Source organism: Streptomyces sp. ISL-10 (genome assembly GCF_018614575.1).
In the GTDB taxonomy this organism is placed as follows: domain Bacteria; phylum Actinomycetota; class Actinomycetes; order Streptomycetales; family Streptomycetaceae; genus Streptomyces.
The window spans coordinates 143421-195854 of record NZ_JAGGOJ010000015.1; the positions used below are offsets into that span (position 1 = coordinate 143421).

Sequence of the window (52434 nt, forward strand, 5' to 3'; positions counted from 1 at the left end):
CCGGCGGACGGGGGACGCCTGCATGGACCGTGCCGACCCGGGGACTGGGGACGCCTGTATGAACCGTGCCGACCCGAGGACTGGGGACGACTCGGCGAACCGTGCCGCCCGGCGGACCGGGGACGCCTGCATGAACCGTGCCGACCCGAGGACCGGGGAGGCCTGCATGAACCGTGCCGACCCGAGGACTGGGGACGACTCCGTGACGGGGCCCCGCGGAACGGGGGACGCCTCAGTGAACCGCGCCGTCCCGCGGGCCGCGGAAGACCGGCCGTGCCCAGGCCGGCGGTCCGGGCGGCGCGCCGGGCCCCTCGGCCGGTGACGGATCGCGCCCGACCACCGCCGTGGGCGTGCGCACGGGCGCACCGGCGCCCGCCGTCGCGGCCCGCAGGGCCGAGACGAACCGCCCACAGGAGTCGTAGCGGTCCTCCGGACGCTTCGCCAGCGCCGTGGCGAGCACGCGATCGACCGCCGGTGGCAGATCGGGGCGCTGCGGGGTCAATGGCGGAGCGGGATCGTACTGGTGGGCCCACAGCAGCGCCATGTCGTCCTCACGGCGGAACGGCGGAGCACCGGCCAGCGTCTCGAAGACGACGCACGCCAGGCTGTACACATCGCACCGCCCGTCCACCGGACGCCCCGAGATCTGCTCGGGCGCCACATAGTCCAGCGTGCCGACGAACTGACCGACCGTCGTGAACCCGGTCAGCGACAGCGACTTCTTCGTCAGACCGAAGTCGGTCAGGTAGACGTGCTCGGGATGCTCGCTGTCGGTGCCCTCCGCGACCAGGATGTTGCCGGGCTTCACGTCCCGGTGCACCAGGTCGTGCGCGTGCGCCGCGTCGAGCGCGGACGCGACCTGCGCGGCGATCCGGCCCGCGGCGGCGGCCGGCAGCGGACCCTTGCGGTCCAGCAGGACCCGCAGGTCCTGGCCGGCGACGTACCGCATCGCGATGTAGAGCAGGCCGTCGGTCTCGCCGGCCTCGAAGACCGGCACGATGTGCGGATGGTCGATGGAGGCCGCGACCTTCGACTCGTGGGTGAAGCGTTTGCGGAACGTGTCGTTGCGCGCCAGCTCGGGGGCCAGCAGCTTCAGGGCGACGGTGCGGTCCAGGCGCAGGTCCCGCGCCCGGTAGACGACCGCCATCCCGCCCCGGCCGATCTCGCGCTCCACCAGATAGCCCGCGACCTGCCTGCCGACCAGCTCGGACTGCCTGCCGACGGGCAGGGACCAGCCGGACGAGGCCGCCGGCATCAGCCGTCACCACCGCGTGCGGGCGGACGCCCCGGCCCCTGGGCGAAACGGGTCGCGTCCGGGTGCTCCGCATCCGGGTCGCGGTAGGGGGCGAGCGGGGCCGGGTCGACGAGCTCGGTCTCCCCGGATCCCGTCGGCCGGGGGGCGGGGCCGTCGAGTGGGCCGGAGGGGCGGGCGGGGTCGACGAGCCAGGTGCTGTCCGGGGCCGGTGCCCGCCCGGCCCCGTCGTCGGCGCCGGAGTCCGGCACCACCTGCGTCGGGTCGGGACGGCGCGCGGGAGGCGGCTGGTCCGGCGTGTCCGTAGAGGCCGCCGGCTCGCTCGTCGCCGCCAGCGTGGTCAGCCGGGTCCCGTCGCAGAAGACCCAGCGCTCGTGCTCGGCGTCGTACAGCCACATCGCTTCGCCGTCGACGACGAGACCCACCCGCAGCCCCTGAGTACGGCGGCGGAAGTCCTCACCGTCCGAGTGGCCGCCCACCAGGTCCTCGGCCGCGCGCCGGTAGCGCCCCAGCGAGTCCTCCACCCGCGCCAGCAGGGGACGTGGATCGGCGGTCCGTGCCATCGGCTGTCCGGCCGCCGGCGGGTCCTGCGGCACGGAGACGAGGAGGCGGCCGTCCACCCAGGCCGACCAGCCGTTGACGCACAGGATGCGCGACCAGTCACCGCGGCGTTCCAGCAGTTGGACGGGCAGCAGCGGATCCAGCGGCTCGGTGGGCCGGGACGTGTCCGGGCCCTCCCACGCCGGCATGCCGGACCGTGGAACGACATGTGTGGGGGTGAAGTCCCGGTTGGACATGGTCATCGGCCTACTTCCGCATGATCGCGGGCTCGTGCCGGCGCAGCAGCCGCATCACCGCGAATCCGAAGAGGACGGACAGCACCACCAGCATGCCCATGTCGAGCAGCCACACCCCGGCCGCGTGCTCGAACAGCGGATCTCCCGTCAGCTTCCCCGGCACGATCCGGCCCAGATCGATCGTGCCCGCCATCGCGCCGAGCGCCCACCGCGAGGGCACCAGCCACGCCAGCTGCTCGATCACCGCCACACCGTCCAGCTTCAGCAGCGCACCGCAGAACACCACCTGGACGATGGCGAGGAGCACCAGGAGGGGCATGGTGACCTCCTCCTTGCGCACCAGGGCGGAGACCAGCAGACCGAGCATCATCGCCGTGAACGACAACAGCGCCACGGCCAGGGTCATCTCCACCAGCGGCGGCAGCAGGACGCCCTCGCCGCCGGGCGCGCCGAGATCGACACCGGCCAGCCCGACGAGGGTCAGCGCCACGGCCTGCAACACCGTCACCGTGCCGAGCACCACCACCTTCGACATCAGGTACGCCGATCTGGACAGCCCGACCGCGCGCTCCCGCTGGTAGATCACCCGTTCCTTCACCAGCTCGCGCACCGCGTTGGCCGCACCGGTCAGCACCCCGCCCACACAGAGGATGAGCAGCGCGTTCATCGCGGTCTCCCGGTCGAGCCGGCTGCCCGCGAGGGCCCTGGTCATCGCGCCCATCACGAACGGCAGCGCGATCATGATGGCCAGGAACGTCCGGTCGGCGCTCAGCGCAGCCGTGTACCGCCGCACCAGCGTCCGCAGCTGCGCCCCCCAGCTCTGCGCCTTCGGCGGCGGAGCGACGGGACCGCCCGGTGCAATGCCGCGCTCCCGCCTGGGCTGCCGGGTGGCGCCCGCGATGTACTGCTGGTGGAACGGTGAATGCCGGTACGTTGCGGCCCAGTCGCGGTCCCTGTCGTTCTCGAACGCCTCGAACGCCGCCGGCCATTGGTCGAACCCGAAGAAGGCCAGCGCGTCGTCCGGCGGCCCGTAGTAGGCGATCCGCCCGCCGGGCGCCAGGACCAGCAGCCGGTCGCAGACGTCCAGGCTCAGCACGCTGTGGGTCACCACCACGACCGTGCGGCCGTCGTCGGCGAGGCCGCGGAGCATGTGCATCACGGACCGGTCCATGCCTGGATCGAGCCCTGAGGTCGGCTCGTCGAGGAAGAGCAGCGACGGCTTCGTCAGCAGCTCGAGCGCCACACTGACCCGCTTGCGCTGACCGCCGGACAGGCTGTGGATGGGCTGGTCCGCCCGCTCCTCCAGGCCCAGTTCGCGCAGGACCTCCGCCACCCGCTCCTGCCGCTCGGCGCGCGCCGTGTCCTGCGGGAAACGCAGTTCGGCGGCGTACGTCAGGGCGCGGCGCACCGTCAGCTGCGCGTGCAGGATGTCGTCCTGGGGCACCAGCCCGATGCGGCGGCGCAGCTCGGCGTAGTCGCGGTAGAGGTCGCGGCCGTCGTACAGGACCGTGCCCTCGTCGGCGGGGCGCAGCCCGGTCAGGGCGTTCAGCAGTGTGGACTTGCCCGCGCCGCTGGGGCCGACGACGGCCAGCAGGCACTTCTCACCCACCGGGAAGGAGACGTGGTCGAGGAGCGTCTTGCGGCCCTGGTCCACCGAGACGGCGAGATCCTGTACGTCGAGCGAGACCTCACCGGTGTCGACGAACTCCTGCAACTGGTCGCCCACCAGGCAGAACGCGGAGTGCCCGATGCCCATGATGTCACCGGGCAGCATCCGTGCCCGCTCGATCGGGCGGCCGTTGAGATACGTGCCGTTGTGGCTGCCGAGGTCGGCGATCTCGTACGTGCCGTCCGGAAGGGAGCGCAGCTCGGCGTGCCTGCGCGAGACGATCAGGTCGTCGACGACCAGGTCGTTGTCCGGGGCGCGGCCGATGCGCAGCACGCGGGCGGGCAGGGGCCGCACGCTGGTGGGGGCGCGGAACGCGCCGGTGGCGGACGGCATGGAGACGGCGGACGGCTGGGCAGGCTCGAAGGCACGGCCCACGAGCACGGCCCGGGGCCCGTCCGAGGGACTTCCGAAGCGGATCTCGCTGCCCGGTCCGACACCCCACTCGCGGATGCGATGGCCCTCGGTGTAGGTGCCGTTGGTGCTGTCCTCGTCCTGCACGGTCCAGTGATCGGCCACGGCCCGCAGCACCGCGTGGTGCCAGGACACCCGTGCGTCGTCGATGACGATGTCGCTCTCGGGGTCGCGCCCGACGTGGTAGTCCCGGCTCGGACTCATGACCGTCGAGCCGGTGTCGGTCTCGACGACGAGTTCGGGTGCGGTCGCCGTCACAGGCCGCTCTGCCATGTCCCGAATTCTAGCGATGTGCCCCGTGTGTCGCCCGATCGGAGTCAGTGGAGTGAGCGGGGGCGGGCGCGGTGGGGGAGCAGGTGTGGGCGGGTCCCGCAAGCGGTTCCGCCGCACTCCACCCCCGGTCGGCGCAGTCCTGTGACCGAAGGACGCAGGCCGCGGGGCGGCCTTGCGCCGAGCGGGCGTCCGCCGCGCGTGTTGCGGGGTGGGCGGGGGCCGGTGCACTCTGATGGTGACCCAGAAGCGACAAGGGCTCACTCTTCGTACTCGGGGGCCATCCTGCGAATGAAGGGCCGTCGCGGTGAGGAGCCACGGTCATGAATGTTCCGGTTGCCTGTCACTGCAGAGTCGAAGTGCCGGCATCATCAGAGCGCATTCCCCAGATCCGGCGCATTCTCGCGGCGCATCTGCGGTACTGGAGCCTTGAGCACCATGTGAATTCCGTCTGCGCCGCCGTCGACGAACTCGTCGACAACGTCGTCCAGCACGTCAGCGGCGACAAGACGTGTGTGGTCGAACTGCGCTGGACCGGTCGCAGGCTGATCGCGTCCGTCTCCGACCGGGACGGGCATCTGCCGCCGGTGCGCACTTCCTCCCCGTCCCGGGGAGGTCTCGCGAAGGTCGCGAAGCTCAGCGACAGCTGGGGCACCTGCGGCACGGACGAGGGCAAGGTCATCTGGTTCAGCAGGCGGGTCAAGGAGGCCGAGCGGATCCTGACCGGCTCCCGTGCCCCGAGGCGGCCGGTCGTCGAGGTCAGGCCGCTTCCGCTGAACCTGCCCGCCCACCGGTCCGACGCGCCTGTCCTCGAAGTGGAGGCCGTGCGGTGAGGTGTCCACCGGTCCATGCGGCCGCGCGTGTGCTCGTCACCCGATGGCCGGGCCCGGCACCGGGACGCTGAAAACTCATCACGTCCGCCCCTCGCGACCCGTGCACGCTCATCCTTGGGATGTCCCCGTCCGGGGAGATTCGTCCGGGACCTGTCGCCAACCGGTGCGGCCGGTCCCGAGCCCCGTACTCGGGACCGGCCGCAGGGTGCGGTGGCGGTCGCGTCGTCAGGCGGCGCTTCTGTCCTGTCGGCCGGCCGTGTGCAAGGACGCCACCAGGCCGAAGAAGCCGGCCTCGTTGCCCGCCAGTCCGACCGCGCTCAGCGCCTGGTCCGCCTCCGCCATCGGCGCGGACAGCAGCGGAAGGGCGGCCGGGGCCCGTTGGGGATCGGCGAGCACGGCTCTGGTGGTCTGCAGAAGCCGTACGTACGCCCGCGCGGCGGCGAGCTCCAGATCGTTCATCTCGCGGTTCCCCTCGTGAAGGTGTCGTACCGTCAGCATCTCGTGCGGCACTGACAATCCCCTTGCGGCATGTTCCCCCGGGGGTACGCGGGAACGGCCGGCGGTCCGCCCCGGAGGCGGGCCGCCGGCCCGGATGACGTGCTGAACCGCCGTCCGGCGACTGGTATGAGAAGACGCTCACTCCGTAGGCGCTCAGGGCTTCGGTGACGGGCTGGAAGAAGGGGGTCCGTCCGACGAGCAGTTGCCGCTGCCGCCGGAGTCAGGCCGAGCGCGGTGCTGTCGGAGAACTTCGCGGCGGCGCCGTCGCCCGCGGTCGCACACACCGGCCCGCCGTGCCGCCTGTCCCGGGCCCCTGCGCCGCCCTCGCCGGCCGCCGTGCGGGCTGCCGCCGCGCCGCCCGGCCGCGCGGACGGCGGCTCCGGGCGGCTTCCTTATGCCGCGATCACTCCCGTTCGCCCAGCGCGCCCCGGTGTCAGGATCACGTCCGGTCGTACGGTGACCTCATGTGCTGGAGCGCCACGGCCGACCTCACGGCCGGTGCCGGGATCGCCGCCGTCGGGGCCGCCTGCGTCGTCACGACCGTGCGCCGGGGCCGCCCGCGCGATCTGCCGCTCGCCGCACTGCCGTTGCTGCTCGGCGCCCATCAGGTCGTCGAGGCGGTCCTGTGGACCGGGGGTGGTGGCGCGGGAGCCGCCACCACCGCCTGGGCCGTCATCGCCCTGCCGGTGCTCGCGCTCTGGGTCCCGCTCGGCGTCCTCGTCGCCGCACCCGCGCATGCCCGCGTCCGGTCGGCCGTCCCGGCGGTCGCGGGCGTGGCCACTTCGGCGGCGCTCGCGCACGTCCTGGCCACCCGGTCGGTGACCGCGGACATCCGCGGCCACACCGTCGGCTACGCCATCGGCCTGCCGCACCCCGCCTGGCTGTTGACCGGCTACCTCCTCGCCACCGTCGGCTCGCTGCTCCTCGCCACGGACCGGGCACTGCGGCTGCTCGGCGTCCTCACCGGACTCGGGGCCGTTGCGTGTGTGCTGCTGTGGCGGACGGCGTTCGTGTCGACCTGGTGCGCGGCGGCGGCCGTCGCCTCCGTCGCACTGCTCGGCTGGACCCTGCGCCCCGCCGCGCCTGGGACGCCGGCCGATCAGCGGCGCGCCGGCGTGGACGCCGTGTCCTGACGGCCGTGCCGCCCCGCCGGCCCGATGAGTCTTCCGCGGGTGCGGACCTCAGCCGCGCGCCGGCGCGGACGCGTCTCTTGACGGGCGCGCCCGGCCGTGAGCGTCACGTCGCACGCGACCGCGTTGCCCTCCGCGCCTACCGGGCAGTTGTACGCACGCGGCGCGTGCCGCAGCCGTGCCCGCCGGCAGATGGCTCCTCTCGGGCGGTGCCGGAAAGGCGTACGCCGCCTCTCCATCCGCCGCCGTCCGACCGCGCCCGGCCGCCCGCCCCGTCGATCAGCGCGACGCGGGCGTACGGCACTGCGCGCCCTCGGCGCCCCGCACGCGGCCACGGAAAGCCGGTCGGCATCCAGCCGGCGGCCTCCTGAGGGCCGGCCGCCGTCCCGTACGTCCGGTCGGCCTCCTCGCGGGACGGCAGGAACTCCGAGCGGCTTCGGACCGGGCCCGGTCCTCGCGGCCACCCCATTCGCCGCCTGTCGCCGGGCTGCGTCGTGGTCGCCTGCGAGCCCTGCCCGGCCGACGGCCGCGAACCGACGCAGGAGCAGCGCCAAGAGGTGGCCGCACCGGCCCGCGCAGCCGGGCCGATGCCCGCACGCCGGCAGACTGCCCGTGGCTGCGCCCCGGGCCGTGGCGCACCGCCGCGCTCCGGCGATCCGACCGTGCCCCGGCCTCCGCACGCCGGCCGTGGCAGACCGCCCGCGGGCCGGCCGTGGGACATCGCCTTTGCGATCCGCCCGCGCCCCGGCCCCCGCACGCCGGCAGACTGCCCGTGGCTGCGCCCCGGGCCGTGGCGCACCGCCGCGCTCCGGCGAACCGCCCCCGCACGCCGGCCGTGGCAGACCGCCCCGGGCCGCGTCCCGGGGAACCGCCCGTGCCCGGGCCCCGGCACTCGGCCGTGGCAGACTGCCCGCGGCTGCCCTGGCGATCCGACCGCGGGACATCGCCGCGCCCCGGCGAACCGCCCGCGCCCCGGCCCCCGCACGCCGGCAAACCGCCCGTGGCTGCGCCCCGGGCCGCGTCCCGGGGAACCGCCCGTGCCCGGGCCCCGGCACTCGGCCGTGGCAGACTGCCCGCGGCTGCCCTGGCGATCCGACCGCGGGACATCGCCGCGCCCCGGCGAACCGCCCGCGCCCCGGGCCCCGCACGCCGGCAAACCGCCCGTGGCTGCGCCCCGGCCGTGGCAGACCGCCCGGGGCCGTGTTCCGGCGATCCGTCCGCGCCCGGACACTCCCCCGCCCGGACACTGCCCGCACCCGGCACACCCTCCCCGGGCCCCCCACGCCGCCCGCGGCCGCGTCCGGGCGAACCGCCCGACTCCCGCACCCCCGCGCTCCGCCCGGCGCATCGTCGTCGTCACCCTGGGTACCCGGATAGCCCCGGCAGGGCGTCCGCCCACGCCCGGACCCGGTCCGCTCGCACCGCCGCTGTCGGGGAGCGAGGCTTGAGGGGGCGGGAGTGCGCGCCGGCCGGCGTGGACGGGCGGGCGTCACGGGACAGGAACGGAAGGCGGGAATCACGGTGAACACTGCACAGGAGCACACGGAGTCGGTCGTCGTCACGCTCACCGGTTGCTCCAGCGAGGACGCGGACGCCGTCTTCCGCGCCCTCGGCCGCGCGTACCCCTCGGACCGCGACGAGACCGAGGTGCCCCGGCACGTCTCCGAAGGCCACGCGACGGTGTGGACCACCACATTCGACGTGTCCCACCCCCGCGGCAAGGCCGAGCCGGTACGGCTCGCGGCACCCGTGACGGTCGAGATGCAGGGTGGCTACTGGGCGGTGGACCGCATGAAGGAGATGCTCGCGACCAGCTTCGACGTCGAGGAGGAGGGCATGGCGGCCGGCGACCAGGAGAAGGACGTGCAGCTGCGGCTGACCAGCGGCATCCATCAGTGACCGGTCCGGCGGACCGGGCCCGGGACACACAGCACACCAGCCCAGGAGGACCGTCCATGCCCATCGCCACCGTGAACCCGGCGACCGGAGAGACGCTCAAGACCTTCGACGCCTTCGGTGCCGAGGAGATCGAGCGGCGCCTCCAGCTCGCCTCGGACGCCTTCCTGAGGCACCGCATGACCTCCTTCGCCGAGCGGTCCGCACTGCTGGACCGCGCCGCCGACCTGCTGGAGCAGGACCAGCGGGCCATCGCCCGCACCATGACCACCGAGATGGGCAAGCCGCTGGCCGCCGCCCGCGCCGAAGCGGCCAAGTGCGCCAAGGCGATGCGCTGGTACGCCGCCCGGGCCGAGGCGCTGCTCGCCGACGAGTATCCGCCCGAGGCCGACGTGAAGGACTCCGGGGCGGCCCGCGCCATCGTGCGCTACCGGCCCATGGGCGTCGTCCTCGCCGTCATGCCGTGGAACTTCCCGCTCTGGCAGGTCGTGCGGTTCGCCGCGCCCGCCCTGATGGCCGGCAACACCGGTCTGCTCAAGCACGCCTCCAACGTGCCGCAGACCGCCCTGTACCTGGAGGACCTCTTCCGCAGGGCCGGCTACCCGGAAGGCTGCTTCCAGACACTGCTGGTGGGCTCCGACGCCGTCGAGGGCATCCTGCGCGACCGGCGCGTGGCCGCCGCGACCCTCACCGGCAGCGAACCGGCCGGCCGCTCCGTCGCGTCCGTCGCCGGCGACGAGGTCAAGAAGACGGTGCTGGAACTCGGCGGCAGCGACCCCTACATCGTCATGCCGTCCGCCGACCTGGACCGAGCCGTCGCCACCGCGGTCACCGCCCGGGTGCAGAACAACGGCCAGTCCTGCATCGCGGCCAAACGGTTCATCGTCCACACCGACATCCACGACGCCTTCCGCGACCGGTTCACCGACGCGATGAGGAACCTGACCGTGGGCGATCCGATGGACGAGTCCACCGACGTCGGCCCGCTCGCCACCGAGAAGGGCCGCGAGGACCTCGAACAGCTCGTCGACGACGCTCTCGCCCACGGCGCCACCGCACAGTGCGGCGCCCGGCGCCCGCCCGGCCGCGACCGCGGCTGGTTCTACGAACCCACCGTGCTGACCGGCGTCGGCGACGCGATGCGCATCCACCGCGAGGAGGCGTTCGGGCCGGTGGCCGCGCTCTACCGCGTCGGCGGCGTCGACGAGGCCGTAGCCCTCGCCAATGATTCGCCCTTCGGCCTCAGTTCCAACGCCTGGACCCGCGACGAGAGCGAGATCGAGCGGTTCTCGCAGGACCTCGAAGCGGGTGGCGTCTTCTTCAACGGCATGACGGCCTCCCACCCGGCCCTGCCGTTCGGAGGCGTCAAGCGGTCCGGCTACGGACGCGAGCTGTCCGGGCACGGAATCCGGGAGTTCTGCAACGTCACCACGCTGTGGCACGGAACGGACAAGGAGACGTAGCCCATGCTGCGCATCGGGTACACGATGATGACGGAGCAGGCCGGGCCGCGGGAGCTCGTCGGCCATGTGGCCGGGGCCGAGGCGACCGGCTTCGACTTCTCCGTCATCTCCGACCACTACTTCCCCTGGCTGGGCTCCCAGGGCCACTCACCGTACGCCTGGAGCGTCCTGGGCGCCGCAGCGCAGGCCACCTCGACGATCCCGCTGATGACGCTCGTGACCTGTCCGACGGCCCGCTACCACCCCGCCGTCGTGGCCCAGAAGGCCGCGACCGTCCAGCTGCTGTCCGAAGGGCGCTTCCGCCTCGGCCTCGGCTCCGGCGAGAACCTCAACGAACACGTGGTGGGCGGCGGCTGGCCCAGCGCTCACGAACGCCTGGAGTGGCTTGAGGAGGCCACCGACATCATCCGCAGGCTCCTCGACGGCGAGCATGTGAACCACCACGGACCCCACTTCGACGTCGTCGACGCGAAACTCTGGGACGTGCCCGAACGGCCCGTGCCCATCGGCATCGCCGTCTCCGGCGACAGCTCCTGCGAGATCGCCGGCAGCTACGCCGACCTGGTCATCGCGACCGAGCCGAAGAAGGAGCTGCTCGACGCCTTCGACCGGTACGGCGGCGCCGGCAAACCCCGCGTCGGTCAGCTGCCCGTCTGCTACGACAGCGACCGGGACGCGGCCGTGGCCCGCGCCCACGACCAGTTCCGCTGGTCTCTCGGCGGTTGGCGGGTCAACGCCGAACTGCCCGGCCCCAAGTCCTTCGAGCAGGCCACCGAACTCGTCACTCCCGACGACGTCGCGGGACAGATCCCCTGCGGGGACGACGTGGACGCCTTCGCCGACGCGGTGCGGCCGTACGCGGAGGCGGGCTTCACGGAGGTCGCCCTCGTCCAGATCGGCGGGGACCGGCAGGAGCCGTTCCTCGACTGGGCCGGGCGGAAGCTGCTGCCCGCGCTCCGCGAACTCTGACCGCTCCGGCCGGCCCACGACTGCGGACCGCCCTCCGCGTGCCCGGCCGGGCCCCTCTATCACGGTTGCGCACCAGGTGACACCGGCCTTCACAACACTCTGCCGAGCAGGCGTATGTCAGGTAAATTCCTTCTGTGCACGGCGAGTTGATCTCATGATGCGCGGCTGGCAGGGGGAGGCGGGGGAGCGCCATGGGCGGGAGACTGTACGGTCAGCAGGCCCTGCAGGAAGACTTCGTCCCCCGGCTGGTGGGACTGCACCACGAAGACGGGTACCAGGTCGCCTTCGCCTATCCCAAGGGCGCGCCCGTGATACGGATCGTGGGCGGACGCGGAAGCGGCAAGACAGCCCTGCTGGGTGCCGTCCATGACGCGTACAACGGCCGGGTGCCGCTCGCGCGGGTCGATCTCGGGGCTCCGGGATTCGGCGAGCCCGGCGTCGCAGACGGCGACGACGACGTCCCCAACGCCTCCCGGATCACCCACCTGCTGTATCTCCTCGCCTACAAACTCGGCTTGGAAGTACGCCACTTCGGTCGGCCGATGGCCTTCCCGCGGCTGTCGCTCGGCCTCCTCGTCGTCACCGCCTGGCAGCCGCAGAACAGCGACGAGGTCGATGTGCGGCCCCCCGACCTGCGCCGGGCGGAAGCCGATCTGCGCACCCTGATCACCGCCGAGGACCCCGACGTACGCCGCCGCAGGGAGAGCCTCGGCCGCTGGTTCGACGTCGTCACCGCCAATCTCCCTCAGGTCCTGTCCGCCGTCCCCGGCCTCGACGCCATCGCCGGGATCGTCCTCGACACCGCGCGGGCGCAGCTCGTCAGGAGCGAGCCGGACAAGGGCGCGCTCGCCTGGTGGGGCGGCCGGCTGCACCGCTCCCAGGGTTACCAGGGCGACTCCCTGCAACGGCTCTTCCAGTTCGTCCGCGGCTTCCGCCGGCTCGACGACCGCAGACGCACCGCCGAAAAGCATCTCGTCGCCGCCCTCCTCGGCGACATCGACGCCAACTACGGCACACTGCGCCGGCTCAACAAGAAGCCCAGACCGCTGCTGCTCCTCGACAACGCCCACACCGACGTCGGACGCACCTTCCTGGCCCTGCTCGACTCCGGACACGGCGCCGCGGGCAAGTACCCGACCCGGCCCGTGGCCCTCGCCACGCTGCTCGGCAAGGGCCACCGGCATCCACCGCTGAGCGAGGTCGGCGGCGACGCCGTACCGCAGGCCAGGCCCCTGGTGCTGAGCATCCCCGACATCGAACCCGCCCACATCGCGGAGATGCTCAGCCCCGTCGACTACCCCGACCATCTGCCCCGCGTCGTCGCCCGCTACATCGGCGGCCGGGCGGCGAGCGCCCGTATCCTCGCGGACGCGGCCGTGCGCCGCGTCGAGGAAGCGGGCACGATACGCAGCCGGGAACTCCTCGACGAAGCGGCACCCGCGCTCCTCGCCAAACTTCTGCCGGACCCCGTGATGCAGGAGCGTCTGGTGCTGCTGTCGGCCGCGGCCGATGCGGGCACTCGGCGCGGACTGTGGACCTTCGCCCATCCCGAGGACCACTCCGAGGAGCTGGTCGCCGCCCGCGTCCGCGAGGCCGACGACTACCGCACCCGGTCCTGTCTCGACGGCGACCGTGCCCTCGATCTGCTGCTGCGGCACCGGCTGGCCGCCACCATCACCCATGAGCGCTGGCGCGACACCCAGCTGCGCCTGCGCTCCCTGTGCGACCCGCGCGGCGACACCTATCTGCACCACACGCTCGCCCTCGGCCGGGTGGAGGAGGTGGTCTGCGTCCTGCACCACCGGTTCACCGTCGCCCCGCCCGCCGAATGGCTGACCTCGCTCAACCTGATCTGCGCCGCCCCCCATCCCCGCGAGGGCTACGAACCCCCGGCGGGCAGTCCCACTCTGTCGTGCACGGCCTGCGGCAGCGACGTCCCGGGCCCCCACCACGAGGCCGTCGCCTCCCTGGTGCCCCTGCTGTGGCGGCTGTCCGACCCGCTCACCCTCGCCCCCCGTGAGGACGAACTGACCACCGTCCGCATCGCGCTGGAGACGCTGTACGGCAACAGGGCCGCGCACGGCGCCTACCGCGAGGCGTCCGCCGCCTGGCCGGCCCGTCTGCGGGCCGGAGCACAGGCCCCCGACCTGCCCGTCCAGGAAGGTGCCACGTCATGACGTCGTTCATCGCAAGACTCCCCGGCGGGCCGCTCACCAAGGCGGCCGCGTTCGTGGTCGCCCTGGCCGTCCTCGGCGCGGCCGTGTGGACCGGCCTCGTCGTCTTCGGGCCCGACCCGGCCTGTGGGAAGGGCATCGAGGAACGCGGCCCCGAAGGCGCCAGGGAATGCACGGGCGTCACCGACGGCAGCTTCGTCTTCGCCGCCAATCTCAAGGAGGTCAGCGCACGGATCAAGGCCGAGAACGAGCGGATCGAGGACGAACCGCACGTCTCCGTCGCCGTGATGCTGCCGATGGCACCCGCCCAGAGCTTCGAACAGCAAAAGACCCTCCACGAGGTGCAGGGCGCCTACCTCGCCCAGTACCGCGCCAACCACGACTCCAACAGCAAGAAGCCGGCGATACGGCTCCTTCTCGCCAACCCCGGCCGCAGCCACGTTCATTGGAGGCCCGTCGCCGAACAGCTCGGTGCCATGTCCGAGTCCACGACCGACAACCTGCGGGCCGTGATCGGCTTCGACGTCTCCACCGCCACCACCCAGGCGGCCATCGGCTATCTCACCAGGGAGCGCGGCATTCCTGTCGTCGGCGGCCCCATCACCGCCGACGACTCGGGCAACAGCCCCACGAGGCCCGACGCCTACCCGGGACTCGCCCGCGTCGTGCCCACCACCACCGACCAGGCCAAGGCACTGTCCCACTTCAACAAGGACATCGACCCCAAGCACACCCTGGTCGTCGAGGACATCCGCACCGGCGACAACTACGTCGACGCGCTCAAGCGGGCCTTCGCCGAACGGACCCTCGGATCGCCCCGTGCACCCGAGCAGTACCGCGCGCCCGAGGAGTTCCACGAGGAGGGCACCACCGCCAACGCCTTCGACCAGATGGTCGACACCATCTGCACCTCGGCCGCCAAGGTCATCTACTTCGCCGGACGCCCCGTCCAACTGCGGCAGTTCGTCAACGAACTGGGCAACCGGGGCTGCACCGAGAAGAAGTACACCGTCATCACCGGCTCCGGCGCCTCCACCCTCTCCTCGGACAAGCTCCTCGACTGGGAGGCCTTCCGCAAGGGCGTGACCCTTCAGTACGCCGCCGTCGCCCACCCCGACTCCTGGACCGGACCCGACGCGCCGGCCACCGGCGGCTCCGCCGCCGCCTACCGCACCCTTGCCGACCTGGCGACCAGCAAGGAGGTCGGAAACATCGGCACGGTGGAACTCACCGACTCGCGGACCATAACCTTCTACGACGCGGGCCTCACCGCTATCACCGCCATCCGGATGCGCGACGACGGCGACCCCGTCATCCCCACCCTCGGCCGCATCAGCGACTCGTGGCTGCGGCTGCACGGCATGGGCAAGGTCGACGGCGCCAGCGGCTGGATCTGCCTGGACAACTACGGCAACCCCTACAACAAGGCGGTATCCGTCGTGGAACTCGCCCCCGACGCACCCGGCCGCATCCGCTTCGTCGGCCTCGCCTGGCCGACCGGCCGGCCCACCCCCGCGGACTGCACCGCGAGCCGCACCTGACACGCCCGCCCCACCCCCGCACACTCCACCGCGAGCCGCACCCGACACAGCGCGGCGGCCGGAGGCCCCGAGGGATCCCCGGCCGCCGCGGGGCAGTTCAGACGTTGGGCACCTTCAGCTTGTCCCAACTGGTCTTGCCCGGGATGCCGTCCGCGTCGCTGCCGGAGTAGCCGAGCTTGCGCTGCCAGGCCGCGTACGACTTGCGGTCGGCCTCGGTCCACTGCGGTCCCGGTCCCTCCTCGTAGCGGCCGCAGCCCTCGGCGACCAGCCGCTTGCCCATCGCCGTGATGATCGGGCTGCGCCGCCCGGACTGGAAGAACGCCGCGCCGGGGAACGGCTCGTACCGCGGCTCCGGCGGCGGTGGCGGCGGGCCGTCCGGGCTGCCGCCCAGCCGCTCCTTGATCCGGTTGCGCATCGAGTCCATGGTGAAACCGCGCGGGTCGACCTTACCCGGCTGCCACTCCTTGTGCCCGATCACCGACCGGTGCGACCACCCATGCGCCCGGCAGATCGCCGCGGCCGCCTTCTCCATGGCCTCCAGCTGCGCCGCGGGCCAAGGGTCCTTGCCGTCACCGAGGTTGATGCACTCGAATCCGTAGAAGTGTCTGTTGCCGTCGGTGTTGGCCTCGTTGTCGGCGGGCAGCTCCGACTCGTTGACGACCGCCCGCAGGACGTCGTCGTCGCCGAGGCCGGCGTGGTTCGCCCGCCCGTTGCCGACGAGATAGACCGTGCCGTCCTTGGCGATGACACCGTGGCACAGCGGGCCCGGCAGACTGGAGTGGCCGTTGTAGCAGAGTTCGACGGAGCTCTCGGTGCCCTTCGTCACGGTGTGATGGATCATCACACCGTTCACCGGGCCCCACGGGCCCTTGTGGTTGCGGTTGTGCGTGCGCCAGCTGCGGTGCTCGACGACGCGCAGACCTTCGTCGCGGAGGACCTTCAGTAATTTGTCGGCCGACAGAGGTGTAGCCATGGTCGTGCTCCTTCCCCGGGAGTCCGTCAGTTCTCCGGTCGTCCCTGATCGTCCTGCCCGGTCTCCGTTCCCGCCGAACCGTCCTGCGCGGCACGCTCCGCGGCCACGGCCTCCTCCTCCGCACTCGCCTCGGCCGCCAGCGCCTCCGCGTCGGCCGCCGGGATCGGTGCCGCCAAACCGCCGAAGACCAGGCGCAGATCGGCGACGGACCCCTCACCGAGCACCCACGCCAGGGGTGCGTAGTGCACCTCGATGCCGTGGGGAGAGCGCAGCAGCGGACGGCGTGCGCTGTCGGTGGGCCACTCCACATCGCCCGTCGCCGTACGCGCCGCCACGGTCCAGAAGTCGCCGGAGCGATAGGTACGGCCGGGCTCGAAGTACACGAACACGCCGTCCTCCAGCGGCAGCCAGGCACCCTCCTCGATCCGCAGTGCCCCGCCGCGCGTCTTCGCCGCACCCCCCTTGCCGCGCCCCGCGGGGGGCCGGTGGTCCCAGCGGCGCAGATACGGGTGGAGCTCCGGCCGCCTGCCGACCGACGGGTCCGGCTCGCCGGAGAGCCGCACCCTGCGCCCCGGCAGGTCCAACTCCTCGACCCGCAGCAGCGGCAGCGGCTCACGGCGGCTGGTGTAGGCGGTGTCGGTGAACTCGACCCAGTCGCCCACGTTCAGGTCGAGCTTGTCGTCACTGCCGAGCGAGGCCAGTTCCACCCAGGTCCCGTCGAGTTCGTCGACCGGGAAGGACACCGACCCGTTCTCCCTCGACCACTTGAACGTCGCGTCCTTCGCCGCCCCGCCCTCATGGATCTCCACCCGGTACAACTGGTTCTCCGGTCCGCGGTAGCGGGCGTCCGGCTGCACCGGGCAGGGGTCCTCGTCCGCGCGGTCCGGGCGCTCGCTGCGTGCGGCCATCCGCGCCGTCGGCGCCTGCGCCGTGGCCCACGTGTCGAACGCGGTCCGCACCTGGTCCTTCGTCGCCCCGTCCTCGAGCTCGAGCGCCGAGCCCGGCACCGGGACCACCTGCCACACCACCTTCACGCGCGCGGCGGTGTCGGGCATGGCGGAACCGAGGGCCACCTCGCGCAGCAGCGGGTCCTCGGCGGCGGTCACGACCCGTTCCCACACCTTCAGCGCGGCCAGATAAGGGAACTGGGTGGGCAGCCGGTCACCGGGCCGCTCCGGGTCCCGGTAGCCGTCAGGCTGGTCCCAGTAGGTCCAGGTCGACGGCGGTTGCGGGGTGCCGGTGGCCTCCCCGTCGGCGGCCCCGTCGGTGACCGGTACGCCCGGCGCCGGACGGGTCGCGTCGAGGAGGATGCCGTCGACGTAGTAGCGGCCGCCGCCGATCGACAGGTCGTCCAGCTCCCGGCTGCCGCCGAGGAAGCGCACCGCGAAGCCGGTCGCCCCCTGCGGACCGCCGTGCTGTCCGATCAGATCGCGGGTGACGGTACGCGCCCGGTGCAGCTGGATCGCCGTCTGCTCGTTGGCGTCCGCGTCCAGCTGTACCCGGCCCTGCTGGGCGAGCACCGCCGAGTAGTGCCTCTCCGGCCGGAAGGTGACGCGGGAGATGTCTGCGTGCATGAGTTGGGGTCCCCCTCGGGAAGTTCGGCAGTCGTGAAAGTCGTGTCAGGTGACGGGGATGATCCCGGCGTCCGTACCGGCCGGGGTGTACTCGGCGAGCCGGGCCCGCAGGCTGTCCTCGCGCTGCGGTTCGTACAGGTCGTGGAAGACGCCCATCTCGGAGCCGTCGTCGGCGCCGCGCCGGATCTCCGGCGGGCATGCGCCGGCGAGCCGGGCGTACGCGGGGGTGCCGTACCTCTCGCTGGTGAACAGCGGACGCAGCAGCTCATCGCCCGCGAGGTCCGGTTGGCAGCGGTGACGGCGCGGGGTGCGGGAGCCCGGGGGCACGTACGAGTACCGCAGGCAGCCGATGCCGCGCCTGGCCACCCGCATCCGCCCGGTGAAGACGCTGTTCTCGGCGATGTCCACCGCATGGGTGTGCACTTCGCCGATCACGGTGGTCCGGTAGGCGTGCAGCACCGCGTGCGCCAGCCGGCAGTCCGGCGCCGACAACGCCTCCCGGTCGTGACCGGTGGCGTCCAGGACGCTGTCCCTGATGTGGATCGGCAGCGGATCGTGGTTCACCTCGTCCCCGATGACCTCGATCGTGCCCAGGACGCTGTGCTCGATCTGCACACAGGCCGTCGTCCGGTCCAGCACCAGGCTCGGCTCCTCCGGGGAGTGCGGATCGCAGTCCGGCTCCAGCGACCAGCCCGGCACCAGCGTGCAGTGCCGCAGCACCACCGCGCCCACCGGCCCGCTCACATGCAGGCCGCGGCCCGTGATCAGCAGACCGTCCAGCACGATGCGCGGCGCCTCGGCCCCGCAGTCCTCCTCCTGCGCCCGGATGTTGAGCGCGTCGGGACGGTTGCTGTACCAGTCGAGGAGACGGACCACCGGACGGCAGCCCTCGGCCGCACGCAACTCCAGCCGGTCCCCCCGCTCCAGATCGAAGTCCAGCTGCTCCTGGTACGCGCCGCTGTGCGTGATCTCGATGACGCCCTCGGGCCCGCAGCGGCCGGCCCTGCGGTCCTCGTGCCACTCCTCGTACGCGTCCATGATCTTCTGGTGGCCGCCGCCGGGACCGACCCGGTAGACCTTCGCCGCAGGTGAGGTGTCCCGCTCCCGCTGGTACTCGCCGCCGCCGATGTCGTCGCCCAACGCGTAGTGGTACGTCACCCACACGCCCTGCCGCGGCGCCGAACGGGAGCCGAACGCGATCCGCCCCAGCTCCGGGTCGACCGCCACCTGGCCGCGCCTGGGCCGGTAGCGCCACTGCGACAGATCGGCGACCACGATGTCCGACATGGGCACCGGCTCGTCCTGGCCGTCCCGCCAGATGGTGAAGCTCTTGCCGGGCCCGTAGTAGTCCGCGAGCCGGTCGGCGAGCTGCCGGCGCCGGATGAACGCGGGCACGTTGTCGATCGTGGCGATGTGAGTCGCCGACGGCTCCGGTACCGGATTCGTCACCAGCGGGGCGTCGTTGCCCAGGATCGAGAACGTGTACAGGCTCCGCGCACGGTCGATGCAGTACGCCGGCGCCCGGTTGAGGTGGTACGGCTTCAGCCGCCACACGAACAGTCCCACCCCGGCCGGCGAGAAGCCGCCCCGGCGGCGCGCCGAGCCCGCCCTGCGCACATCCACCGATCGGGCTGTGTTCCCGAACGGCCCGCCCGCCAGGTCGAGTTCCGCGCCTTCTCGGACGTCGGCGAGCCTGCCGCGTCCGGCGCGCCGCACATCGGCGGCCGCCGGATGAGAGCCGTACAGCTTCACCGGCTGATGGTGGGAGACGAGCCGGGAGAACTCCACCGCCCGCGCGGGCCATCCGCCGATCTCCCGCGCCAGCTCCTCCAGCAGATGCAGCGTGCCCTTGCGGCGCCGGTTGGCGACCGTGGCCGCCACGTCGCGGCGCGGGGCGAGCGCCTCGGCGAGCGCGCCGCGCGAGGCGTCCCGGCCCGCGTCACCGAGCCCGTCCGTGCGCACCCTCTCGTAGCCCGGCAGCGGCTTGTACCCCACCAGGTCGCCGATGTACGGCAGCACCCAGGGCGCGGCCGTCTCCACGAACAGGTCCTCGTACCCCTGCTCCACGCCGTCGCGCACCAGGTCGACCTGCTCGGCGATCACCGCGAGGAGCGCCCGCAGGGGTTCCCCGGCCTCGGTGTCCCGGAGCCGGTGCCACTGGGGGAGCAGCTCCGCGAGCCCGTCCGGTTCCCTGCTCATGCGGCGCTCCTTTCGTGCGTGTTCATGCGGTGACCTCCGTGAGAATCAGCGTGTCCGCGACATGCGGGGACAGCAGGGCGAGCTGGGCGGGGCGGACCCCGCGGAAGATCCACACGGCACGCCCCTTCTCCAGCGGCCGGGTGTCGGTGATGTCCGGGTTGAGACGCAGCAGTTCGGACAGCGGGATGCCGTACCGGGTCGCCACCTCGGTCAGGGTCTCGCCGTCCTCGGCGGTGACCGTGTGCACGTCCTCGTCGTACGCGGCGAGCCGCGCCGGGACCGTGGGCCGTAGCTCGGTGAGCCTCTCGGCGAGGCGGGTCAGGCCGTCGGGGGTGACCGACGCGGGCACCCCGCCGAAGACGTCCACGTCGACGAAGTCGACGCCGGGTACGCGATGCGCCGTCGCCAGCAGGTCTGACAGCTGTGCGGGGCGGCCCAGTTCGCGCATCGAGGGGCCGAACTCGCGCAGCAGCGCCTGCCGCAGCCGGGGCTCCACCACCTGCCAGCTGTGGTCCGGCGCGACCTTCACCTTCGCCGCGATCAGCAGCAGCACCAGCTCCCGTACGTCCACCCGCACCGGCAGGCGCGAGTCGCCGTACTCGGCCAGCGAGGACCGCAGGGCGCGCAGCACCTGGGAGTCCTCGGCGATCGGGATGTCGTCCACCCCGGCTACCGTCACATGCAGCACCTGCCTGCGGCCGTCGAAGACCTCCCGTGCCACCGCCCGGCCGATCCCGGCCCGGGAGCGTGCGAAGTCCTCGTAGTCCGCCACCGACACGAGCCGGTCGAGCGCCGACACCGCGAGCGGCACCGTGCGCCGGGTCAGGCCGGGACCGTCGGCGTCCGCGCCGCCCGTCGCCGGCTGAGGATTGGTGACGCCCGTGACCCCGAGCGGGCGGGTCACGGCCTGGGTGACGCGGTTCGCCCGCACGTTGGCCGCGCGGCCGGTGCCGAAACGGTAGCGGGCGCGGACGTTCTCGCTCCCGCTGGGCAGCCGCGCCCCGTGCACCCCGTCGCCGAACGTCACCGTCGTACGGCCGTCGGCCGTGGTGCCGGTGACGTACACCCTCTCGGTGGCGCCGCGCCCGGCGAGACTGTCCACCTCGTGCCACAGCAGCCCGTCGACACGGACCTCGAGCACCGGCGTCGCCCCCAGGGGAGTGTCGGCGGGCAGCCACGTCAGCGGGGACTGCCACAGCGCGAACGTCTGGTTCGGCCGGTTCGCGTCCCCGCTGCCGATCGGCTCGTCCCGGCTCTCGCCGTGCGTCGCCGGCACCACATTGCCGAGCACGCGCACCGTGTCGCGACGGTAGCGGTACGCCAGCTTCCGCGTCAGCGAAAGACGCGTGTGCACATGGTCGCCCGGCAGACGCCGGTCGAGCACCTGCTCCACATCCGCGATCACCACCAGTTCCGTGCCCGTCACCCCCGAAACGGCGGGGGACTGTGGCAGCACGTCCGTACGCTCCCCGGAGACCACCAGATGCCGGCCCGGGCGCAACCCGTCGTACAGCTCGGCGAGTTCGATCTCGTCGCCGTGCACGTCCTCGCCGAGCGGTTCGCCCGCGAGCCGCAGGGGCTGCCCGCCCGCGTGCACCGTGGTGTCACGGATGTTGGACAGCAGCACGTCGTGCTCGTCGAGCCACGGATCGGCCAGTGTCAGCTCCGTGCCGCGGCCCGTGATGCCGTAGTTGGTGTACACGGCCGTGCGCACGGCGGTCACCCGGGTCGTGACGAAGCTCAGCCGCGGGTCGCCGGGGATCGCGTCGGGGCCCTCGGCGCCCTTGCGCGGACGTTCGACCGCCACCCAGCTGCCCACCGTCACCGAGTCCTGCACCGAGTCCAGCGGCAGGACATGACGGTTCGCCGGCTCCGGCACCGTCGCGATACCGATGACCACGTTCGCCGGCTCGCTGCCCACCGTGTAGCTCACGGTCAGCTCATGGCCCCCGTGCCGGACCTGGCGGCGCTCACCGGGAGCGAGCCGCCAGTTCACCGGATCGCCGTTCTGCACGGCCACATGCACCCGGCCGTCCTCGGCGGGACGGGACACGAACAGCGTCCGCTCGGGCAGGCCGTCGAACAGCTCCGCCGTGACCCCGGGCTCCTGGGAGTCCGCGGGCCGCCTGCTCAGCCAGCTCAGATCGTGGTCCTGGCCCGCGCGCGTCCGCAGCGTGATCCGCCCCGGCCCCAGCTCGAAGGTCTTCTCGGCCGGCAGGTTCTCCGACACCTGGACCGACGAACCCGTCTGAGTGTGCTGGAACTCGGCGCGCATCGGAACCCGGCCCGCCGGGTCGTACACGACCCGCAGGGTCGTCAGCGCCGCACCCGTCAGCGGCCAGTCCGCCTGCCGGACCACCCGGCCGCGTTCGTCCTGCACCGGCCGCAGCGGCGCCGTCGCGCCGAACGGCGCCGTCGTCACCCGCATCGCCTGCAGGTCGCTGAGCAGCGCGGGCGCGGTGGGCGCGGCATGCCGCCACGCCACGTACATCCCGTCGGCGATCCGCGGATCGAGCGCGGCGAGCAGCTGGGCCCCCAGTTCGGAGCCCGCGGCCGGAAGCCGGTCCCCCGGCCGGGCGCGGAAGCCCGCGCCGGGCCGCACATCACGGGTGCGCAGCGCCGGCAGCACCGCGCCCAGCGCCCGCAGGGCCGGCGCGCTCCCGGCCGCCTGCTCCTCCGGCCGCGGCACGGGGCGCGAGGGCTCCAGATCGGCCGCCCGCTCCCGCAGCTCGCCGACCACCGCCTCCAACTGCTCGAACCAGGCCGCCACGTCCTCGTGGGCCGCGGCCACCGCCTGCGCCTCGGCCAGCCGTTCGTGCGGACCGGCCAGCAGAGCGGCGAACGCCGCGGGCGTCGCGACACCGTCCAGGCCGGCCCGCAGCGGGGCGAGCACCGACGCGTCGAACTCCTCGATGTACCGGCTGACCGGACGCGGATTGGGGTTGTCGGGCGCGGGCTCGCCGTCCTCCGTCGCCCGGTCGTCCTCCGTGATCCACCGCCGCAGTTCGTCGACCAGCTCGCCGAGCGTCGGCGGCGCGGACCGCGGCAGTGCGACCGCGGTCACGTCGTCGTCACGGTCGATCCGCGTCCGGGCGACGGGCAGCAGCAGCCGCTGCCCCGCAGGCCCGCCCTCCTCGCCGGCGAACACGAACAGCAGCCGGTCACCCGTGCTCAGCCCCGTGGACGTACCCGCCAGGAAGATCTCCGAGCGCCGCCCGAGATCGTCGGGGGTGAGCAGCGAGGGCCTGCGCCGGCGCACCGCGAGCTCGTTCCACGACGCCCGCGCGAGCAGGTCCTCGCTCGTCTCGAAGACCTGCGACTCCTCGTCGGACGTCGTGGGCACGCTGTTGCTCCGCGCACCCCGGGGGATCAGCACGGACAGCTCCGCATCCCGCGGGTCCCGGTCCAGGGTGTACGCCAGATGCGTGTCCGCCGCGACCCCCGGCCGCGGCCGGTGTCCCACCAGCCTGCCCAGCAGCGCCAGCGAACGGTGCTCGTTCGCCGTGCGCAGATACGCCTCGTCCGCGATCCGCTCCGAATGGAACGTCAGCAGGTCACCGACCACCGCCCAGGCATCCAGCAGCCCGATGGCCGGATCGTCCGGCGTACGGACCGTCAGTCCGCGCAGCGCCGGATAGGCCGGCGAGGCCAGCCGGTCCAGCATGGCGGCCAGGAACGAGCCGTACGCGCCCACACGGTAGTCCAGCGCACGCCGGCCCGGTGGGTTGTACAGGGCCTTCGGCGCATGGCGCTCGTCGTGCCCGCCGCGGCCGCAGCCGCACGTGCCGCTCATCGCGCACCTCCGCCGATCTCGATGGACAGCCGCCCGTTCTCGGGCCGGTCCGGGTCGTTGTCGCAACGCGCGATCTCCAGCGGGCCGAGCCGCAGCACGCCTGCCTCCAGTGCCGTGTCGTCCGTCTCCTGCACGGGCCCGGCGTCGAACAGCCGGGCCAGCCTGGTCACCCGTACGCTCTCCACGCCCGGCACGGCCGCCGCAGCGGCCACCAGGCGGCTCAGCCGCACCGGTTCGCCGAACGACAGCGCGTCGGGGTGGAAGAAGCCGAGCCGTCCGCCGGGCAGAGCACGGCTGCCCAGCAGCCGGTACAGCTCGGCGAGTATCTGCCCGTGCTGGTGGCCGGGCGCCGCGCACACCCGCAGCGCGATGTCCAGCGGCACCATGCGTGCCGCTCCCACCACCAGGTCGTGGCCGATGCGCCGGTAGGTCTCCAGCGCGTACGCCACCGAGTCGAGCAGCTGAGGCGACGGCTCACCGGCGCCCAGGGCGTCCACGGCCACATGGGCCTCCTGCACGCTGCCCGTCCAGCGGATCTCCGCCGCCGCGCGCTGCACCCCGGGCTGCGCCGAGGCCAGCGCCGCGTAGTCGTCGGCGGTCACCGCACGCTGCCGCGAGCGCCGCAGATCCAGCGGCGCCAGCTGGCGCACCTGCTCCAACGGCTCCGGCTCGGTGCCGCCCACCGCGGGAAGCGGATTGCGCACTCCGGCGACCGGCATCGCCTCGCCCGTGTCCGACTCCCGTGGATCGCGGCACAGCACGAGGTGGTTGATGGCCTCCGCGCCCACGTTCCCGGCGGTGCCGCCGCCGAGCCGGTAGTGCACCTCCAGCCGGGCGCCCGGCCGCGGCCGGGCCCCGTGCCGCCCGTCTCCGAACCGCAGCGCGATCCGGCCGTCGTCCCCCAGTTCGCCGACGAGGTGCCGCTCCCGCTTCCCGCTCGCCAGCAGATCCCGCCGGGCCGTCCACTCCTCCGCCCGCTCCGCGTCCACCACCCGCACCGCGGGCAGCGCCTGACGCGGGTCCTGGATGAGGGCCGCCGCCGGGCCGCGCAGCTCCGGCTCGTCCGGATGCAGCCCGGACGCGTACACCGGACCCCAGGTGTGCGCGATCTCCCACGCGATACCGCCGTCGAGGACGGCGCCCGCCCGCGCCCGGGCCGTCAGGACCTCAAGGCGCCGCAGCTTCGCGGCCAGCAGCCGCTCGCTGCGGTGCAGCAGCTCCCGCAGGGCGGCCACCGGACGGCGGCGCAACTCCAGCCGTTCGAGCACCTTCAGCCCGAACAACACCGTCAGCTCGGCGATCTCCGCCTCCGTCAGGCCGTCGCAGTCCCGGGCGCTGCGCCACAGCTCCACCATCCGCTGCCGCACCCGCCCCGGGATCGCCGCGAGCCGGGCCGCCTGCCCTCCCGACACATGCGCCGGGAGGGGGAACGGCACGGACTGGACCACGGGGGAGCGGTGCAGGACCGGCCGGAACCGCGGCCGGATGCCCGGATACACGACCTGCGCGAGCAGCGTCTCCAGCGCCTCCGCCTGCTCGTACGCGGTGCCCGGCACCACCTTCTCGCGCCGCCGGCCCGCCAGTTCCAGACCGAGACCGGCCCGGCCGGTCTCGTCCTCCCCGGCGACCGCGAACAGCTCCCGAATCTGACCGGCGGTCAGCAGCCTGCCGTGCCGCGTCTGGTCCAGCCGGGCACCGATCAGGTCCGCGACCGCGTTCCCCGCGTCCCGGTCCCGGCAGCCGAAGCCGGCCGACTCGCACGAGCCGAGGACGGCCGGCTCCGTCGGTACGGTCAGCATCTCCGCCGTGCCGTCGCAGAACGTCAGGGAACGCCCGTGGTCGACCAGCGTCACATTGCCGCGCGCCACACTCACATCGTCCACCGGCTCGCAGTCCCTGCCGCCGAGCGTGGACAGGCACACCGGGAACGCCAGGGCGTCCTCCGCCGCCCAGGTGACCTCCAGCACCGGCTGGTCGCACAGGGCGTCCACCACCGGTGTGACGGAGGTCAGCCGCACGGCCTGCCGGTGCGCCGGGTCCGCGTCGCCGGGCGTGCCCGAACGCGGCCCGCGGACCTCCTCGACCAGCAGCAGATCGCCCGGCGCGAGGCGCAGCTCCCGGACGGAGCACGCCTCGTCCGCCCACGCGTCACGCAGCGTCGCCGACGTCGCCCCCTTCGGCAGCGAGCACACCTCACCGCCCCAGGTCCAGAACCGGACGGTGTTGTGCGCCGGGCGCAGCACCAGCGGCTCGGCGGCCACGACCGGCTCGAACACCTCGACCCAGCCGCGCTCCTGGAGGACCGCCAGATCACGATCGTCGATCACCGTCCCGGTCTCGGGCCGGTCCCGCGGGCCGAGCCGCGCGACATCGACCGCGGCGAACCGGAACGTGCCCGGCAGCAGGGTGAGTTCGCGCGCCACCTCGACGGAGACGAACGCGCGGGCGTTGCAGCCGTCGTGCATCGGATAGTCGATCAGCCGCACATGCCGGCGCACCGACACCCGCCGCCGCGCGGTGTCGAGGTATGCCTCCGTCGCGACCGCGTCCTGCTGATAGTTGATCCGGTCGGCGGTGTGCGCCAGCAATTCCACGAGCGTCACACCGAGATCGGCCGGGTTGCGCTCCATCCAGTCCGCAGTGGTCAGCGCGAGCCGGTCCAGGATCAGCCGGCGGATCGTGTCGTAGTCGCGCGCCGTGTAGTCGACGACCGGTGCGGCCGGGAAGTCCGGCGGACAGCCGCCCGGCTCCTCCTTGCAGTCGAACGGCGTGGGGCAGTCCGCCCGGAACGCGAAGCCGGCCGAGAAGTACCGCTGGTCGAAACCGGGGAACGGCTCCGTGCCCGGCCGCCCGTAAGGATCGGTGTCCACCACCGACAGCCGGTACCGGCTGGTGTCCCCCGTGCGATCCAGCGTCACCAGCAGCCGGTCGTCGAGTTCGGGGTCCTCCTCCCGCTCCACGAGCACGTCGACGGCCTCGATCCCGGTGACCCTCCGCCCGCCGTCGATACGGATGTTCTCCGGGCACAGCCCGTGCGGCGCCTTGCCGAGGAACGTGACGGTCAGCGTCAGCCCGTCGTCACCCACCTCCACCGCGTCCACGCCGCCGAGTTGCGCCGCACGCACTTTGCCACGCCTGCCGTCGCCACGGCAGACCAACTCCTCCACGCCGCTCATGCGGGCCCGCTCCCCTCGAACACTTCGTCGCGCAGGCTCCCGGTGGCGCGCACCGAATAGCGCAGAAACACCCGGACCACGTTCTCCTCGCTCACCACGTCGAGCGACTCCACCTCGATCAGCTCACCAAGCCAGCGCTGCAACGACGCCTCCACCGACAGCTCCAGCGCCGAGGCCAGCTCAGGGCTGTTGGGGGTGAAGACCAGGTCCAGCAGGCCGCAGCCGAAGTCGGGCCGCATCACCCGCTCGCCCGGGCTGGTGAACAGCAACTGCTCGATCAGATCGCGTACATGCTCGTCGTGCGCGGCATGGGCGGTACGCCCGCGCCGGTCGCTCCGGAACGGAAACGCGATGTCACTGCGGACGGCCCTCATCGGCACATCACTCCCTGTCGTCCGGCGGAGACGACCACCGGTCCCTGCGGCACGAGCGCGGCGCCGAAACACTGCGCCACCGTGGTGTCCAGCAGCACCGGCATCCCGTCCACCAGCACACCGGACATGTGCGGGCCGAAACGGGCGCTGGTGCACGGCCGAGGCACACTGTCGACCGTGTGCGCGCAGCCGGTCACGGCGAAGACGTCGGAGGCCGTGTGGACGGGATGCCCGTCGATGCGCACCGCACCGGCCGCCGACGCGGCGAACACCCGGCCGCCGTGCGGACAGTGCATGACCGAGGCGGCGCTGATGCAGACGCCGGAGTTCCCGGAGTGTCCGGACAAGACTTCTCTCCCCGTTGTGTGGTCACTGCTTGCCCGGCACGATCAGCCGGCCGTCGTTGATGTCGACCTCGGCGCCGTCCAGCACGATCGACGCGCCCCGGCCGTTGGCGATGGTCACGCCCTTCTCGTCGATCTGGATGTACGCACCGCTCGCGGCCTCCAGCCGAATCCCGTTGCCCCCCGGCACGTCACCCATCACGAACTTGTGCCGGTCGGAGGTCTGGATCACCACGTTCTGGTGCGCGGGCCCGCCCGTGAGCGCGTCCGGCGGCAGTTCGGAGCGGTCCCCGTACCAGCACCCCGTCCAGATCGGGTAGCTCGGATCGCCCTGCTCGAACTCCACCCACACACCCGCCCCTTCGGCGGGGACGACGTACTGCCCCGACCCGCGGCCGGTGAACGGAAGGCAGGGCAGCGCCCAGGTGGACGTCTCGTCACCGAGCACATCCGGCACCTTGACCGTGACCCGGCCGATCTTCAGCGGGTCGTCGTTGCTCACCACCCGCCCCCGGAACTTGCCGAGGAACCGGTTGTTCCCTCCTGCTGCCATGCGACGTTTCCCTGAACCTTTCCTGAGGCCTTCCTCAAGGCCGAACGGTGCTGCTCCGGGCGATCAGCCCCTCGCGCGAGAGCGTGAAGTTCTGCTGGTACGAGCCGGGCCTGATGTTGTGCGTGACGGACTTGACGTAGTAGTCGCCGTCGTACGTCACCCCGGCCCCGCGCACCCCGACCAGCTCGCGCGGCCGCAGGATGTACCCGTGCCGGTTGACGTCGAGCGAACCGGCCCCGGAGATGGCGTCGGCGGACAGCGCGGCCCGCGCCAGCAGCTCCGCCTGCGCCTGCTCGGACTCCTTCTTCGCCGTGCCCGACAGCGTCCGGCGCTTCAGCGCCGGCGTCGCACGCCGCCCCAGCGGCGGGCGCAGTGGACCGATGTCGGGCTGCGGCAGCAGCACCGTGTCGCGGGTCGCCGGATTCTGCACGCGGGCCTGTGGCTCCTCCCGCGCGGTCCCGTCGTACGCGAAGGTGAGCTGGTCCACGGTCGAGTTGACGTCCATGTTCACGTTGAGCGCGTGCTGACGGTCCCCGATCCGGATCTCCGGCCCCCACACCGCGGTGGAGTGACCGGGCCGCGGACCCGGCTCCAGGAAGAAGACGTAACCGTTGGCCCGGGCCAGTTCGTTGATGTAGCTCAGGTCGGTGCCCGTCTGGCACTCGACGCGGAGCTGCTCGCGCGGCGGCTGCTCGATCTTCTCCTGGAAGACGCGCGGTTCGATCCCGTAGTCGGTGTACCTGGCGAGGATCCGGCCGACCCGCTGTGACGGCCGCAGATTCGGATAGCGGTCGGTGCGCTCCTCCAGATCCATCAGGATCGTCAGGTCCTCACCCGTCACGGTCAGCGTCGAATGCCCCGGCTCGTTGCTGGCACCGACCTCCTGGCGCACGACGAGCCCGTCCAGCAGCACCTGCGCCGTCCCCTTCACGCTCACGGAGAGGATCACCCGGGTCTTCGGATCGAAGAACCCCTCGGGCAGCAGCCGCTGCGAGAGCGCGCCCCGCTTGGTGAGGTCGAACGCCAGCTGGAATCCGCTGCGTTCACCCGCGGTCGCCGTGATCTGCGCCGAGAGCAGCGCCTCGGTGACCTCCGGCGGCACGGGCCGGGTCAGCCGCGGCCCCGTCTGCAGGGTGATGTGGATGGGCCCCCGCCCGACGGACTCGTCAGGCATAGGGAGCCCCCGAGGCGGGGAACCCACCGGCGTGCGGGATACGGATCGTGCGCCCGGCCTCGTCGGTCAGCTCCGCCGGGTCCAGCACCGGGTTGGCGTCCGCGATCTGCCACCACTGGCCGGGGTCGCCGAAGTACCGCTGGGCGAGCAGATCGGGACGGTCCCCGCTGCTGACGGTGTGCGGTGCGGACTCGTCCCCGTCCTGGGCGAGCGGGGGCAGCAACCTCCGCTTGGTGTACCGCACTTCCCTGCCGTCCTCCCCGCGGTGCACCCCGATCTCCGCGTCGTGGTACCGGCTCGACCGGGGGTAGGGGTGGGCGCCGGGTATCGCGTCCAGGGCGCTCTCGTACGGCTCGATGTCTGCCATGTCCGTCAGCTCCTCCCGACGACGCCGGTGCGCCCGGCCAGCCCCAGCGCGGCGAGCCCGCCGCTGCGCGCGGCCCTGGCGAGCCGCTCCTTCTGCGCGAGATGCGCCATGTACAGATCCGCCCCGCGGTGCCCGGCCGGCAGATCGCTGACGCTCAGCACCTTCATGCCGATGCTCAGCGCGGCCCGGATCGGATTCAGGTTCACGTCGAACGCGGACTCGTTGATGGACAGTTCGGTGAGCCGCACGGGCATGACGCGCTTGCTGCCCCAGGTGAAGAGGGTGAGCGGCATCTCGATCGGACTGATCTCGATGGTCCCCTTCTTCGTCAGCCGGGAGGCCTCCTGCAACTGCGCGGTCGTCGGATGCACGAGCATCTCGAGCGTCGCGAGCTCGGGATGGATCCCGTCGGGAGCGGCGACCTCGAACTGATCGGTGGCGTCGATCTCGGCGGTGAACTTCCATGTCTCCTGCGCGGGCCCCTTGAGCCGCAGAGCCTCGTTCCTGTCCCCGGACCCACTGCCCCCACCCCCGGCATCACCGGCCCCTCCGGCGGCCTGCGGCGAGAGACTGCGCTCCAGGGTGTCGGGGTTGAACTGGAGGACGATGATGCGCTGGGGGGTCCCGCGGTCGGGGTCGACGACGACGATGCCGGAGCGGATGGGCTTGGGGATGTCGGGGTAGCGGGTCACAGGCGGGCCTCCAGGCGGGCGTGCAGGTCGCTGTAGTCGTGGCCCGGGAACATGTCGGCAAGCGACTCCAGTGAGATCCGCAGCTGGCGCACGATGGCGTTGAATTCCCTGTGGCCCATGTCCGTGCCCGTGAACAGGTATTGCCATCCCGGAATGCCCTTGGTGACGAGCAGGGTCTCCAGGTAGGCCTTGAAGTCGAGATCGAGCAGTTCCAGCCTGCGGTGGTTCGTGTCGTAGAACCACATTTCTCGGCTTTCGGCGTACGGAGGGACGCGCAGTGCCGTGAGACGCCCGGAACCAGGGGCCTCCTCCAACGTCTTGAGCTCCTCCATCACGAGCTGCTCCTCCTGCGGCAGGCGTGGGTCCACGTAGGGGATGTAATTGCCCGCCAGGCAAGTCCGGAGATCCTTCAGGAAGAACTCCCCGTAAAGATAGTGGTCGTCCGTGCGCCAGGAGACGTGGATGTGATCGGTGGCGAGCAGGTAGTCGCCGACGTCGTCGAGGGCTGCGTTTCCCATGGCAGAGCGAATCGCTTCGGCCTCCCCGGGTGCGAGGTCACGGGCGTCACCCTGTCCGATTTCGCAGGTGTCCACGACCAGATCTGTGGCGGACCGGATTTCGTCGGTGGCCTCGCGTGCACGAGCTTGGAATCCCCTGGTCATTACTGCCTTCCTGGACTACTTGAGCCAGTCGATCTTGTCGGCTCGGTCGAGCTCTTTCAGTTTTGAAATGACGCGGTAGATATCCCTCATCGAACCCCTAGGCATCTTGCTCCTCCGTGCCTCCAGGTACCGTCGCACATCGGAAACCGCGCGATACGGGGGATGAGTGTCCTCTACGGTGCGCCTGTACCTCACGGTGGTCCGGTTGAGGCCGTCACTGTCCTTTCCGGCGATGTAACGGGGGATCTGGAGCGAGAAGGGGCCGCCCGGTCCGCCGAGGTGCTGCCAGATCGTCATGGCGCCGGCGGAGTTGATGAGCAGCTTCGTGTGCTCGTCCGGGGAGGGAAGCGGAATATTGCGGATGGGGAAGCTCTGCTTCATCGGCTTGGGCTTCCAGTCACCCCTGTTCTTTCCGGTTCCTCCGGTTTTTTCATAGCCGCCGTAGCTGGAGGTGATGTCCTTGGGGAATCCCCTGAGAACGGTCCCGTTGCCGTCCTTCTGCAACGGGTGGAAAACCACGTGGGACTTGTACCAGATCATGGTTTCTTTGTCCGGTACGGCGTCGTACGCGATTCTCTCCAGACTTCGGCTCATCAGTGAGTTCACCGAGGGGCCGCGGGCCGGGACGAGGTTGCTGTTCGAAGCCATTCCGCCGAGCGCGGCCGGAAGAAGGTGCATACGCACCCAGGCAGCGTCTTTGGACAGGCCGTTGGACGTCACGTAGTCCCAGCCGGGTGGGTTGCTGTGGGAGCCGGGCTCCGAGCCGCTGTCCTTCACGCTGCGGCTCAGGAAACCCGCCTCTATGGAACTAGGCGGACCACTGTTGAACGGTGGGAACTTGGGCTTGGGCAGCCCGTCCTTCCGTAGTTCCTCGAGCCGGACCTCAGGGCGCCTCAGATGGAGGTCTCGTGTCCGCCTCGCTCGCACCGGGACCGACGACGGGTTCAGCGTTGCAACGACACGTACGTCGGGGTCGCCCAGGGCACGGAGACTCGTTAGCCGGTACCAGCTCCTCATGGCTGCCAGCAGTGGCTGGAAGTCCGATTCCCACATCCCCTCATCGAGTTTCGGCAGGAGTCTGGCACGGATGCGAGCTGTGATGAACGCCAGCCTGTCGTCCTTGGCGTCCGGAGAATTCTCGTTCTTCTTCTGGTTCTCCTTGCCCTTCGGGTCCTTCGGCCTGCCGGGCCTGTCGCCGTTCCGGCCCGGCTTGGGCTTGTAGCCGCCGCCCTCCTTCGGCTTTGTCGGCTTTGCCGGACCGTCCTTGTCGGTCTTCGGCTTCGTCGGGTCGGTGGCCTTCGGCTTCGCCGGGTCGGTGCCCTTGGGCTTCGTCGGATCCGTGTCCTTCGGGGGCGTCGGGGTCTTGTCCGTGGGCTTCGGCTGGGGCGTGGAGTCCTGGTCGTTCTTCGGGCCGGCCGGAGTGTCGTCCTTCGGCTTGGGCGTCGTGTCCGTGTCGGTCTTCGGCTTCGGCTGGGGTGCCGGCGTCGGCGTCGGCGTCGGCTTCGGCTTGGCGGGTGGGGCCGGGCGGGTGTCCGGCTTCGTTCCGTCCTTGTCCGCCGGCTTGCCCGGGCCGGCCGGACTCTTGCCGTCCGTCGGCGTCTTCTGCGTGGTGGGTCCGGGCTTGGCGGGCGCAGGCGTGCTCTTCCCGGGGCCGGGTGCCGGGGAGTTCTTCGGCGCGGTGGTGGTGCCCGGCTTCGTGGTCGGGCGGGGGGACGGCGTCGTCGGGCGCGGCCCGGGGGTGGTGGTCGGGCGCGGCGACGGGGTCGTCGGGCGGGTCGGCGCAGCGGGCGCAGGCTGGTTCTCCTTGCCCGGGCCACCCTTGTCGCCGGGCGCGACCGGCGGCGCGGCCGGGCCCTTGTCCGGGCCCTTGTCCTTGCCGAGGTTCGCCGCCACGTTCTTCAGTCGACGCCCCACCTTCGCCACGTACTTGCCGATGCCGCTCAGCAGCGCCTCGTAGGCGAGTTCGAGCAGCGCCACGATGCCCGCGGCGACCGCCTTCGCGAAGAGCACGCCCGCGCCGCCCTGGCGGACGGCCTTCAGCCAGGTGATGACCGCGCCGATCGCGCGGAGGATCTCGCCGAGCGCTCCGATGGCGACGCGAATGGCGTCGATGACGGCCATCGCCCAGCCCGCACCGGGGATCAGCTTGGCGATGACCTTGGTGATCACGATCTCGCCGATGATGAAGGGGAGTTGGGGGACAATCGCGTCCCATGTCTCCTTGACGATCTGCTCCAGGGTGATGCCACCCTTGATCAGTTTGTCCAGGATGGCCTTCGGGACGCCGATGATCTCCTCGATCTTCGACTGGAACCATGACTTGACGGCCGCCTGGACCTCCCGGAACAGGTGGTTCTTCGCCCCGTCCACCGCGGAGTTCTTCGCGCCGCTCAGCCAGCCGCCCGGGTCGGAGAGGAAGTCGACGGCGATGAGCATGAAGTCGCCGAGCGCGCTCAGCAGTTTGGCGGCGAAGTCCAGGACCGACTTGATCGCGTCCACGACGGCCTTGAGCACGTCCTGCAACATCTTCTTCAGGATGTCCAGGATGCTGCTCAGCAGCTTGCCAATGGCGTCCAGCAGATCGCTGATGATCTGCTTCAGCATGTTCGCGAGCTTGTTCACCAGCGCGATCGCGGCCGCGATCAGCGAAGTGATCAGCTTTCGGATGCGGTTGGCCAGCTCGATGACGGCCCGCACCATCGCCTTCGCGAAGTCGATCAGATCGTTGATCAGGTTCTTGATCGTGTCGACGATGAACTTCCGGGCCTCGTTGATCCAGCGCTCGACCGTCTGCTTGAAGTTCCGGATGAATCCGATCACCGCGTCACGCGCCGCCCGGATGACCCGGACGATCGCGTCCTTGATCTCGATGACCTTCTGCTTGATCCAGTCGAAGGCCTTCGTGATCCAGTTACCGGACTCGTTGACGCTGTCGTCGCGCTTCTTCTCCGCGTCCTGTTCGGCCTTGGTGTTCTCGTCCTTGATCTTCTTGTCGCCGTCCTCCTTCTCCTTGGTGACGTCCTTGTCGGTCTTCTCTTCCCTGTCCTTGACGTCCTTGCGGACCTTCTCGTGCCGCTCCGTCTTCTTCGTGCCGAGCTTCTTCAGCTCTCCGTCCTGCTCCGTACGCCAGTCGGCGCGCTGGGCGGTGACGTCGCTCATCGCCTTCTCGCGCTCGCCCGCCTGGCTCTCGGTGTTGGTCGCGATCTCGGCGTCGACCTTCTGCCTGTGCTTCGCTTGCGAGTCGCGGAAGTCCCTGTCCTTGGTCTGCCGGCCTTCGGACATGCCCTTCTGGCCGTCGCTGAACGCGGCCTGGAACTGCGGCCCCCGTTCGTGCTCGGCCACCTCGGACGCCGCTTCAGGCGGTACGACTCCGGTCTGCGCCCCGCCCGCCGGTGCGCCGCCGCCCTTGCCGCCCTGACCGCCGGGGACCTTGGCCTGCATCTGCTCCTTCGGAGCATTGGGGTAGACCTGGTTCTCACCCATGGCGCGACCGGAGTCGTCCCGGGCCGTCGTGACGGCCTCCTGGCCCTTGGTGTCCACGGCGGCGCCCTGCTCGCCGGCCGTCTGCTCGGCCGCGCCCTGCATCTCCACGCCCGGCGCGTTGCCCGCCTGGGCCTGCTTCAGCGCCTCGTCCTTGGTCGGCAGCCCGGCGAACTTGGCCGCCAGCTCCTGTGCGTCGACCTCGAATCCGACCCAACTGAGCACCTTGCCGATGCCGAAGCCGAGGGCCATCTTGAAGGTGTCCCAGCCGCCGGGCTCCTCCGCCTTCTCCGCCTCGATCTGCCCTTCGGGCTCCTTGGCGCCCTTGACCTCGGCGTTTTCCTGCTCGGGTGCTTCCGACTTCTGCGGCGCGTCCTGGGAGTACTGCGCCGGTGCATCGGCCTGCGGCTTGCCTTCGAGGGTCTGTGGAGCGCCCGCCGGGCGTTGCATCGAGGGCGGCGCGGCCGCGAGGGCCTTGTGCTCGTCGCCGACCGTGCGGTCCACCGAGCCGCTCACGCCGCCCATGGCCTCAAGCGCCTTGTGCGGCTTGAGCTTCGCGGCAGTGGTCAGGCCCGCCTCGGGGGCGACACCGGAGAGGTTCGGGGTGGGTGCCGAGTCCTTCCTGCCCTTGCCGCGTGCGGCCGGCTTGCCGCCTCCTCCGCCTCCGCCGCGCGGTCCCTTGGGGGCCGGCGCCGCCTTGGGCGACGCTGCGGCCCTGGGCGCGCGTTCCTCCTTCGCCCCGGGTGCGCTCTTCGGCGCGGGCGCGGGCGCTGGGGCAGGGGCCGGAGCCTCGGGAGCCTTCACGGGCGCAGGGGCCGCGGGAGCGGCCTCCTTCGGCGCCGGGGGTTCCGTCCCGGAACTCTGCTCCCCGGCGGCCGCGTTGCCGCTCGCGCCGCCGGACGAATCCGCGGAGGACCCGCCGGAGACGTGACTGTCCTGGGCCGCCGATGGGGTCTTCGCGTCCGCCGTCGGCTCGTTCCTTCCGCCCGGAGCCGCTTCCGCCCTCTTCTGCTCATCCTTCGCCGCCGGCTCCGGCGCCGCCGCCTTGCCGCCCCCTGCCTGCTGCGAGGACTTCTCCTGCGCGGCCACCGACTTGTCGCCGGCCGCAGGGGTGCCCTTCTCCTCCTTGGCCGCCGCTTCCTTGCTGTCGCTGCCGCCCTCGGACTTGCCGGGCGCCTCCTGCACCGCGGTCTGTGCGGCGACAGGTCCGGCCTTCGGGTCCGAGCCGCTCTTGGGGTCCCTCGACGCCGAGCCCGGCGCGGGTGGCGGCGCGGCGGCCCTCTCCAGACCGATGCCGTCCAGCTCCCCGCCGTCCGCAGTACCCGGCTCGTCCTCGGCCGCAGGCTCCGTGCCGGCGTCCGCGTCCGCGTCGCCTTCCTCCGCCTCGGCCGCCGCGTCCTCGGCATCCTCCGCGTCCCGCTCGGCCTGCACCTTGTCGGCCTTGGTCACCGGGGGAGCGGGGAACGACGGGGCCGCCGGAGCGGCGGACGAGGACGGGTCCTGCTGGTCGGCCGTCGGTACGCCGGACAAGTCGAGATCCTGCTCGGGAAGGAAGTCCTCCGGCTGGAGCCTGATGTCCCAGGCGCTCTTCTCCCCACCCCCGACCTCGACCTCCGACTCGCTGCCGGAAGTGAACGGGTCCTCTTCGGTCTTCTCCTCCGGTCCGTCGAGATCCTGGTTGCGTACGCCGTCGATTCTGCTGAACGGCCCCGGGTCCTGCGTGCCCTTGCCGGAAACCGTCGGCGAACCCGTGGGCTCGTCCTGCCCGGACCTGTCCTCGGGCTTCACTTGCTGACCCGCCACGAGCGCGTCGACCGCTCCCGGACGGTTCCTTGCCGCGGACTCCTCCTCGCTCGCGGCCGGGGTCTCCTGCTGCTCCGGGGCTTCCTTCTTCTCCTCGGCGCCTGCGGACTTCTTCTCACCGCCCTGCGGCCCGCCCTCGGACCTGCCGCCCTCGGACTTCCCGCCCGCAGCCGCGCCCCCCGCCGGCTCCTGCTGCGCTTCGGACTCCGGACCGCCGGCACCGGCACCACCACCAGAACCGCCCTGCTCCTGCTCGCCGCCGCGCGGAGCCTCGCCGCCCTGCGGAGTCGTCCCGTCCTCCTGCGTGCCGCCGTTCTGCGGCGTACTGCCCGCGGCACCGTCCGGGCCGGACTGCTCCTTCTCCGGGCCCGGCGCGACCGGCGGCCTGTCCGCCTCCTCCTGCCGCTCGCCGGCCGTCTGCTGCGCGTTCTCTCGTTCGAACGACAGCTCCTCGAACAGATCGGATTCGACGGCCGGTGCGTCGAGCGAACTCTGCTCCAGCTCGTTGTCGGTCTCCTCGTCGATCTCGATCTCGTCGACGAGATCGAGCACCCGCTCGTGCTCCGAGCTGAGCAGCCTGGTCTCCAGGCGGCCCAGCACGGCGTCCTGCAACTCGTCGGGCAGTCGCGCCAGTTGCATACGGGTCCGCTTGGACCGGTCCTCCGGGTCGCCGCGCAGCGAGCGCACCACCGAGTTCGCCAGGCGGTCCACGAGAGTCGCCGGGTCGATCTGCTCGAGCCTGCTGCGGTCGGCGTCCACCGTGGTGTACCGCAGCCACCCGGGCGTGGCCTGCCCCTCCGCCACGGTCGCGGCCGGCCCGCCCTCCCGTACGGAGTCCTGCGCCGCGGACTCCGCCTCACGTTCCATCGCCTGCTGCGGCAGGCTCACCGCACCCACGTCGCGTCCGGCGCGGAGCGCGCCGAGTCCGTGCGGGTTCTGCACCGTGTGCAGCAGTTCGTGGGCGAGCAGCCGCTGCCCGTCCGCCGTGCCCGGGCGGTACGCGCCCTCGCGGAAGAAGATGTCCTGGCCGACCGCGACGGCGTCCGCGCCGAGCATCTCGGTCAGGGCGCCCGCGTCCCGGTCGGTGTGCAGGCGCACCCGGCCGAAGTCGTGCCCGAGCCGTTCCTCCAGCTCGCGCCGTACGCTCACGTCGAGCGGCTGCCCCGCACCGCTGACGATGTTCTTCGGCTCGGGCGCATGCGAGGCCGACCGGTCCTTGCGCTTGCGGCGCTTGCCCGACTGGTCGGACCGCGACTCCTGCGAGTGGGAGGTGCTCATCGCTTCACCTCACCCCGCCCCGCCAGGCCCGCGTGCACCGCGCGCGCCAGCTCCTGGCCCAGTCGGCGGGCCGAAGTGGTCGCGGGCAGCGGCGGCAGGCCCGCCAGGCCGTCCCAAGCACGGCCACCGTCCGCGGCGATCGGTACGCCGCGCTCCCGCACCAGCCGGGCCAGCTCGGCCTGGAACGCCGCCGACACCCGCTCCGGGTCCACGCTCCGGCCGAAGCCGTCGAGCACCAGCTCACCGATGTCCACCCGCACCGCCGACTCGCGCGGTGCCTCGTTCAGACCCATCCGTGGACCTCCGAGGGTGTCAAGGAGCGGTCCAGCTTGAGATATTCGGTGCGCGCGGCCTCCAGCATGTGCCGCATCTGCAGCCGGTCGCCCTCCTCGGCGGCGAGGAACGCACCCGACAGCGCGATGTTGCGGATGGAGCCGCCCGCGACGGTCAGCCGGGCCAGCAGCTGCGGGTCGACGCCCTTCATCGGGGCACGCGCCGGCAGGACGCGCCGCCAGATCTCGGCGCGCTCGCTCTCGCCCGGGAAGGGGAAGTCGACGACGAAGCGGATACGGCGCATGAAGGCCGTGTCCAGCGCCTGCTTCATGTTCGTCGTCAGGATCGCGAGCCCGCGGTACGCCTCCATCCGCATGAGCAGGTAACTCACCTCGAGGTTGGCGTACCGGTCGTGGCTGTCCTTGACCTCGCTCCGCTTGCCGAAGAGGGCGTCGGCCTCGTCGAACAGCAGCAGCGCGCCCCCGCGTTCGGCAGCGTCGAACACCCTGCGCAGGTTCTTCTCCGTCTCACCGATGTACTTGCTGACCACCTGGGACAGATCGATGATGAACAGGTCCAGGCCGAGTTCCTTCGCCATCACCTCGGCGGCGAGCGTCTTTCCCGTGCCGGAGCCGCCGGCGAACAGGGCCGTGACACCGAGCCCGCGGCGCAGCGTGTCGGCGAAGCCCCATTCCTGATAGACGGTGGGCCGCCTGCGCACATGCGCCACGATCTCGCGCAGTACCTTCAACTGCCGCTCCGCCAGGACCAGATCGTCCCAGCCGGCCTGCGGCTCGATCCGCCGCCCGAGCTCGTCCATGGCCATCCGGGCCTCGGCCAGCCCGGCGCGCCAGGCGAGGTCCGTCGCGTGAAGGTCGTCCTCGCCGGGCAGATCGCGGGCCACGGCCGCGCCGGCGGACCGTACGAGGTGCGGGGGCAGCGAGAACTGGGCGGACAGATGGCGCAGATCGTCCTGCGACACCTCGGGCACTGCGGCGAACGCGTCGGCCCACACGCCGAGTTGCTCGTCCGCCTCCAGCGGGGGAACGATGACGCGCTCGCCCCGCGCACGCGCCGTGCGGCGGGGCTCGGGCCCCGCGACGACGAGCGGTACGGCCGCGCTCTCGATGAACGCGTCGGCGGCCGCGGCCTGGTCCCGGTCCATGTCACCCACCTCGACCAGCAGCGCGGCGGGCAGCAGGACCGCCTCGCGCTGCCACAGCCGGGCGAGCCTGTCGCGCTCGGCCGCGCCGGTGGGGATGTCCTCCGCGGCCATCTCGTACAGGCCGAGGCCGCGGCGGCGCGCGGCCGCTGCGGCGATGTCCGCGCGGCTGCGCATGTCCCCGCCGACCAGTTCGACCCGCAGCGGCGCGCCCGCCCAGCCCGCCGCGACGCGTTCGGCCGCGAGGTCGTAGGAGGCGGGCAGCGAGTCCGGCGCGGCGGTGCGGCGCAGCAGCCCGTGCAGACGGGCGTCCAGGTAAGCGGAGCCGGCCAGGAAGTGCAGGATGCGCTCGTCGAGCCGGAGCCGGGAGGTGGTCAGCCGGGTCTCGTCGTCGAGTTCGACGATCCGCCAGCGCCGCAGGGGTGACACGGGGGTGAGCGCACTCCAGTGGGGTTCGCGGAGTGCGGCGAGGGCGAGGGCGAACGTGGGATGCGCCCGCTCCGGATCACCACAGGCGGCGGCACACCGTGCGCCGGTCGTGGGCTCCAGCTCGGCCGCCGCGGTCAGCAACACGATCTCGCGCTCGAACGGGCTGAGCCCGAAGCACGCGACAAGCGCGTCGAGCGCGGCGGGTGCGGGCGGGCCGGTGGCCGGTCGGGCGCCGCTCGGGACGGCAGGCACCGCCGCGCCAGGGCGTCCCTCGGGATCGCCGCCGCGGGCCCGGCCGGCGCTCTCCTCGTCGGCCCCGCGGTGGTCCTCGCCCTCGTGGCGGCGGGCCGCGGCCATGTCGGTGCTGTGGTGATCCGTGCCCTGGCCGTGGTCGAGCGCAGCGCCGTGCGCGCCACGGCGGCCCTCGGCCACCCTTCTGCGCCCGGCCCCGGCCGCGCCGGCGTCGTCAGCCGATGTACCGGCGCGTGCGGCCGGCTCTGCGGCGCCTTCGCCGCGCACATCGATGACCGACTCGTCGGCGTCGACGCCGTCGTGTGCGCCTGACCCGCGGCGGGCTTCACCGGCCCCGCGCCGCTCGTCGGCCCCGCCGCCGGCCGGACCCGCCTCCGGTTCAGCGCCGGTTGTGGGGGGCCTCGCACCCGCCCCGGCCGCGCCCGTGGCCGCAGCCGCGTCGGTCCCGTCCGGGACAGGCGTCGTCCCGCCCGCGGCCCTTCCGCGCTGCGCGCGGCCCGCGTGGGCGTCGATGCGGGCGAGGACCTCGTGGATCGCCGACGTCAGCGCGTGGGCCTCCCCGGCCCCCTCGTACGTACCCATGTCCTCACCCGCCCCCGTGGTCGGCACTCCGGCTCAGCTCTTTCCGCCCTGTTTCGGCACTTGCGGCCCGCCCTCTTTGCGCGCCCGATGCGCCGGAGCGGTCCGTTTCGCGGGCGCCGAGCGTGTGATCCGCTTGGCCGGCGCCTTCCGCTCCGTCGGCGCGGAAGAGGTGTCCGGCTCCGGAGCCGACGCAGCCGACGCATCCGCCCCGACCGGTTCGTCGGCCTCCGCGGTCGCCGCGGCACCGGCGGGCGAGCCCGCCCCCGGAGGCACCGGTGCGCCCGGCGCGCCGAACGGCAGGACCCGCACCGTGCGTTCCTCCACCGGCTTCGCCGGAGTCGGCCGCTCCCGGCCCTCCAACAGCACCAGCGACGCCTGGTACGCGACCGACAGCGAGTACGGCGTCTGGTGCAGCATCCCCCACAGCTTCGACGTCTCGTCGATGTCCATCACCGTCGGTGTGAAGCGCACCTTCTGCGGCGACTCGGCGAGGTCCGAGCCCGCCAGGTACGGCCGCTCCGCCGCGAGTTCGATCAACTCCCTGGGCAGCACGGGAATTTCGTGCAGCGTGCGGATCACACAGCCGATGAGCCGCTGGCCGACGAGCTCCGCCTCCTCCCCGTACGCGCTGATCAGATAGTGCAGATCCAGCGCCGCCACCGGGCGCTTGACCAGCGTGCCGTCCGAGGACCTGGCCGGCAGGTCGACGTTGCGCATCGAGGGGTTCGGCGTCACCTGGTACAGGAACACCGTGACGGTCGGTTCGCCCGGCGGCTCGTTCGGCGGCTTGCCGGTTTCCACCTTGACCGCGATGTCCATCTCCGGGCCGAGGTTGCTCTCGATGAGCAGGGCCAGCGCCTGGGTGACCGTCGCGACGGCGAGTGCGTTGCTCATGGTCGGTCCTTCCTCTCGCCGCGCGACAAATAGTCGTCAAGGGTCAGTACGGGCGCGGCCCTTCCACCGCGCCCGGCCGGCCGGCGGTCCGCCGCCTGCGGTGGTGGCGCCGCGCTGACCTCCAGCCGTCCGATCTGCACATGCACGACCCGTTCCGCCGGCTTCTGCGCGCGCCGGCCCACCGAGCCGAGCGCCGCGCCGCGCACCGCGGCCGCGTCGGACGGGCGGGGCGCGGGCGCCGCGGTCACCGCAGCGGGCGCGGGGGTGGCGGTGCGCGCCCTCTCGGCGGGCGCGGTAGCCCGCGACGGCGTGTCACGCGCGTCGTCCGCCGCGCGGTCCCGGCGCGCCGTACGCGGCGCCTGTGGTGCCGCGGGCCGTACCGGGGACGGCACGGGCGCGGCCGGCCGCAGCAGCGGCTCGCCGGCCGGCCGGTCCGGCGACCGCTCGCCCTCGGCCGCCCGTATCCGCTCCGTGCGCACCACCGTGCGGTTCTCCGTACGCATGTCGTGCTCGTGCCGCACCGTCGCCGCAGGAGCGGGCGGCGGCAGATGCGCCGACGGGATCAGGGACGCGGGCTCGTCGGGCTCCGGCGGCCCGTACCGCAGCGCCTCCACGCGCTCGAACGGACCGGGCAGCCGCGGCCGCACCCGGGTGGGCGCACCGGCCGCCCCGCCCACCGGCGTGTACCGGGCGAGCAGCCGGTCGAAGTAGTCAGGCATCTGCGCACAGCTCCAGGTAGTAACGACGCCGCAGCGGGCTGAGCGCCAGGATCTCCGGCTCGCTCCACCCGTAGGCGGAGGCGAGGAGATGGACATCGAGCATCAGGTCCCGTGCCCAGGTGTCGAGTTCGGTCCACAGATAGGAGGTGATGTCCAGCTCGGCCGAGGTGGCCTCGCCGCATTCGGGGCAGGCGACGTTGAGCGTGACGTCCGCCGTCGGATCGGCCTGCGCCGCCTTCTCGGCGATCAGCCCTTCCACGCGCTCCGGCAGCAGCGCGGCCAGTTCGCCCGGAGCGACCGGTTCACCGCCCCGCAGCGCCGCGACCGTGCAGACCGTCACCAGCGTGCGGCGGGCCTCGTCCGGGCGGGACGCCGTCGCTGCCGCCGCGAGGTCGGCGACGGTCGGCAGCCGGAAGTCGACCACCCAATCACCGTCAGCCACCCGCAGCGGCCCTTCGGGCGGCGTGCTCCTCTTGCCCAGCACGCCCGCGTCGAGATCGAACTCCATCGCCTCGCCGCATGCCCCGCACTCCACACGCACCTGCATGCGCTCGCCGAACAACGCCCGGCGCAGCGCGAACAGATCCGCCTCACGCTCTCCGACCGGCACCGCCAGCAGTTCGTCGGCCGTGGCCGCCGGGCGGACGGCCCGGTGCAGCAGCAGCGATCTGTCCGCTGCCCCCTGCGCCAGGCCGGCCTCCCAGACGGCCAGCAGCTCGGCGGGTCCCACTCCTGTCCCTCGGCGCGCCCGGCGGTCAGGCCGGGTGCGTGAAGGACGGTTCGACCGGCTCCGGCACCTCGTAGTCCCGCTCCCAGCCCTCGCATTCCAGCTTCACGCTCTGGATGGCGACGGCGTTGGCGTTCGCGTCGAGCTCGCCGAGGACCTGGTACTCGCTCACCCAGGCCCGGTACAGCTTGTGCGAGACGGCCACCTGCCCGGCCTCGTTGAGGACCTGGATGATGATGTCCTTGCGGAAGTCGCGCAACGACACCTCCGCGCCGAGACCCGCGCCGACCTGCCAGACCTTGTTGGCCCAGCGGTCGAACTCGGGGTCATGGGTGACACCGCGCTCCAGGGTCACCCCCTCGAACTCGGAGCGGCCCGGGGACTTGCGGGGCGAGCTGGGGTCGCCGCCGTGGCGGTGCTTGACCACCTCGGTGGTGCGCTTGAGCGGACTGATCTTGCTGATGCCCGCGACCGTTCGACCGTCCCACAGGACCAGGAACTTGAAATTCTTGTAGGGGTCAAAACGATGGGCGTTTACCTGGAACTCAGCCATCGGTTTCCTTTGCGTTCCTCTTCCTCGGGGCCGGGACTACGACAGGTCGAACTGGCCGGCGATCTGCTGAATCTTGACGATCACGAACTCCGCGGGCTTGACCGGAGCGATTCCGATCACGACATTCACCACGCCGCGCTCGATGTCGGCTTCGGTGGTGGTGTCCTTGTCGCATTTCACGAAGTACGCCTCGCGGGGCGTGCCGCCCTTGAACGCGCCCTGCCGGAACAGGTCGTTGAGATAGGCCGATGCCTTCAGGCGGATCTGCTGCCACAGCTGCTCGTCGTTCGGCTCGAAGACGACCCACTGCAGTCCGCGGTACAGGCTCTCCTCGATGTGGAGGGCGAGCCGGCGCACCGGCACGTACTTCCACTCGCTCTGCAGGGCGTCGGCGCCCGCGAGGGTCCGCGCACCCCACACCAGCGGCCCCACGACGGGGTAGGTGCGCAGGCAGTTGACGCCCAGCGGGTTCAGCAGGCCGTTGTCACGGTCCGTGAGCCGTACGGTCAGCGAGCGGACCCCGGCCAGGCGCGCCTCGGTGCCCGCGGGCGCCTTCCACACGCCGCGCTCGCCGTCCGTGCGGGCGATGACACCCGCGACGGCGCCGGAGGGCGGGAAGGCGCGCAGCCGGCCGGTGAGCGGGTCGGTCAGCTGCAGGTGCGGGAAGTACAGCCCCGCGTGGTCGCTGCGCACGCTGTCGAACGCACCGATCCCGGCGCGTGCCGCGTCGACGCTGCCCCAGGTGGAGGGCGAGTCGACGAGCAGGAAGATCCGCCGCTCCCGGCACAGTTGCTCGGCCGCCGAGACGACGGTGACCATGTCCTCGGTCGACTCGTACGCCGCCAGCTCGGGCAGCGCCAGCAGATTGACGTCGTCGACGTCGCGCAGCGCCTGCAGACCGGTCTTGTCCGCCTCGCTGCCGATCAGGTCGCGCGGGCCGGGGGCGTCGCCGTCCTTGCCGCCCTCGAGCGCGAAGACCGGCGGGTTGACGGAGGCCTCCAGGCCCAGGTCGTTGGCGCATTCCCCGACGAAGCGCACGACGTCGTCCGGGTCGAGGGACCCGGCGACGACCTGGAGCCGGCGTCCGAACGCGGTGACCTCGGCCCCTGCGTAAGCGTGCTTGCCCGGCGCGTCGGGCAGCGCCCGCAGCTTGCGTTCCAGCAGCAGGGCGAGCTCGGTGACGTCCGTGGGCGGCTCGCCGTCGCGGTCGGGCTCGTAGAGCGTGAACTCCCGCTCCACATCACCGATCTTGACCTTCAGCTCGACGTTCAGGTCGGGCAGCTCGGCGGCGAACGGCTTGGACACTGTGCCCGAGGGGTCCGGCCGGTCCTCGTCGAGTGCCTTCACGCGCACGAGTGAGGATCCGGCGTTCACGACCGTCTCGACGAAGCGGCCGTGCCCGGAGTGCATCGACAGACCGGTGAACGACTCGCGCGCGTCGCCGCGTGCGTCCAGGACATGCAGGTTGAAGGTCTTGTCGGGGGTGGGGGTGTCGTGGTCGACGGCCACCCGCAGGCCCGAGCCCCAGACGCCGGGCTCCTTCGCGTGCACCTCCAGCACCGGGCACTCGCTGCGCCCCTCCGTGGACTCGAGCGTGACGCAGGCCTCCTCGCCGGTGCCGGCCTTGGCCACGCGCACGACGACCGCGACCGTGCCGCCGTGGCCGAAGAACTGGTGCACCGCATAGCCGACAGCGCTCTGGGCGGTCAGACCGCCGAAGCGGCGCTCGAAGTCCGCGAAGCTGGTGATGCGGACCGGTTGGTTGAGCGGACCCCGGCGGGTGTGGCCCACGAATGCGATCACCGAAGTGGTGACCGAGGCGATGGTACGGACGCTGCTGGGAAGTTCTTCGATGTATACGCCGGGATAGCCCATGTGCGTCGGCATTCCCCCTCCATTCCCTTCGCGCACCAAGAGATGAGGAGAGGACGTGTAAGCACATGTCCGCGCATGCGGACGCAACGATCGAGCTCTTCACTTTCCCCCGCCACACACCCCGTGCGATATCGGTCTCGCAGGGCCATTCGCATGCGCATGCGTTTGTGGCTCCTGATGCATGAGTGCCTCTGCGAGTCTCGTTCGTCTCTCAAGTGCCGGTCAAGGGACCGATTCAGTCATCCGCCGGGAGGTATCGGTGAAGAGGCGGTCGGCTGATCGGTATGGTCAGCGCGATGTCGGTGGTGAGTTATGGAGACGAATTCACGTGGACTTCACATCGCTGCATCGGCCAGGGATTGAATCCGGCCGATCGGAGAACACTCCGGCGCGCCGCCTTGTGTCCCCGATGCAATGAATTGTGGCGGAATTCCGGGGAGTTGACTGCGGTACAGCTGCGGCCGGCCGGCGTGAGCGCCGCCGGGACCGGTCCCGGCGGGTCCGACGTCCTCTTCCCGCGTCTGGCCACTTCACGCCCAACTGTTCGGACGTGCCGCCGGGCCGGCGCCGCGGTGTACCGCCAGGCGGGAATGGGCGTGCCCCAGGCCGGAATGCGATCAACCCGGGTGCCCCGGTGAACTCCTGGTCATGCTCTGGGGGTTGCTTCCCGTCGACCGCTGTCGAGGCGGAGATCCGGGACGGACAACGTCACATTGGGGCGACGGGGTGTCCACGGGCGGGCGCGCTCCCTCCACGCCCGGGGCGGGACGCCGAGTTGTGAGGGCCGTCGTGAGTGCTCGTATGCAAGCGCGCGGACACGGTGTCGCCGTCGCGCAACACGATGGTGGGCACCAGGCGTGCGGCGGCGGCGCATCTCGACGACGAAGCGGGGCAGGCGTGTCCACGAACAACGTCCGCACAACACGTGCAAGCCGTGGACGGTTGCACACCGCAGGAGGTGCCATGTCCGGCCTGATGACACGAATCAAGCAGTTCGCCCGCAGCCCCCGGGGCCACAGGACGATCGGCGCAGCGCGCCGCGCCGCAGCCGACCCGCGGAGGCGGGCCCAGGCGCGCCGCGTGCTGAGCCGGTTCCGCGCACGGCGCTGAGGTCTTCTTCGGCCTGTTTCTCGCCGGCCGGCTGGACGAAGCCGTGCCCGCGGCACGACGCCTTCCGGGCGGCCCGGCAGCGGGAACGCTCGCTGCTGGATGCCCTCGCTGACCGGCGCTGTCCCGCGACGACGGCGCGGCCCCGCCCATGAGGGGCGGGGCCGCGAGGGCCGAACGGTTCGGAAGACGGCTCGGAAGGGTGGATCAGTAGGCGGAGTCGACGTTGTCGATCGAGCCGTACCTGTCGGCGGCGTAGTTCGCGGCCGCGGTGATGTTGGCCACCGGGTCGGTCAGATCGTTCGGGGTGCCGTCGACGTGGTAGGCGTCGAACGTCGGCTGGATGACCTGGAGAAGGCCCTTGGACGGCGTGCCGTTCTGCGCGTTGACGTCCCAGTTGTTCTGGGCGTTCGGGTTGCCGCTGGACTCCCGCATGATGTTGCGGTGCAGGCCTTCGTACGTGCCGGGGATGCCCTCGGACTTCATGATGTCGAGCGCTTCCTTGATCCAGCCGTCGAGGTTGTCGGCGTAGACCTTCTTCGCCTTCTTCGCCTTCTTGGGGTTGTCCTTCTTGGGGTTGTCCTTCTTCGCCGGCGAGACCCCGGCCGTCGCCACCGTGGCCTTCGACGTGCTCTCCGTGACCGGAGCGGCCTGCGCCGGCGAGGGGGCGAGGGTGAGCGCGATTGCTGCGGCGCCCGCCGTGGCCAGGCCGGTGACAGAGAACGTGCGGAAGCGGGCGGTACGGCTGGCGGTGTTCTGCATGGCGGCGGTCATACGGAAGGGACTCTCCAAACGGGGGACGTCATGGGGCGGCCGACCGTGGTCGCGATCGGCGGGAGGCGGAGAAGGTCTCCGCGTCGGGGCCGGAGCGGTCGACCGGGCGGGATGCGCCCGGTCCCGGTGCTCGCTCCCCGGAACGTCAGCCATGGTTAGGGGCGGTTCGAGCCCGGCGCAAGAATGTGACCTACTACCCCACTACAGAGCAATGCCGCAAAGAATCATGTGAGGGGTGTATGTCCGGCATGCCAGAGGTGTGGTTTCCCCTACCGCGCTTAGTAAGTGATGTGGGTCCTATGCCCGGCATCACAAAGGGGAAGGTGCTGCGGGGCAGGAGCGCTACTCGCAGTGGGCGGACGTCACAGCCGATGTCCCGGGAACAATCCGCGACTTACGAACGCGTCGGACTGAGCCGTGCCGGGAGCGACGTGAACGGCGTGGCGGCAGGCGATGTGACCGGCAGTGTTGTCAACGGCCTCGTGCGCCGGCTTGTGAAGCTGGTGGAGAACACGTCGCGGTTCTCGCCCGACTGCTCGCGTGATCGCCGGACAGGTCGAAGGGGGCTCATGCGGCAGCGTGCGCCCCGGACGCCGAACGCGCTGCCCCTGGTCAGGCGCGGGTGGACGCCGAGTTCCACGGCGGCCACGGAGACGGCGGGCGCGAGCACGCACCGCCGGCGACGCAGGCGGGGCGGGCCGGCCCGTCAGGCCGCGCCCGCCCCGCTTGGTACAGGTCTAGATGCCCTGCCAGTGCGGCTTCGCCGCGTACGTGGCGCGGAAGTAGGCGGCGAGCTTCAGGCTGGAGGCCGCCGCTTCGTCGACCACCACCGTGGCGTGTGGGTGGAGCTGGAGGGCCGAGGCGGGGACCAGGGCGGCCAGCGGGCCCTCGACCGCGAGCGCCACGGCGTCCGCCTTGGCCTCGCCGGTCGCCAGCAGCACCAGGTGGCGGGCCTCCAGGATGGTGCCGATGCCCTGAGTGATGACGTGGTGGGGGACCTGGTCGATGTCGCCGCCGAAGAACCGGGCGTTGTCGACACGGGTCTGCTGGGTGAGGGTCTTGATGCGCGTGCGCGAGGCGAGCGAGGAGCAGGGCTCGTTGAAGCCGATGTGGCCGTCCGTGCCGATGCCCAGGAGCTGGAGGTCTACGCCGCCCGCCTCCGCCAGTGCGCGGTCGTACGCGAGACAGGCCGCGGCCACGTCCTCGGCGGTGCCGTCGGGCCCCATGAAGGCCGCCTCGCTCAGGCCGAGCGGCTCGACGACCTCGCGCAGCACGACGGACCGGTACGACTCGGGGTGCCCGGCGGGCAGGCCGACGTACTCGTCGAGCTGGCAGATCCGGGCGCGGGAGGCGTCCACCTCCTTCGCCGAGACCTTGGCGGCGAGTGCTTCGTAGATCGGCAGCGGGGTCGACCCAGTCGCCACGCCGAGGAGGGCGTCGGGCTTGCGTCGCAGCAGGTCGGCCATGGCTTCGGCGATGAGTTCGCCAGCCGCGGCGGAGTCCGGAACGATGACAACTTCCACGAAGATCCCTGTCTCTGAAGCGCGCAGTGGTGTAGACCAATCTACCTGCCGGGAGGCGTCCTGTCTTCTGGTACGACCGCTTACGTGCCGGTAACCCGACGCCATGGTGCGCACGACGGGTGCGCGCGGGGACGCGGACGCGTCCAGGCGGGGCGCGCAACGCGACCTGAGCGACCTCCCGCGCCGCCTTCAGCGGCAGCCGCCAGCCGGTGTCCCGGCCCATGACGGGCGGCCGTGCCCAGGGCGGATGGCAGGCCACCGCACCGGCGCGGTGCAGCCAAGCGCCCGAAACCGGACGGCGGTTCGCGCACGGGCGACGGGACGCGAGGGGGTGAGTTGGTGGGTTCGCGTGGCGGACGACGGGCCTTGCGCGAAGGGCCGCTACACTGCCGGCGGCCACGGGCGCGCCAGGGGGGCGAGGAGCGGGAAGGACGACGGCCTCGGGCAGGGGCTACGGGCCTCGGGCAGGGCAAGGAGCTCAGGGAAGGGCGAAGAGCGGGAAGGCCACGGGGGCAGCCCGGGAAGGGCAAGGCACCCGCAGAGGCCCACGCCCCAAGACGTCAGAACAGCGGCAGCTGGCCCGGGAACTCCGGCACGACGCTGCCGTCCAGCGACGGCTGAAGCGCCGGGGCGACCGGCGCCTGGCGCCGCGACCCCGGGCAGGAGACCAGCTTCGTGTCCGAACGGCGACCGGCCGGATCATGGCGGGCGAACCGCCCCGCCACCACGGCGATCTCACGGCGGCACTCCGGACACAGCCGGCGGGGAGCTGACATGCGCCTCAGTCTGCCAGGGCCCTCCGACAACCCCGGCCGGCCGCGGCCCGCCCGGGACGATGGGCCGGTGACCCCGCTACCTCGCCGTACGCGAGGCGGCCTGATTCTTCAGCCGCCGGGCCGGGCGGGGGGGTCGGTCCCTCGCGCCCTGTGCGTCGGCTGCGCAGGGGGGTGAGGCCGGTGCCGTCGAAGGTGACACGGACCATGTGCGGGGTCAGCCGCCCGGACGGCGGTGACGCGGATATGACGGACCGGCAGGGGCTGGGGCATCGGATCTCCCGGACGAGGACGGTACGGATCGGGCTCACACCGTCGCGGCGGCTGCCGACACGCGGTGACACCCCCACCGCCACGGCCGAGGGCTGGGCAGCTGAAGTCGGGCCGTGGCACCGGCCGGAGCCGGACGATGGGCGAGGCGCACCGCCGCCTCCGCACGGTGGCGGCGCGGAATCGTGGTCAGCCGTCCCCGGCGCGACGCGGGCACCTGACAGCTCAGCGCAACTCAACGCACCGCGACGAGCCGGGCCGAGGCGACCGCGTTCCCGTCGTAGCCCCGTGCGCTCGGAGTACGCGCCGCCGCAGGTGATCAGCCGGATCTCCGCGTCCATGCCGTCCGCGTAGACCCGCCCCGCCGGGAAGTCTTCTGCCGGAACACCTCGACGGCGTAGACCGCGAACACCTGTCAGGCGCGCCCGGTGGTGTCCTCGGTGGCGACCGGCTCGGGCACGTCGCGTGTGCCCAGGCGCAGATGTTCGATGTGGTAGACGGCCTCGTCCAGGAGCTGGGCGACATGCGTGTCGTAGAGGCTGTACTCGATCCGGCGGCCCTGACGCGTCCCGGTGACCAGACCCAGGGTGCGCAGGAGACGCAACTGATGGGAGACCGCCGACTGTTCCATGTCGACCGCGTCCGCGAGCTCCGTCACTCCGCAGGGGCCCTGGCGCAGGCGCGTGAGGATCATCAACCGCGAAGGGGTGGCCAGGGCCTGGAGCGTGGCGGCGATCGTGGCCGCGGAGTCCGCGTCCAGGTGGGCGACCGGTGTGGTGCCGCTGCTGACTCCGTGTCCCATGCCGCACATCGTAGCCGTGCGACCAATCAAATGAATGAAGAGCTCTTCATGTGTTCCGCTATGGTGGTGGGGTCAGCCGAGACGGCTCCGCCCCGCGCGGACCCGGAGAAGAGGTGTCCCGATGCTTCCCCCGACCTCGCCGACCACCGCGCCCGTGCACACGCTGCGGCCGGCCCCGCCCGCCGCACCGCCGGGCCGGCCGCGCACCCGGCTGTTCGCCCTGGCCGAGGTCCGATGGGCCGCCCTGTCCGCGGTCGCGTTCCTGTGCGCGCTGCCGCTCGACCTCGCCGGCGCGCCCGCGTGGGCCTTTGGCCCGCTCTACGCCCTGTGCTACGCGGCCGGCGGCTGGGAACCGGGCCTCGCCGGCCTCCAGGCCCTGCGGGAGAAGACGCTCGACGTCGATCTGCTGATGGTGGTCGCCGCCATCGGCGCCGCGGTCATCGGGCAGTACCTCGACGGCGGTCTTCTCATCGTCATCTTCGCCACGTCCGGCGCGCTGGAGGCGCTCGCGACCCGGCGGACCGCCGACTCCGTCCGCGGACTGCTCGGCCTCGCCCCTGCCCGCGCCACACGCATGGCCGACGGCCGGCCCGACGAGTGGGACACGGTCGATGTCGCCGACCTGCGGGTCGGCGACACCGTGCTCGTACGGCCCGGCGAGCGGCTGCCCGCCGACGGTACGGTCATCGACGGCGCGAGCGAGGTCGACCAGGCCACCATCACCGGCGAACCCCTGCCCGTGGACCGCCACGCCGGCGACCCCGTCTTCGCGGGCACCCTCAACGGCACCGGCTCCCTGCGCATCCGCGTCGACACGGACCCCACCCGGTCCGTCATCGCCCGCATCGTCGCCATGGTCGAGGAGGCGAGCGCCACCAAGGCGCCCACCCAGCTGTTCATCGAGAAGGTCGAACAGCGCTACTCGACCGGGGTCGTGATCGCGACGCTCGCCCTGCTCGCCGTGCCGCTCGCCCTCGGCGCCGACTTCACCAGCACTCTGCTGCGCGCCATGACCTTCATGATCGTCGCTTCGCCGTGCGCCGTCGTCCTCGCCACCATGCCGCCGCTGCTCTCCGCCATCGCCAACGCCGGACGGCACGGAGTGCTCGTCAAGTCCGCAGTGGCGATGGAGCGTCTGGGCGAGATCGACCGGGCCGCGCTGGACAAGACCGGCACCCTGACGGAGGGTGCGCCGCGCGTCGCCGAGGTGCGCGTGCTGCCGGATGTCCGCCTCACCGACGAGCGTGTGCTCGTGCTGGCCGCCGCGGCCGAGGTCCCGAGCGAGCATCCGCTCGGGCGCGCCGTCGTCGCGGCCGCCCGCGAACGGGGCCTGCGGCTGCCCGCTGCGCGGGAGTTCGACTCCGCTCCCGGGCGCGGCGTCTCGGCGAACATCGACGGCACCAAGGTGCGGGTGGGCAGCCCCACCGCCCTGCTCGCCGAGGAGTGCCCTGCGGTCGCCGCGGTGGAGGCCGAGGGCCTAACCGCCGTCGTCGTCGAGGCCGACGGCGCGCTGGTGGCTGTGCTCGCCGTCGCCGACCGGCTCCGGTCCGGAGCGCCGCAGGCGATCGCCGCGCTCACCCGCCTCACGGGCCGCACGCCGACGCTGCTGACCGGCGACAACGCCCGCGCGGCCGACCGCGTCGCGGCCGAGGCGGGCATCGAGGACGTACGGGGCGGACTGCTGCCCGAGGACAAGGTCGCTGCCGTGCACGAGTGGCAGGCGGCGGGGGAGAAGGTGCTGATCGTCGGCGACGGCGTGAACGACGCCCCCGCCCTGGCCGCCGCCCACACTGGCATCGCGATGGGCCGCGCAGGCTCCGACCTGGCCCTGGAGAGCGCGGACGCGGTGGTCGTACGGGACGAACTGGCCGCCGTCCCGGCCGTCGTGGCGCTCTCGCGGCGCGCCCGCCGACTGGTGGTGCAGAACCTGGCTATCGCGTCGGTCTGCATCGGCGTGCTGGTGGTGTGGGACCTGGCGGGTCATCTCCCCCTGCCGCTGGGCGTGGCGGGCCACGAGGGCTCCACGGTCCTGGTCGCCCTCAACGGCTTGCGCCTGCTGCGGGAGTCGTCCTGGAGGGATGCGACCGGAGCGTGACGCGGGCCGCGCGGTGCGGGTGCCTGCCGCCGGCGATCGGCGAGGGGCCGACCGCCCCGGGACCCCGGTCGACCGGCCCGTCGGTCAGGCCCGGTGCCTTGAGGCCCCACGGGTGGGGGCGCAGGCTGGTGACGCTGGTGGGCGGCCTGGCCCCGTACCCCGGTGCACCGCTCGTCGGTCCCGGCGGCCCGGCAGGACGGCGGCTTGGTCCGGCGGGGCGCTGGCCCGTTGGGTGGCGGGTGGCGGGTGGCGGGTGGCCTGGTCTGGTCTGGTCTGGTC

At 72.3% G+C, this 52434-nt stretch carries 36 protein-coding genes; 8 read left to right on the top strand and 28 right to left on the bottom strand.

What is annotated here, in order from left to right:
* Nucleotides 1–232: 232 nt before the first annotated feature.
* Genes J7E88_RS19495 through J7E88_RS19505 form a run of 3 tightly spaced genes read right to left on the bottom strand, consistent with a single transcriptional unit; the run spans nucleotide 233 to nucleotide 4402 of the window.
* On the bottom strand, nucleotides 233–1255 hold the full coding sequence (locus J7E88_RS19495; RefSeq protein ID WP_215182769.1) for a serine/threonine-protein kinase: 1023 nt from the start codon (nucleotides 1253–1255) through the stop codon (nucleotides 233–235).
* On the bottom strand, nucleotides 1255–2055 hold the full coding sequence (locus J7E88_RS19500; RefSeq protein WP_374196299.1) for a hypothetical protein: 801 nt from the start codon (nucleotides 2053–2055) through the stop codon (nucleotides 1255–1257). Before J7E88_RS19500 ends, J7E88_RS19495 begins: the two co-directional genes overlap by 1 nt.
* Before the next feature lie 4 nt (nucleotides 2056–2059).
* Nucleotides 2060–4402 carry an FHA domain-containing protein gene (locus tag J7E88_RS19505; RefSeq protein WP_215182771.1) on the bottom strand — a complete coding sequence of 781 codons (2343 nt, stop codon included), beginning with the start codon at nucleotides 4400–4402 and terminating at the stop codon, nucleotides 2060–2062.
* A 356-nt stretch (nucleotides 4403–4758) separates the two neighbouring features.
* On the opposite strand from J7E88_RS19505, the gene J7E88_RS19510 reads away from it, so the two are divergent.
* Nucleotides 4759–5232, top strand: coding sequence for an ATP-binding protein (locus tag J7E88_RS19510; RefSeq protein ID WP_308307550.1), 474 nt, complete (start codon nucleotides 4759–4761; stop codon nucleotides 5230–5232).
* Between the two features lie 225 nt (nucleotides 5233–5457).
* Here J7E88_RS19510 and J7E88_RS19515 read toward each other — a convergent pair whose 3' ends face one another.
* Entirely contained in the window at nucleotides 5458–5691 is a 234-nt protein-coding gene (locus J7E88_RS19515) for a hypothetical protein (protein ID WP_215182775.1), read from the bottom strand.
* 503 nt (nucleotides 5692–6194) lie between these two features.
* Here J7E88_RS19515 and J7E88_RS19520 point away from each other — a divergent pair.
* The 6 genes from J7E88_RS19520 to J7E88_RS19545 all read left to right on the top strand — a co-directional run bounded on the left by J7E88_RS19520 (nucleotide 6195) and on the right by J7E88_RS19545 (nucleotide 14903).
* Entirely contained in the window at nucleotides 6195–6863 is a 669-nt protein-coding gene (locus tag J7E88_RS19520) for a DUF6629 family protein (RefSeq protein ID WP_215182777.1), read from the top strand.
* Nucleotides 6864–8381: 1518 nt separating this feature from the next.
* Nucleotides 8382–8759: a hypothetical protein gene (locus J7E88_RS19525; protein ID WP_215182779.1), complete on the top strand. Its 378-nt coding sequence runs from the start codon at nucleotides 8382–8384 to the stop codon at nucleotides 8757–8759.
* A 56-nt stretch (nucleotides 8760–8815) separates the two neighbouring features.
* Entirely contained in the window at nucleotides 8816–10219 is a 1404-nt protein-coding gene (locus J7E88_RS19530; protein WP_215182781.1) for an NADP-dependent succinic semialdehyde dehydrogenase, read from the top strand.
* 3 nt (nucleotides 10220–10222) lie between these two features.
* Entirely contained in the window at nucleotides 10223–11188 is a 966-nt protein-coding gene (locus J7E88_RS19535) for an LLM class F420-dependent oxidoreductase (protein ID WP_215182783.1), read from the top strand.
* A 191-nt stretch (nucleotides 11189–11379) separates the two neighbouring features.
* Entirely contained in the window at nucleotides 11380–13365 is a 1986-nt protein-coding gene (locus tag J7E88_RS19540; protein ID WP_215182785.1) for a hypothetical protein, read from the top strand.
* Nucleotides 13362–14903 carry an ABC transporter substrate-binding protein gene (locus J7E88_RS19545; RefSeq protein WP_215182786.1) on the top strand — a complete coding sequence of 514 codons (1542 nt, stop codon included), beginning with the start codon at nucleotides 13362–13364 and terminating at the stop codon, nucleotides 14901–14903. Before J7E88_RS19540 ends, J7E88_RS19545 begins: the two co-directional genes overlap by 4 nt.
* 97 nt (nucleotides 14904–15000) lie before the next feature.
* Here the strand turns inward: J7E88_RS19545 and J7E88_RS19550 are convergent, their stop codons facing one another.
* The 24 genes from J7E88_RS19550 to J7E88_RS19665 form a co-directional block, all read right to left on the bottom strand.
* The gene (locus J7E88_RS19550; protein ID WP_215182788.1) at nucleotides 15001–15876 is read right to left on the bottom strand and encodes a peptidoglycan-binding protein; all 876 of its coding nucleotides are present in this window, start codon (nucleotides 15874–15876) and stop codon (nucleotides 15001–15003) included.
* A gap of 26 nt (nucleotides 15877–15902) precedes the next feature.
* The gene (locus J7E88_RS19555) at nucleotides 15903–17450 is read right to left on the bottom strand and encodes a DUF6519 domain-containing protein (protein WP_215182790.1); all 1548 of its coding nucleotides are present in this window, start codon (nucleotides 17448–17450) and stop codon (nucleotides 15903–15905) included.
* Between the two features lie 45 nt (nucleotides 17451–17495).
* Nucleotides 17496–19649: a hypothetical protein gene (locus J7E88_RS19560; protein WP_215182791.1), complete on the bottom strand. Its 2154-nt coding sequence runs from the start codon at nucleotides 19647–19649 to the stop codon at nucleotides 17496–17498.
* Between the two features lie 22 nt (nucleotides 19650–19671).
* Nucleotides 19672–23442, bottom strand: a complete 3771-nt coding sequence (locus J7E88_RS19565; RefSeq protein WP_215182794.1) for a putative baseplate assembly protein — start codon at nucleotides 23440–23442, stop codon at nucleotides 19672–19674.
* On the bottom strand, nucleotides 23439–26618 hold the full coding sequence (locus tag J7E88_RS19570; protein ID WP_215182795.1) for a putative baseplate assembly protein: 3180 nt from the start codon (nucleotides 26616–26618) through the stop codon (nucleotides 23439–23441). Before J7E88_RS19570 ends, J7E88_RS19565 begins: the two co-directional genes overlap by 4 nt.
* Nucleotides 26615–26992, bottom strand: a complete 378-nt coding sequence (locus J7E88_RS19575; RefSeq protein WP_215182797.1) for a GPW/gp25 family protein — start codon at nucleotides 26990–26992, stop codon at nucleotides 26615–26617. The genes J7E88_RS19570 and J7E88_RS19575 overlap by 4 nt, the downstream gene beginning before the upstream one ends.
* Nucleotides 26989–27339: a hypothetical protein gene (locus J7E88_RS19580; protein ID WP_251022877.1), complete on the bottom strand. Its 351-nt coding sequence runs from the start codon at nucleotides 27337–27339 to the stop codon at nucleotides 26989–26991. Before J7E88_RS19580 ends, J7E88_RS19575 begins: the two co-directional genes overlap by 4 nt.
* A 22-nt stretch (nucleotides 27340–27361) precedes the next feature.
* Nucleotides 27362–27889, bottom strand: coding sequence for a phage baseplate assembly protein V (locus tag J7E88_RS19585; protein ID WP_215182799.1), 528 nt, complete (start codon nucleotides 27887–27889; stop codon nucleotides 27362–27364).
* Between the two features lie 34 nt (nucleotides 27890–27923).
* Nucleotides 27924–29063 (bottom strand): hypothetical protein, encoded by a 1140-nt coding sequence (locus tag J7E88_RS19590; protein WP_215182801.1) that lies wholly within the window; start codon nucleotides 29061–29063, stop codon nucleotides 27924–27926.
* Nucleotides 29056–29430: a hypothetical protein gene (locus tag J7E88_RS19595; protein ID WP_215182803.1), complete on the bottom strand. Its 375-nt coding sequence runs from the start codon at nucleotides 29428–29430 to the stop codon at nucleotides 29056–29058. Before J7E88_RS19595 ends, J7E88_RS19590 begins: the two co-directional genes overlap by 8 nt.
* 5 nt (nucleotides 29431–29435) lie before the next feature.
* Complete coding sequence (locus tag J7E88_RS19600) at nucleotides 29436–30122, bottom strand: hypothetical protein (protein WP_215182805.1); 687 nt, start codon at nucleotides 30120–30122, stop codon at nucleotides 29436–29438.
* Nucleotides 30119–30640, bottom strand: a complete 522-nt coding sequence (locus J7E88_RS19605; protein WP_215182807.1) for a hypothetical protein — start codon at nucleotides 30638–30640, stop codon at nucleotides 30119–30121. Before J7E88_RS19605 ends, J7E88_RS19600 begins: the two co-directional genes overlap by 4 nt.
* A gap of 159 nt (nucleotides 30641–30799) precedes the next feature.
* Nucleotides 30800–37345, bottom strand: a complete 6546-nt coding sequence (locus tag J7E88_RS19610; RefSeq protein WP_215182809.1) for a DUF4157 domain-containing protein — start codon at nucleotides 37343–37345, stop codon at nucleotides 30800–30802.
* Nucleotides 37342–37638, bottom strand: coding sequence for a hypothetical protein (locus J7E88_RS19615; RefSeq protein WP_215182811.1), 297 nt, complete (start codon nucleotides 37636–37638; stop codon nucleotides 37342–37344). Before J7E88_RS19615 ends, J7E88_RS19610 begins: the two co-directional genes overlap by 4 nt.
* Entirely contained in the window at nucleotides 37629–40043 is a 2415-nt protein-coding gene (locus tag J7E88_RS19620) for an AAA family ATPase (protein WP_251022878.1), read from the bottom strand. The genes J7E88_RS19615 and J7E88_RS19620 overlap by 10 nt, the downstream gene beginning before the upstream one ends.
* Before the next feature lie 33 nt (nucleotides 40044–40076).
* Nucleotides 40077–40937 (bottom strand): DUF4255 domain-containing protein, encoded by an 861-nt coding sequence (locus J7E88_RS19625; RefSeq protein ID WP_215182813.1) that lies wholly within the window; start codon nucleotides 40935–40937, stop codon nucleotides 40077–40079.
* Nucleotides 40934–41656, bottom strand: a complete 723-nt coding sequence (locus tag J7E88_RS19630) for a hypothetical protein (RefSeq protein WP_215182815.1) — start codon at nucleotides 41654–41656, stop codon at nucleotides 40934–40936. Before J7E88_RS19630 ends, J7E88_RS19625 begins: the two co-directional genes overlap by 4 nt.
* Entirely contained in the window at nucleotides 41649–42386 is a 738-nt protein-coding gene (locus tag J7E88_RS19635; protein ID WP_215182817.1) for a hypothetical protein, read from the bottom strand. The genes J7E88_RS19630 and J7E88_RS19635 overlap by 8 nt, the downstream gene beginning before the upstream one ends.
* Before the next feature lie 25 nt (nucleotides 42387–42411).
* On the bottom strand, nucleotides 42412–42936 hold the full coding sequence (locus J7E88_RS19640) for a phage tail protein (protein WP_215182818.1): 525 nt from the start codon (nucleotides 42934–42936) through the stop codon (nucleotides 42412–42414).
* A gap of 36 nt (nucleotides 42937–42972) precedes the next feature.
* Entirely contained in the window at nucleotides 42973–44823 is a 1851-nt protein-coding gene (locus J7E88_RS19645; RefSeq protein WP_215182820.1) for a phage tail sheath C-terminal domain-containing protein, read from the bottom strand.
* 1302 nt (nucleotides 44824–46125) lie between these two features.
* Nucleotides 46126–46692: a transglycosylase SLT domain-containing protein gene (locus J7E88_RS19650; RefSeq protein WP_215182822.1), complete on the bottom strand. Its 567-nt coding sequence runs from the start codon at nucleotides 46690–46692 to the stop codon at nucleotides 46126–46128.
* 737 nt (nucleotides 46693–47429) lie between these two features.
* Nucleotides 47430–48215: a glucosamine-6-phosphate deaminase gene (gene nagB / locus J7E88_RS19655; RefSeq protein WP_215182824.1), complete on the bottom strand. Its 786-nt coding sequence runs from the start codon at nucleotides 48213–48215 to the stop codon at nucleotides 47430–47432.
* A gap of 560 nt (nucleotides 48216–48775) precedes the next feature.
* On the bottom strand, nucleotides 48776–48991 hold the full coding sequence (locus tag J7E88_RS19660; protein ID WP_215182826.1) for a hypothetical protein: 216 nt from the start codon (nucleotides 48989–48991) through the stop codon (nucleotides 48776–48778).
* 682 nt (nucleotides 48992–49673) lie between these two features.
* Entirely contained in the window at nucleotides 49674–50060 is a 387-nt protein-coding gene (locus tag J7E88_RS19665; protein WP_215182827.1) for a metalloregulator ArsR/SmtB family transcription factor, read from the bottom strand.
* Between the two features lie 121 nt (nucleotides 50061–50181).
* Here J7E88_RS19665 and J7E88_RS19670 point away from each other — a divergent pair, with 121 nt between their 5' ends.
* Nucleotides 50182–52155 carry a heavy metal translocating P-type ATPase gene (locus J7E88_RS19670; RefSeq protein ID WP_215182829.1) on the top strand — a complete coding sequence of 658 codons (1974 nt, stop codon included), beginning with the start codon at nucleotides 50182–50184 and terminating at the stop codon, nucleotides 52153–52155.
* Nucleotides 52156–52434 lie beyond the last annotated feature (279 nt).

Excerpts from the sequence above, each read along its gene's own strand:
- J7E88_RS19495 (WP_215182769.1), bottom strand. The coding sequence starts at position 1,255 with ATGCCGGCGGCCTCGTCCGGCTGGTCCCTGCCCGTCGGCAGGCAGTCC.
- J7E88_RS19500 (WP_374196299.1), bottom strand. The coding sequence starts at position 2,055 with ATGACCATGTCCAACCGGGACTTCACCCCCACACATGTCGTTCCACGG.
- J7E88_RS19505 (WP_215182771.1), bottom strand. The coding sequence starts at position 4,402 with ATGGCAGAGCGGCCTGTGACGGCGACCGCACCCGAACTCGTCGTCGAG.
- J7E88_RS19515 (WP_215182775.1), bottom strand. The coding sequence starts at position 5,691 with ATGAACGATCTGGAGCTCGCCGCCGCGCGGGCGTACGTACGGCTTCTG.
- J7E88_RS19520 (WP_215182777.1), top strand. The coding sequence starts at position 6,195 with ATGTGCTGGAGCGCCACGGCCGACCTCACGGCCGGTGCCGGGATCGCC.
- J7E88_RS19530 (WP_215182781.1), top strand. The coding sequence starts at position 8,816 with ATGCCCATCGCCACCGTGAACCCGGCGACCGGAGAGACGCTCAAGACC.
- J7E88_RS19535 (WP_215182783.1), top strand. The coding sequence starts at position 10,223 with ATGCTGCGCATCGGGTACACGATGATGACGGAGCAGGCCGGGCCGCGG.
- J7E88_RS19540 (WP_215182785.1), top strand. The coding sequence starts at position 11,380 with ATGGGCGGGAGACTGTACGGTCAGCAGGCCCTGCAGGAAGACTTCGTC.
- J7E88_RS19545 (WP_215182786.1), top strand. The coding sequence starts at position 13,362 with ATGACGTCGTTCATCGCAAGACTCCCCGGCGGGCCGCTCACCAAGGCG.
- J7E88_RS19550 (WP_215182788.1), bottom strand. The coding sequence starts at position 15,876 with ATGGCTACACCTCTGTCGGCCGACAAATTACTGAAGGTCCTCCGCGAC.
- J7E88_RS19555 (WP_215182790.1), bottom strand. The coding sequence starts at position 17,450 with ATGCACGCAGACATCTCCCGCGTCACCTTCCGGCCGGAGAGGCACTAC.
- J7E88_RS19560 (WP_215182791.1), bottom strand. The coding sequence starts at position 19,649 with ATGAGCAGGGAACCGGACGGGCTCGCGGAGCTGCTCCCCCAGTGGCAC.
- J7E88_RS19565 (WP_215182794.1), bottom strand. The coding sequence starts at position 23,442 with ATGAGCGGCACGTGCGGCTGCGGCCGCGGCGGGCACGACGAGCGCCAT.
- J7E88_RS19570 (WP_215182795.1), bottom strand. The coding sequence starts at position 26,618 with ATGAGCGGCGTGGAGGAGTTGGTCTGCCGTGGCGACGGCAGGCGTGGC.
- J7E88_RS19575 (WP_215182797.1), bottom strand. The coding sequence starts at position 26,992 with ATGAGGGCCGTCCGCAGTGACATCGCGTTTCCGTTCCGGAGCGACCGG.
- J7E88_RS19585 (WP_215182799.1), bottom strand. The coding sequence starts at position 27,889 with ATGGCAGCAGGAGGGAACAACCGGTTCCTCGGCAAGTTCCGGGGGCGG.
- J7E88_RS19590 (WP_215182801.1), bottom strand. The coding sequence starts at position 29,063 with ATGCCTGACGAGTCCGTCGGGCGGGGGCCCATCCACATCACCCTGCAG.
- J7E88_RS19595 (WP_215182803.1), bottom strand. The coding sequence starts at position 29,430 with ATGGCAGACATCGAGCCGTACGAGAGCGCCCTGGACGCGATACCCGGC.
- J7E88_RS19605 (WP_215182807.1), bottom strand. The coding sequence starts at position 30,640 with ATGGGAAACGCAGCCCTCGACGACGTCGGCGACTACCTGCTCGCCACC.
- J7E88_RS19610 (WP_215182809.1), bottom strand. The coding sequence starts at position 37,345 with ATGAGCACCTCCCACTCGCAGGAGTCGCGGTCCGACCAGTCGGGCAAG.
- J7E88_RS19615 (WP_215182811.1), bottom strand. The coding sequence starts at position 37,638 with ATGGGTCTGAACGAGGCACCGCGCGAGTCGGCGGTGCGGGTGGACATC.
- J7E88_RS19620 (WP_251022878.1), bottom strand. The coding sequence starts at position 40,043 with ATGGGTACGTACGAGGGGGCCGGGGAGGCCCACGCGCTGACGTCGGCG.
- J7E88_RS19625 (WP_215182813.1), bottom strand. The coding sequence starts at position 40,937 with ATGAGCAACGCACTCGCCGTCGCGACGGTCACCCAGGCGCTGGCCCTG.
- J7E88_RS19630 (WP_215182815.1), bottom strand. The coding sequence starts at position 41,656 with ATGCCTGACTACTTCGACCGGCTGCTCGCCCGGTACACGCCGGTGGGC.
- J7E88_RS19640 (WP_215182818.1), bottom strand. The coding sequence starts at position 42,936 with ATGGCTGAGTTCCAGGTAAACGCCCATCGTTTTGACCCCTACAAGAAT.
- J7E88_RS19645 (WP_215182820.1), bottom strand. The coding sequence starts at position 44,823 with ATGCCGACGCACATGGGCTATCCCGGCGTATACATCGAAGAACTTCCC.
- J7E88_RS19650 (WP_215182822.1), bottom strand. The coding sequence starts at position 46,692 with ATGACCGCCGCCATGCAGAACACCGCCAGCCGTACCGCCCGCTTCCGC.
- J7E88_RS19660 (WP_215182826.1), bottom strand. The coding sequence starts at position 48,991 with ATGTCAGCTCCCCGCCGGCTGTGTCCGGAGTGCCGCCGTGAGATCGCC.
- J7E88_RS19665 (WP_215182827.1), bottom strand. The coding sequence starts at position 50,060 with ATGGGACACGGAGTCAGCAGCGGCACCACACCGGTCGCCCACCTGGAC.
- J7E88_RS19670 (WP_215182829.1), top strand. The coding sequence starts at position 50,182 with ATGCTTCCCCCGACCTCGCCGACCACCGCGCCCGTGCACACGCTGCGG.